This window comes from Convivina intestini, from assembly GCF_003096575.1.
Classification (GTDB): Bacteria; Bacillota; Bacilli; order Lactobacillales; family Lactobacillaceae; genus Convivina; species Convivina intestini.
In genome coordinates this window covers 1-57671 of record NZ_QEKT01000002.1, presented here as the reverse complement: position 1 = coordinate 57671, position 57671 = coordinate 1, and the positions used below count along the sequence as shown (strand labels likewise).

Annotated in this window: 46 protein-coding genes, 1 tRNA gene and 1 other RNA gene (1 of these 48 running past the window's edge); 41 read left to right on the top strand and 7 right to left on the bottom strand. The window is 42.8% G+C overall.

Annotated features, from left to right (window positions below; translation table 11 throughout):
• The 3 genes from C7384_RS02395 to C7384_RS02385 all read left to right on the top strand — a co-directional run.
• Window positions 1–1045, top strand: the 3' portion of a protein-coding gene (locus C7384_RS02395) for an AMP-binding protein (protein WP_089939520.1). Its footprint begins 161 nt before the window's first position; 1045 of the gene's 1206 nt are visible here — the last part of the coding sequence; the start codon falls outside the window, past its left edge; the stop codon is at window positions 1043–1045.
• Window positions 1035–2177: a thiolase family protein gene (locus C7384_RS02390; protein WP_089939517.1), complete on the top strand. Its 1143-nt coding sequence runs from the start codon at window positions 1035–1037 to the stop codon at window positions 2175–2177. The genes C7384_RS02395 and C7384_RS02390 overlap by 11 nt, the downstream gene beginning before the upstream one ends.
• A 101-nt stretch (window positions 2178–2278) precedes the next feature.
• On the top strand, window positions 2279–2905 hold the full coding sequence (locus C7384_RS02385; RefSeq protein ID WP_165806766.1) for a helix-turn-helix domain-containing protein: 627 nt from the start codon (window positions 2279–2281) through the stop codon (window positions 2903–2905).
• Between the two features lie 31 nt (window positions 2906–2936).
• On the opposite strand, the gene ilvA is transcribed toward C7384_RS02385, so the two are convergent.
• The 4 genes from ilvA to ilvB form a co-directional block, all read right to left on the bottom strand.
• Entirely contained in the window at window positions 2937–4211 is a 1275-nt protein-coding gene (gene ilvA / locus C7384_RS02380; RefSeq protein WP_420838707.1) for a threonine ammonia-lyase IlvA, read from the bottom strand.
• A 179-nt stretch (window positions 4212–4390) separates the two neighbouring features.
• Entirely contained in the window at window positions 4391–5173 is a 783-nt protein-coding gene (locus tag C7384_RS02375) for an ABC transporter ATP-binding protein (protein ID WP_089939510.1), read from the bottom strand.
• 107 nt (window positions 5174–5280) lie between these two features.
• The gene (ilvC, locus tag C7384_RS02370) at window positions 5281–6303 is read right to left on the bottom strand and encodes a ketol-acid reductoisomerase (protein ID WP_089939507.1); all 1023 of its coding nucleotides are present in this window, start codon (window positions 6301–6303) and stop codon (window positions 5281–5283) included.
• 129 nt (window positions 6304–6432) lie between these two features.
• Entirely contained in the window at window positions 6433–8160 is a 1728-nt protein-coding gene (gene ilvB, locus C7384_RS02365) for a biosynthetic-type acetolactate synthase large subunit (RefSeq protein WP_089939503.1), read from the bottom strand.
• A 623-nt stretch (window positions 8161–8783) separates the two neighbouring features.
• Between ilvB and ilvD the strand changes: the two genes are divergently transcribed.
• The 9 genes from ilvD (at window position 8784) to C7384_RS02320 (ending at window position 18089) form a co-directional block, all read left to right on the top strand.
• A complete protein-coding gene (gene ilvD, locus C7384_RS02360) occupies window positions 8784–10529 on the top strand; it encodes a dihydroxy-acid dehydratase (RefSeq protein WP_089939500.1) in 1746 nt (581 codons plus the stop codon).
• Window positions 10530–10531: 2 nt separating this feature from the next.
• The gene (locus C7384_RS02355) at window positions 10532–10843 is read left to right on the top strand and encodes a metal-sulfur cluster assembly factor (protein WP_089939496.1); all 312 of its coding nucleotides are present in this window, start codon (window positions 10532–10534) and stop codon (window positions 10841–10843) included.
• A gap of 23 nt (window positions 10844–10866) precedes the next feature.
• On the top strand, window positions 10867–11829 hold the full coding sequence (locus C7384_RS02350; RefSeq protein ID WP_089939493.1) for a bile acid:sodium symporter family protein: 963 nt from the start codon (window positions 10867–10869) through the stop codon (window positions 11827–11829).
• Window positions 11830–12037: 208 nt separating this feature from the next.
• Entirely contained in the window at window positions 12038–12649 is a 612-nt protein-coding gene (gene recU / locus C7384_RS02345) for a Holliday junction resolvase RecU (protein WP_089939490.1), read from the top strand.
• Window positions 12650–12667: 18 nt separating this feature from the next.
• A complete protein-coding gene (locus C7384_RS02340) occupies window positions 12668–14986 on the top strand; it encodes a transglycosylase domain-containing protein (RefSeq protein ID WP_089939488.1) in 2319 nt (772 codons plus the stop codon).
• Window positions 14987–15045: 59 nt separating this feature from the next.
• Complete coding sequence (locus C7384_RS02335; protein ID WP_089939485.1) at window positions 15046–15606, top strand: SLOG family protein; 561 nt, start codon at window positions 15046–15048, stop codon at window positions 15604–15606.
• Window positions 15607–15665: 59 nt separating this feature from the next.
• Window positions 15666–16106 carry a DivIVA domain-containing protein gene (locus C7384_RS02330; RefSeq protein ID WP_089939482.1) on the top strand — a complete coding sequence of 147 codons (441 nt, stop codon included), beginning with the start codon at window positions 15666–15668 and terminating at the stop codon, window positions 16104–16106.
• A gap of 15 nt (window positions 16107–16121) precedes the next feature.
• An RNA gene (gene rnpB / locus C7384_RS02325) (RNase P RNA component class B) lies at window positions 16122–16494 on the top strand.
• A 128-nt stretch (window positions 16495–16622) separates the two neighbouring features.
• Window positions 16623–18089, top strand: coding sequence for an ABC transporter substrate-binding protein/permease (locus C7384_RS02320; protein WP_089939479.1), 1467 nt, complete (start codon window positions 16623–16625; stop codon window positions 18087–18089).
• A gap of 41 nt (window positions 18090–18130) precedes the next feature.
• Here the strand turns inward: C7384_RS02320 and C7384_RS02315 are convergent, their stop codons facing one another.
• Window positions 18131–19162, bottom strand: a complete 1032-nt coding sequence (locus tag C7384_RS02315) for a lactonase family protein (RefSeq protein WP_089939477.1) — start codon at window positions 19160–19162, stop codon at window positions 18131–18133.
• A gap of 177 nt (window positions 19163–19339) precedes the next feature.
• On the opposite strand from C7384_RS02315, the gene C7384_RS02310 reads away from it, so the two are divergent.
• From C7384_RS02310 to C7384_RS02300, 3 genes are all read left to right on the top strand, one after another.
• Window positions 19340–19849: a tRNA (cytidine(34)-2'-O)-methyltransferase gene (locus C7384_RS02310; protein ID WP_089939475.1), complete on the top strand. Its 510-nt coding sequence runs from the start codon at window positions 19340–19342 to the stop codon at window positions 19847–19849.
• A gap of 72 nt (window positions 19850–19921) precedes the next feature.
• Window positions 19922–19993 (top strand) — tRNA-Glu (locus C7384_RS02305).
• Between the two features lie 99 nt (window positions 19994–20092).
• The gene (locus tag C7384_RS02300; RefSeq protein WP_089939473.1) at window positions 20093–22432 is read left to right on the top strand and encodes a DNA translocase FtsK; all 2340 of its coding nucleotides are present in this window, start codon (window positions 20093–20095) and stop codon (window positions 22430–22432) included.
• Between the two features lie 69 nt (window positions 22433–22501).
• Here the strand turns inward: C7384_RS02300 and C7384_RS02295 are convergent, their stop codons facing one another.
• Both C7384_RS02295 and ade read right to left on the bottom strand, forming a co-directional pair.
• On the bottom strand, window positions 22502–22993 hold the full coding sequence (locus C7384_RS02295) for a hypothetical protein (RefSeq protein WP_089939471.1): 492 nt from the start codon (window positions 22991–22993) through the stop codon (window positions 22502–22504).
• A 2-nt stretch (window positions 22994–22995) separates the two neighbouring features.
• Complete coding sequence (gene ade, locus C7384_RS02290) at window positions 22996–24654, bottom strand: adenine deaminase (protein ID WP_089939470.1); 1659 nt, start codon at window positions 24652–24654, stop codon at window positions 22996–22998.
• A 181-nt stretch (window positions 24655–24835) separates the two neighbouring features.
• On the opposite strand from ade, the gene glmS reads away from it, so the two are divergent.
• The 26 genes from glmS (at window position 24836) to C7384_RS02160 (ending at window position 57565) form a co-directional block, all read left to right on the top strand.
• Complete coding sequence (gene glmS / locus C7384_RS02285; protein WP_089939468.1) at window positions 24836–26641, top strand: glutamine--fructose-6-phosphate transaminase (isomerizing); 1806 nt, start codon at window positions 24836–24838, stop codon at window positions 26639–26641.
• A gap of 122 nt (window positions 26642–26763) precedes the next feature.
• The gene (locus tag C7384_RS02280; protein WP_089939466.1) at window positions 26764–27531 is read left to right on the top strand and encodes an isoprenyl transferase; all 768 of its coding nucleotides are present in this window, start codon (window positions 26764–26766) and stop codon (window positions 27529–27531) included.
• 11 nt (window positions 27532–27542) lie between these two features.
• Window positions 27543–28340, top strand: a complete 798-nt coding sequence (locus C7384_RS02275; RefSeq protein ID WP_089939464.1) for a phosphatidate cytidylyltransferase — start codon at window positions 27543–27545, stop codon at window positions 28338–28340.
• Between the two features lie 37 nt (window positions 28341–28377).
• Entirely contained in the window at window positions 28378–29631 is a 1254-nt protein-coding gene (rseP, locus tag C7384_RS02270; RefSeq protein ID WP_089939462.1) for an RIP metalloprotease RseP, read from the top strand.
• Between the two features lie 44 nt (window positions 29632–29675).
• Window positions 29676–31397 (top strand): proline--tRNA ligase, encoded by a 1722-nt coding sequence (locus tag C7384_RS02265; RefSeq protein ID WP_089939459.1) that lies wholly within the window; start codon window positions 29676–29678, stop codon window positions 31395–31397.
• A gap of 55 nt (window positions 31398–31452) precedes the next feature.
• On the top strand, window positions 31453–35769 hold the full coding sequence (locus tag C7384_RS02260) for a PolC-type DNA polymerase III (RefSeq protein WP_089939457.1): 4317 nt from the start codon (window positions 31453–31455) through the stop codon (window positions 35767–35769).
• A gap of 47 nt (window positions 35770–35816) precedes the next feature.
• Window positions 35817–36038 carry a cold-shock protein gene (locus tag C7384_RS02255; RefSeq protein WP_089939455.1) on the top strand — a complete coding sequence of 74 codons (222 nt, stop codon included), beginning with the start codon at window positions 35817–35819 and terminating at the stop codon, window positions 36036–36038.
• Complete coding sequence (locus C7384_RS02250; RefSeq protein WP_089939453.1) at window positions 36028–36582, top strand: NUDIX hydrolase; 555 nt, start codon at window positions 36028–36030, stop codon at window positions 36580–36582. The genes C7384_RS02255 and C7384_RS02250 overlap by 11 nt, the downstream gene beginning before the upstream one ends.
• 12 nt (window positions 36583–36594) lie before the next feature.
• On the top strand, window positions 36595–36882 hold the full coding sequence (locus tag C7384_RS02245; protein WP_089939452.1) for a hypothetical protein: 288 nt from the start codon (window positions 36595–36597) through the stop codon (window positions 36880–36882).
• A 15-nt stretch (window positions 36883–36897) separates the two neighbouring features.
• Entirely contained in the window at window positions 36898–37572 is a 675-nt protein-coding gene (locus tag C7384_RS02240) for a 5'-methylthioadenosine/adenosylhomocysteine nucleosidase (protein ID WP_089939450.1), read from the top strand.
• A gap of 99 nt (window positions 37573–37671) precedes the next feature.
• Complete coding sequence (gene ytpR / locus C7384_RS02235) at window positions 37672–38328, top strand: YtpR family tRNA-binding protein (protein ID WP_089939448.1); 657 nt, start codon at window positions 37672–37674, stop codon at window positions 38326–38328.
• Between the two features lie 30 nt (window positions 38329–38358).
• Complete coding sequence (murC, locus tag C7384_RS02230) at window positions 38359–39693, top strand: UDP-N-acetylmuramate--L-alanine ligase (protein ID WP_089939445.1); 1335 nt, start codon at window positions 38359–38361, stop codon at window positions 39691–39693.
• A gap of 72 nt (window positions 39694–39765) precedes the next feature.
• On the top strand, window positions 39766–40482 hold the full coding sequence (locus C7384_RS02225) for a Bax inhibitor-1/YccA family protein (RefSeq protein ID WP_089939443.1): 717 nt from the start codon (window positions 39766–39768) through the stop codon (window positions 40480–40482).
• A gap of 80 nt (window positions 40483–40562) precedes the next feature.
• The gene (gene polA / locus C7384_RS02220; RefSeq protein WP_089939441.1) at window positions 40563–43244 is read left to right on the top strand and encodes a DNA polymerase I; all 2682 of its coding nucleotides are present in this window, start codon (window positions 40563–40565) and stop codon (window positions 43242–43244) included.
• 83 nt (window positions 43245–43327) lie between these two features.
• On the top strand, window positions 43328–43666 hold the full coding sequence (locus tag C7384_RS02215; RefSeq protein WP_089939440.1) for a MerR family transcriptional regulator: 339 nt from the start codon (window positions 43328–43330) through the stop codon (window positions 43664–43666).
• 29 nt (window positions 43667–43695) lie between these two features.
• Window positions 43696–45042 carry a type I glutamate--ammonia ligase gene (gene glnA / locus C7384_RS02210; protein ID WP_089939438.1) on the top strand — a complete coding sequence of 449 codons (1347 nt, stop codon included), beginning with the start codon at window positions 43696–43698 and terminating at the stop codon, window positions 45040–45042.
• Between the two features lie 118 nt (window positions 45043–45160).
• Window positions 45161–46183: a lipoate--protein ligase gene (locus C7384_RS02205; RefSeq protein WP_089939436.1), complete on the top strand. Its 1023-nt coding sequence runs from the start codon at window positions 45161–45163 to the stop codon at window positions 46181–46183.
• Window positions 46184–46304: 121 nt separating this feature from the next.
• Window positions 46305–47312 carry a lipoate--protein ligase gene (locus tag C7384_RS02200; RefSeq protein WP_089939435.1) on the top strand — a complete coding sequence of 336 codons (1008 nt, stop codon included), beginning with the start codon at window positions 46305–46307 and terminating at the stop codon, window positions 47310–47312.
• Window positions 47313–47322: 10 nt separating this feature from the next.
• Window positions 47323–48456, top strand: a complete 1134-nt coding sequence (locus C7384_RS02195; protein ID WP_089939433.1) for a thiamine pyrophosphate-dependent dehydrogenase E1 component subunit alpha — start codon at window positions 47323–47325, stop codon at window positions 48454–48456.
• Between the two features lie 2 nt (window positions 48457–48458).
• Window positions 48459–49439, top strand: coding sequence for an alpha-ketoacid dehydrogenase subunit beta (locus C7384_RS02190; RefSeq protein ID WP_089939431.1), 981 nt, complete (start codon window positions 48459–48461; stop codon window positions 49437–49439).
• Window positions 49432–50754, top strand: coding sequence for a dihydrolipoamide acetyltransferase family protein (locus tag C7384_RS02185; RefSeq protein WP_089939429.1), 1323 nt, complete (start codon window positions 49432–49434; stop codon window positions 50752–50754). Before C7384_RS02190 ends, C7384_RS02185 begins: the two co-directional genes overlap by 8 nt.
• Window position 50755: 1 nt before the next feature.
• On the top strand, window positions 50756–52165 hold the full coding sequence (gene lpdA, locus C7384_RS02180) for a dihydrolipoyl dehydrogenase (RefSeq protein WP_089939427.1): 1410 nt from the start codon (window positions 50756–50758) through the stop codon (window positions 52163–52165).
• A 9-nt stretch (window positions 52166–52174) separates the two neighbouring features.
• On the top strand, window positions 52175–52966 hold the full coding sequence (locus C7384_RS02175; protein WP_089939425.1) for an alpha/beta fold hydrolase: 792 nt from the start codon (window positions 52175–52177) through the stop codon (window positions 52964–52966).
• 109 nt (window positions 52967–53075) lie between these two features.
• The gene (locus C7384_RS02170; protein ID WP_089939423.1) at window positions 53076–54248 is read left to right on the top strand and encodes a DNA repair exonuclease; all 1173 of its coding nucleotides are present in this window, start codon (window positions 53076–53078) and stop codon (window positions 54246–54248) included.
• Entirely contained in the window at window positions 54238–56598 is a 2361-nt protein-coding gene (locus C7384_RS02165) for an ATP-binding protein (RefSeq protein ID WP_089939421.1), read from the top strand. The genes C7384_RS02170 and C7384_RS02165 overlap by 11 nt, the downstream gene beginning before the upstream one ends.
• 16 nt (window positions 56599–56614) lie before the next feature.
• Entirely contained in the window at window positions 56615–57565 is a 951-nt protein-coding gene (locus tag C7384_RS02160) for a 3'-5' exoribonuclease YhaM family protein (RefSeq protein WP_089939418.1), read from the top strand.
• The last annotated feature ends 106 nt before the right edge of the window (window positions 57566–57671 follow it).

The following is a 57671-nucleotide window of genomic DNA, read 5'->3' as shown; positions in this document are numbered from 1 at the left end:
ACCTGAAGCCTTTATTTTACATTTTCTAGCGGTAATTTCTTCCGGCAACTATCCGGTCGTTGCTGAGGTTTTACCGCTGAAAATGCCTACTGACCAGCCTTTTTTTATCGGCCAAACTTCAGGTTCAACAGGGAAACCAAAATTTTATGTACGAGATTGGCCCTCTTGGCGCCAGGGGTTTCAGGTTGCTAATCAGTTATTTGATTTCCAGGCTGATTCAGTGATTGCCACTGCCAGTCCGCTAACGACTTCCTTGGGACTGCACACCTTGATGTTGGCTCTTTATCTGGGGAAAACTTTTCAGTTTATCAACACGCAAGCAGAATTAAAACAATTAACCGCCAATACCGTATTATTTAGTGTACCGACCTTTGTACTACAAGCTGGAGGTGGGAGCGCCTACCTTAAAAAAATTATCTTAGGTGGTGGTCAATTATCACAAAAAGGACTAAGTCAACTACAAAATAAATTTCCTAAAAGCCAGCTAATTGAATTTTATGGTAGTTCCGAAGCTAGTTTTATTAGTTGGCAGGACCTAAACAAGGGAAAAGTAGCCAGTTGCGTTGGTCAACTTTTTCCAGATGTTAACTTGCAAATAACGCCGCAACAAGCCATTGTTGTCACTAGTCCCTATCTGTTTGCCGGTTATTTAGGACAGATGGTTCGACCACAGCACTGGCAGGTCGATGATTTAGGCTATTTGGATCACCAACACTTATTTTTATTAGGTCGTCAGGCCGATTTGATTGACCATGGTGGCAATAAAGTCTTACCCAGTGAGATTGAAGCGGCTGTTCAAGATTTAGCGACCGACTGTGTGGCCTTTGGGGTTCCTGATGATATTTATGGTCAAAAGATTGCCCTACTACTAATCAATCCAGTCGATAAAATTTATTTACTAGCAACTCTTAAGAAGCGCTTACCAGCCTTTAAACGGCCGCAATATTATTTAACTAGCGATAAGATACCTTGTACTCGGAACCAGAAAATTTCACGGATTTATCTAACTGCACTCTACTTAAAAGGAGCTTTTTGTGAACTTTAATCAACCTGTAAAAATCGTTACGGCCAAGCGGTTACCGATTGGTAAAATCCACGGTAGTTTGAGCCAATATCAGCCTGATTATCTATATATGAAGCTCATTGACCAACAATTTGCCCAACAGTCAGTTTTGTCCTTAAAGCAAATTGATCAGATAATCTTAGGCAATGTAACTAATCTTGGTGGTAATTTGGCCCGGCGCTGTGCCTTAAAGGCTGGTTTTTCAATTAAGGTACCGGCCCAAACCATAGATTGTCAGTGCGGTTCCGGGTTAGCTGCCATTATTAATGGGGCCAATAGCATTCGCGTTGGGGATGCTAAGTTTGTGGCTACCGGTGGTGTTGAGAGTACTTCTCAGGCCAGGCCGATTATTGACCCAATTACCAAGGCGTCACGGCAACGTTTTCCCATGACGCCTAGTGACATGGAAGATTTAGATATGGGGTTGGTGGCTGAGATAACTAGTCAAAAGTATCAAATTAGTCGGCAGGAACAAGATCAGTACGCTTGGCATAGTCATCATAAGGCGGCTCAAGCCCAAGAGAAGGGACAATTAATCCAAGAAATGATACCAATTGAGGGAATTGAGCTTGATCAAACGGTGCGGCCAGATTGCTCTTTGGAAACATTAGGGCAGTTAAAATCAGCCTTTGTTACGGACGGTAGAGTAACGGCAGGAAATAGTTGCCCAATTAACGATGGCGCTTCTTCGGTAATTTTAGCGAATTCGGATAGTGAAATTGCCGGAGAGGGTTATTACTTAGGACAGGTGAGTTTGGGTGTGGCACCGCAGGAATTTTTAATCGGTCCGATTAAATCGACCCAAGCTTTGCTAGCCAAATATGATTTAACTATGGATGACATTCAAGCGGTTGAATTAAACGAAGCCTTTGCGGTTCAGGCGCTTCTTTTTCAAAGGTGTTTTGCTTTATCGGATGAAAAACTCAATGGTTGGGGTGGCGCCTTGGCCTTTGGTCATCCCTACGGGGCGACTGGCGGTATTTTAGTAGCCCGATTATTAAATCGTTTAAATCAAATTGACCGACCCGCCTTAGGAATTGCCACTATGTGTGTGGCTGGTGGGATGGGGATTAGTCTTTTGATTGCTAATCGTGCTTGGTCGGCCAAGCTATAATTTTCATCATCAAACCCACTTAAATCAAGGCTGCAAGGAATCATTGCTAACTTTTTTGATCATAATTAGCTAAGATGGGATCATATCAAGGAGGAAAAGCGATGCGGTTTGGTGATCGATTGAAAGTAACTAGAACAAACAAAGGGTTAACCCAAGATGGAGTGGCCCAGCACTTCCATGTTTCCCGACAGACAATTTCTATTTGGGAGAATGAAAAAACTTATCCAGATGTGGCCAGTCTGGTTGAGCTTAGTGACTATTATCAGATTTCTTTGGACACGCTACTAAAGGAAGATACGGGGATGCGGGAAGCCTTACAGCGAAAAGAAGTGGTTAAGAATTTAAAACCGATTCGCTTTTCGCTGATGGGGATGGATTTCATTATATTAATTTGGTTGATATTTTCCATGGTAAATGGTTCCAGACCATCCTCAATCGCTGGGCTCTTTATGTGGCCGATGTTTATTTTGTTGTTGATTGCCATATATCAGCTGAATAAATTTGATGAAAGTTACCACTTAGGCCTTAAATGGCGTTGGCAGGAGTATACGAGTGGGCAACATGGCTTAAAGTATGCCCTAATTGTCCCTGTTATTTTCATTGTAGGCGGTCTATTGATAATTATGTTTTGGCATAATTCATCAATCAGAATGGGTGTTGGTTTTGGTATGATTAGTGCTGCGTTAGGGCTGGCTGCCTTCTTGTACTTTAAAAATACTAAGAAATAAAATTAGCCTTCCATACTGGAAGGCTAATTTTTTAAACTAACATGCGATACAAGGTCTGATCTTCTTGCAAGTTAAGATAATTCGGGTCAAATTCAGCTAAACGTTCTAATAACCCTGATAAATTTTCGACCTGGCCGAGGCGGACGCCAATCGGCACCGGCCCCTTGTCACTATGCACTTTTTTAGTGTATTCAAATTTGGTAATATCATCATCTGAATTAAGGACTTCATTGACAAACTGTCGTAAGGCTCCGGCTCGCTGAGCAAAGTGGGCAATAAAATAGTGTTGATAACCAGCATAAATTAAGGCTTTTTCTTCAATTTCGGGTAGACGGTTGAAATCGTTATTACCACCAGAAATGACACAAAGAACCGTTTTACCGTGAATTTGGTCTTGGTATTGTTCTAAAGCAGCAACTGACAAGGCGCCAGCTGGCTCGGCCACTAAGGCCATTTTGCTATATAAGTCTAAAATAGTTTGACAAACTTGGCCTTCTGGCACCTGCATGAGACGGTCAACATTAGCTTGGCAGGTTGCGTAGGTTAAAGCGCCAACTTTTTTAACAGCTGCCCCGTCTACAAATTTATCTAATTGAGTTAGATTGGTTGGCTGTCCTTTGGCAAAGGCGGCTGCCATAGAAGCTGCTCCGGCTGGTTCGACGCCGACAATCTTAGTTTGGGGAGAGGATTTTTTAAAATGAGTACTAATCCCACTCAATAGACCGCCGCCACCAACTGCGGCAAAAAGATAGTCCAAGTGCAATTCCTTTTGAACAGCATCGTTGATGACTTCAACTGCCAAGCTTCCTTGACCAGCCATGGTATCTAAATTATCAAAAGGGGCAATGAAGGTCATGGAATGGCTCTGGCAGTAATCATTGGCTGCTGCTTGGGCATCGTCAAAACTATCACCAACCAATTTAATGGTTACGTTTGATCCACCAAAAAATTTAACTTGATCGACTTTTTGCTTGGGTGTAATCGTGGGCATAAAGATAACAGCGGGGATGTTTAATTTGGCACTGGTCCAAGCTACTCCCTGGGCATGATTACCGGCACTAGCGCAAACTACTCCTTGAGCACGCTGACTGGCCGGTACTTTGGAAATGGCATAATAGGCCCCTCTAATTTTAAAGGACCGGACCGGTTGGAGGTCCTCTCGCTTTAGATAAACCTGACAGTCATAGCGTTGAGATAGGTAGGCGCTATATTGGAGAGGGGTGTGATCGACCACGTCTTTTAAGACGTTATAAGCGGTGAGTACCGCTTGGTCAGTTAGTTGGGGTGTTTTCTTGGTTATATAAATTCCTTTGCTTTTGCATAAAAAAGTCCCCAGTTTCAATCAACTAGGGACAAAGAATGGTTATTGGGTAAAATTCGTCTTGAAAAAAACCAATATGTCAGCTAGCTGAAAGTATTCGTGGATAAAAAATAATCATAATTCGAATATTCAAAGTTGACATAGTAGTTCCTTTCAAGAAAATATCAATTAGGATATACGGCCATCCGACCTGATTCAAGAACTTCGATACCAATTTTTTGTTGGTAAAAAGCGGTCAGTACGGCTCGATTTAATAAGTCAATGCGTTCACCTTTTTGGAAAATTCGTCCTTGCTTGAGTAGTAATACCCGGTTAAAAATTGGCATAATTTCTTCAATATGATGAGACACCATCAGTAGGGCGGGACGATCTGGCCGTTGGGCTAATTGTTGGATTTGATTGAGCAGCTTTTCCCGGGCAAAAAGGTCGAGACCATTACAAGGCTCGTCAAGAATTAATAATTCAGGTTTAGCCATTAAAGCGCGCGCAATTAGAATTAATTGTTTTTCACCTTGAGATAAGATGCTATAAGATTTGCCGATCAGTTTAGCACCTCCAAGATTACGAAGGGTTTGCCGCGCTGCTTCTAAATCAGTTTCATCATATTTTTCATACAAACCGATACTAGAAAATTTGCCCGAAAGAATAATTTTATCGACATTATCATTGACGTGAAGTTGTTCTTGTAGGGCCGTGCTAACCCAACCGATTCGTCTTTGCAAGGCTGGAATATTGGTCTGGCCAAATTTATTACCCAGAACTTCAATTTGACCATCAGTTGGCCAGAGATCACCGTGAATCATTTTTAGTAGGGTAGTTTTACCCGCGCCATTTAATCCTAAAATCGCCCAATTTTGCTGAGGTTGAATGGTCCAATTAATATCGGTTAAGATTTGACGGTTACCACGTGCAACCGAAACATTTGTAAATTTTAAGATGGCTGTCATGCTTGATTGCTCCTGTAAGAAAAAAGACTGAGAACAGCTGTTCCAAGTCTTTTTGAGTGATTAACTATGTAAGCCAGTAAGTTTCTGAGTTACAAGCTAAGCGATTTTTAATCGTTGGTAGGCGTGCTATATTTATCATCGGCAGCAACGAATGGCATCCGTTCCCGTAGTTCGGCACCAACCTTGGAAAGTTGTGAATTAGCTGAACGTTCACGCATTTTGTATAGCTCAGGGAAGCCAGCGCGGTAGTCGTCCATGAAGTCCTTGGCAAACTTACCAGTTTGGATATCCTTCAAAGCTTCTTGCATGGCCTTCTTTGACTCAGCGTTGATAACCTTAGGACCAACAACGTATGATCCATATTCAGATGTGTTGGAACAATCTTGATACATCTTGTTGAATCCACCTTCATAAATCAAGTCACAGATTAACTTCATTTCGTGTTGAACTTCAAAGTAGGCCAATTCAGGTGAGTAACCAGCTTCAGTCAAAACTTCAAAACCAGTTTCAATCAAGGCGGTTACGCCACCCATCAAAACGTTTTGTTCACCGAACAAATCTTCATCAGTTTCTTCCTTAAAGGTTGTTTTTAGCAAACCGGCACGAGCGCCTCCGTTACCCTTGGCAAATTCTTTAGCAAGATCTTCGGCATGACCAGAATAATCTTGGAAGTAACCGTAAAGAGCAGGAACCCCAAAGCCTTCTTTATAGGTACGACGGCAAAGATTTCCAGGACCCTTAGGGGCCATCATTACGACATCCACATCTGCTGGTGGCACAATTTCCTTGTAATAAACATTGAAACCATGCGAGAAACCAAGGACGTTGCCAGCTTCTAGATAAGGCGCAACTTCTTCCTTATAGATGTCTGACATAACTTCATCGGGTGTAAGCATTTGAATCCAGTCAGCTTGCTTGGCAGCATCGGCAACGGAATAAACATCAAAACCATCAGTTTTGGCGTTATCAAAACTTTCCCCTGGGCGGACACCAATAATGACCTTATAGCCGGAATCACGCAGGTTATTAGCCTGGGCATGCCCTTGGGCGCCATAACCAATAAAGGCGATTGTCTTACCTTCTAAGTAGTTGGTGGTTACATCCTTTTCATACAACATGTCTACACTCATGATACTTCCTCCGTATTTCTTTGCTTTTCTCTGTACAATTACAGGGTCAATTGACAATCAATCGACCTTATTAGTTCCTAACCATTTGGTTAAAAACTAATAAGGACGCCTGATTTAGGCGGTTAAAATTCACATCGGGTTTAGTCCCAACATCTCGTTATTACCCTTACCAGGTAGAATCATGGGGGAGACCGCTTCATCACTTGGAATTGGAATTTCAATGATGATTGGGCCAGTTTGATTAAATACTGCACTTAATTCTTCCATGACCTGGCTACGTTCATTTAAATTGGCATAGTTTATATCATATGCTTGGGCTAATTGGCCAAAATCCGGTTGGTGATCAAAGACAGTTTCAGCTCGTCTTTGTTCAAAAAGTTGGTCTTGCCATTGCCGTACCATGCCCAAGCGCTGATTATTAAAGAGCACAATTTTAATATCCAATTGTCGCTCCCCGATAACTTCTAGTTCTTCACTGGTCATTTGGAAACCACCATCTCCAACAAACAGTACGACGGGATGGTTAGCATCAGCCAACCGAGCGCCAATTGCGGCTGGAATCCCAAAGCCCATCGTGCCTAAGCCGCCAGATGTGATTAATTGGTTGGAGCGATTAAAGGGATAAAATTGAGCAGCCCACATTTGATGTTGACCAACATCTGTTACCACATAGGCTTGACCCTTAGTTAATTGGCCAATTTTTTTAACGACAGTTTGCGGTTTAATATCAGTGTCGCTGGGCTGATAGGGATAGGATTGTTGGCTTTGCCGTTCAGCCAAGGTTTGTAACCAAGTTTGATGTTTGGTAGGCTGAGTATCAATTTTTAGTAGGGCGGTTAAGGCGGTTTTAGCGTCAGCAATCAATGGATAATCAACTGGAATAATTTTGCCGATTTCATTTGCATCGATATCAATATGGGCAATCTTTGCTTGTGGCGCAAACTTATCCGGTGAAAGAGCTACTCGATCGTCAAAGCGGGAACCAATATTTAATAGAAAGTCACATTCATGTAAAGCCATATTAGCAGCATAGGCGCCATGCATCCCCACCATTCCGATGTATAGGGGGTCGTCCTTTTGAAAAGTGCCTAATCCCATTAAGGTACTCACTGCTGGTAAAAAATATTGATGGGCAAATTCTTGGGCTAAATGACTGGCATGGGCTGCCATCACCCCGCCGCCAACCAAAAGCAAGGGCTTCTTTGCTTGCTGCAAAGCCGTTGCGATAGCAGTTAGTTGGGTGAGTTGATTAACGGTTAAGGTGGAACTTTCTTCTTTATTAGAAGAAAAAGTGGTTTTAGCTTCATTTTGATTACTTAAACCCGGTGCCATGACATCTTTTGGCAGGTCAACAACCACCGGACCTTTCCGGCCAGTTTGGGCCAAAGCAAAGGCTTTTTTAAGTACCGGTTCCAAATCAGATAAATGGTCTACTTGAAATGTTCCTTTAGTAATTGACTTGGTCATACTCAGCGTATCTAATTCTTGAAAGGCATTGGTGCCGATTAAATCGGTTCCTACCTGACCACTTAAGACAACTAGGGGAACTGAATCTAGCATGGCGTCTGCTAAACCAGTAACAGTATTAGCAATGCCCGGACCACTAGTGACACAGACAACCCCGGTTTTTCCGCTGGCCTTAGCATAACCTTCAGCAGCATGAATGCCACCTTGTTCATGGCGGGGTAGAATATTTTGAATGCCAGCTGTGTAGAAAGCATCAAAGATAGATAGCACAGAGCCACCCGGATAGCCAAAAACAAAATCAACTTTTTCATCTTGAAGAGTTTGAACTAATATTTCTGGACCACTTTGGTGGACTGACTTTGATATATTTTTCTCTTGTTTATCCTTCATAGGCAAATACCTTTCAAAAGTAAAATAAAATTAGAACTAAATGAGAATGTTTCTAATTTCGAATTAACATGCCTCTAAGCTTAACAAGCTATTTTGATTTGTCAACACTTATTTTTAAAATAAATCACTAAATTTTATGAGTTTTTGCTCTTTTAAGAACAATATTAGTCTTTTTATCTTTTAAAAAAGGTACCTTATCACCATCGATATAGATAAGGAAAAAATTAGGCCGCAATAAAAATGGTGAAAAGATTAAAATTAAAATATTAAAATTAGAAAATAAATATATTTTGTTGACATTTTGCTCATAATTGAGTAAATTAGTGTCATTGGCAATCGCCGATATGTGAAGAATGTATAAATTTAGGAGGAAATAACTATGCAAGTGCTCATTGTCTTGATTATCGTCATTCTAGTCGTTATTTTGCAGCGATTCTGTGTGGATAATTAGGACATACTTGTGTGTTTATTTCTGAAATCCCCACAGTTTTGTTGAACTGTTGGGGATTTTTTGTTGTAAGAAATGCGTGGGAGGGCGTAGGGAAACTAAATCAATTAACGGAACCGATACCATTGGGATTCGAAAAGAGAGGAGCGGTGTAATCCCATACACCAAGAAAACTATGGCAGATAATTTTTCGTTTAATATCACTAGTGAGGATTTAAAATCACGTTCAGATCGAATTAAGTTGGGGGCTCATCAGGCCCCAGCGCGATCTTTGTTGTATGCAACGGGACAAATTAAAAATCCAGAGGACATGAACAAACCCTTTATTGCGGTTTGTAATTCCTATGTTGAAATCGTACCGGGGCATGTTCATCTACGGGCTTTGGCCGATGTGGCCAAAGAGGCAATTCGAGCCGCCGGTGGGATTCCCTTTGAATTTAATACGATTGGGGTTGATGATGGGATTGCCATGGGGCATGATGGCATGCGCTATTCCTTGCCATCCCGGGAATTGATTGCTGATTCAGCTGAAACAGTGATTAATGCTCATTGTTTTGACGGTGTGTTTTTCATGCCTAACTGTGACAAAATCACACCGGGAATGATTATGGCGTCACTGCGTTGTAATATTCCTTCTGTTTTTGTTTCTGGTGGACCGATGAAAGCCGGGCTGGATGCAAATGGTAAGGCGGCTACCTTATCAACTATGTTTGAAGCAGTTGGTACTTTTGAATCTGGTTTGATGAACAAAGAGGAATTTTTAAAGCTAGAACAAAGTGTTTGCCCTACTTGTGGTTCTTGTGCTGGGATGTTTACCGCCAATTCGATGAATACTTTGATGGAAATGATGGGTTTGGCTTTGCCATTTAATGGCACTGCTCTGGCTATTTCTGAAGAACGCAAAGATTTGGTCCGGGAAGGGGCTAAACAATTGATGCGGATGGTTAAGGAAAATGTTCGTCCTTTGGATATCGTTACTAAAGATGCCTTAGACGATGCCATGGCCTTAGATATGGCTATGGGTGGCTCAACCAATACAGTTCTACATACTTTGGCCATTGCCCATGAGGCTGGGATTGAATTTGATCAGGCTGACATTAATAACATAGCCAAAAAAGTTCCTTACCTGTCGAAAATTGCGCCATCTTCTAGTTGGACTATGGAAGATGTCCACCAGGCTGGTGGGGTACCAGCGATTATGAATGAATTGATTCGGATGGGAGGCGTCTTACACCCTGATCGAATGACCGTAACTGGGAAAACGATTCGAGAAAATGTTGCCGGTCATGCAATTTTGAATGATGAAATTATTCGGCGATATGATGTGAATCCATATTCTAAGCAGGGTGGACTATCGATCCTATATGGTAATTTAGCACCGAATGGGGCGGTGATTAAGTCTGGTGGGGTTGATTCATCCATTAAGACCTTTACCGGGAGTGCCGTAGTTTATAATTCTGAACAAGAAGCCGTGCATGGCATTGATAATGGCCAAATTAAAGCCGGAGACGTTGTCATTATCCGATACGAAGGACCTAAAGGAGGCCCTGGAATGCCGGAGATGTTAGGACCAACTTCTTCTATTATGGGCATGGGCCTTGGAAAAGATGTGGCCTTAATTACGGATGGTCGTTTTTCAGGGGCCTCGCGTGGTATATCGGTGGGCCACGTTAGTCCTGAAGCGGCAGCCGGTGGCCCAATCGGGTTAATTCAAAATGGGGATAAAATTACAATTGATTTGACTGAAAGAACGATTGAACTACACGTCGGGGATGAAGAATTGAATCGGCGTAAAGAACACATTAAACCCTTTAAACCTAAAATCACTAGTGGCTGGTTACTGAGATATCAAGCCTTAGTCAAGTCAGCCAACACTGGTGCGGTTATGAAGAATGTGGATGAATTATTTGAGGAGTACTAAAAATGAGTGATAGTGGTGACCTACAAGACCGGATGTTGGCCTGTTTAGAAAAGGTGATTGATCCGGAATTACGCTGTGACATTGTTAATTTAGGGCTGGTTTATGGTTTGAACTTTGAAAATGGCATAGTGACGGTCACCATGACTTTGACGACGATGGGCTGTCCCATCATGGAAGTCCTCGAACAAATGGTTCAAAAAAGTTTGCGAGAATTACCAGAAGTTAAAGACGTTAAGGTCGAATTGGTTTGGGAACCAGCATGGACGATTGATCGCATGAGTCGCTATGCCAAAATGGCCTTAGGAATACATTAAAAAGAAGAATCAGGGAGAGAAGTATGAAAATATTAACCCAGTTGTCGAACTGGATAACGAAGTATTTTGTGGTAATTATCCTGGCAGTTTGTGCTTTTGCCTACTTTGTCCCCAAGCCCGGTGTGACCTTGGCAACGACAAAAATTGGCCATCTATCAGCCGTATCAATTTTATTGATGATTATCCTGTTTGGCATGGGGGTAACGCTGTCAGTGGATAATTTCAAAGAAGTGGCTAAAAATCCAAAGATGGTAATCCTAGGAACAGTTGCCCATTATGTTATTATGCCGCTGGTGGCCTTTGGCTTGGTGCATTTGTTTGGTTTGACCGGAGCGGCAGCCGTGGGGGTCATCTTAGTTGGTTCGGCCCCATCGGGGACTTCTTCCAATGTGATGTCCTTTCTATCAGGTGGGGATGTCGCTTTAGATGTATCAATTGGTTTGCTATCAACCTTGTTGGCACCAATTATGATGCCATCTCTATTAAAATTGTTGGCTGGTAAATGGGTTGCAGTACCATTTCAAGAAATGTTCTTTTCAGCCTTAGAAATTGTGGTCGTACCGATTGTTTTGGGCTTGATTGTGCATACCCTATTAAAAAAGCATGTTGAAAAGATTGTTCAAGTAATGCCCTTGATTTCACAATTTGCTATTTTAGTTATTATTACCGCGGTTTTTTCAGCCAATGCCCATAATATTTTTTCGGCCACAGCCTTACTACTAGTGCCCGTTGTTATGTTACATAATTTATCTGGTTACGCCCTTGGTTATGGTTTTTCACGTTTGTTATCAATGAAAGAACCACAACAAAAGGCCATTACTTTTGAAGTCGGGATGCAAGATTCAGCCTTGGCCTCTACTTTAGCAATTTCTTATTTTTCACCAGCTTCAGCGCTACCAGCCGTTATTTTCTCGGTTTGGCATAATATCTCTGGTTCAACTTTAGCAGCCTGGTGGAAGAATCATGATCGTAAAATCAGTAACTAACGATTAAAATTAGTAAACGAATGTAAAAAGGACTAAGTTGCGAAGGTAACTTAGTCTTTTTTTATGGTAAGAAATGATTTACATATCATAGGAAGAAAAAGTTAATAATTGTGTCTAAATTAGTGCTTGCTTTTGTAAACAAGAGCTAAGTTCAAAATTATGGTAAAATACTAGTAATCACATTTTGAGTACAAAATTTGGAGTATGAATGATTAACTATCCGAAGGGAACTCATCGGCAGGAAAAGGTAAGCAATGCGCTTACTCGTAGCAAAAAGACGCAACGTGTTTCGCTCTATAGCCGGCGGGGAATGGGACTTGAAGATGAGATTAACCAAGCCAATGACTACTATTTAGAGAATCATTTGGCCGTTATTCACAAAAAGCCGACCCCAGTCACAATTGTTGGGGTCGACTATCCCATGCGTTCTGCTGCTAAAATAACCGAAGCCTACTTCCAAAAACCGTCCACAACAGATTATAATGGTGTCTATCAAGGTCGCTATATTGATTTTGATGCCAAAGAGACCAGTAATAAAACTTCATTTCCGCTTAAAAATTTGCACGAACATCAGATTCGACATTTAGCAAATGTTTTATCGCAAGGCGGGATTGGTTTTATCATTATTAAGTTTACCAAGTTCAATGAAAGCTACATCTATCCGGCTAGTCGGCTGATTGCTCAATGGCAGGATCGATCACAGGCACGCTCGATTACCTATGCGGCAATTGTTGAACATAGCTATCAAATACCTACTAGTTTGAATCCTAGTCTTGATTATTTACGGGCTTTGGATTCAATGTTGTCAGACTTGACCTAGTTACTAGGAGTTTTTTTTATGTCAAAGGATAATCAAGCTCAACCATCAACCCCTGAACCGAGTTCTCAGTCAGAAAGTTCAGCGTCGCAAAAGCGGACTAAACCTAGAGGACCAGTGATGCGGTTCTTCCGATGGTTAGGACTAATCATGTTGGCCTTAATCTTATGTGCCACTGCTTTGTTTAGCTACTATCTTATTACTGCACCTAAGATTACCGAATCAAGTTTATCAGCTGAAAATGCGACCCGGATTTATGACAAAGACGATAATATTGTCTGGTCTACTGCCACTGAAAACCGGGAGTATGCCACCCAAGACGATATTCCGGATGGTCTTAAACAAGCCATTGTTTCGATTGAAGATCGTCGTTTTTATAAGCATCATGGTGTTGATCCAATTCGTGTTGGTGGGGCCTTGGCTAGTAACTTGGCCGGCTCTTCATTAGGAATGCAGGGTGGTTCAACTTTGACCCAGCAACTGGTTAAGTTATCGGTCTTTAGTACTTCTAGTGCGGACCAAACGCTTAAGCGTAAGACCCAAGAGATTTATTTGGCCACTCAGGTTGAAAAGAATTATACTAAGGACCAGATTTTAGATTTCTATATTAACAAAGTCTACATGGGTCATGGCATCTACGGCATGAAGACCGCCGCTGATTACTACTACGGTAAGTCACTCAAAGAGCTATCAACAGCCCAATTGGCACTTTTGGCCGGTATTCCACAATCACCAACTAACTACGATCCCTATGCTAGTGATACGGATATCACCACCAAACGTCGAAATTTGGTACTACAGGCAATGGTTAAGTACGGGGCTCTTAGTCAAGACGATGCTAATCAGGCAATCGCTGTGCCCGTTAATGATGGTTTGCAAGATATCAGTCAAAAGGCTCAAGATACTGATGATAAACGTAAGCTGGTTGATGGTTATGTCAGCTCCACTATTTCTGAAGCAAAAGAAATGGGCTATGACACTACCCAGGGTGGTCTAAAAATCCATACTGACATGGATTATAAGTTGCAAAAAAAGCTCTATGAACAGGCCAATGATGCTTCTGCCCTTGATTACGGTAGTAAAGATTTGCAACTGGGTGCAACCATGACCAATCCGGATAACGGTCGCGTAATTGCCCAAATCGGTGGTCGTAACCTCAAGACCACCTTTGGTATTAATCGTGCTACCCAAACGATGCGTTCGGGTGGTTCATCGGTTAAGCCTTTGGTTGATTATGGTCCAGCGGTTGAATATTTAAACTGGCCGACTTACCGGACGGTTGAAGATAAGAAGTATAAGTACCCTGGAACCGATATTTCAGTCAATGACTGGGATAATAATTTCATGGGGAACATGACGATGCGTTCGGCCTTAGCCCTGTCTCGTAATATTCCAGCCATCAAAACCTTGGATGAGGTGGGAGCTAAGCGCTCATCTAAGTTCTTAACTGGCTTAGGCATCACTACAGCCAATTTGCCAGAAGGTTCGGCAGCCTTGGGAATTCCGATTTCTTCAGAACAAGAGGCTGGTGCCTTTGGCGCCATTGCCAATGGTGGCACCTACTATAAGCCTAGTTACATCAAAGATGTAATCACTAGCGATGGGACTACCCATAAAAATAAGGTCAACGGTAAGCAGGCCATGAAGGAAAGTACGGCCTTTATGCTAACTGACATGATGAAGGGTGTTATTAGTTATGTTGGAACTGCTTCAGAAGCTATGATTCCTGGCCTTCATCAGGCTGGTAAATCTGGTTTGGTCGCCTATGATGAACGGGCGGGCATGCCTGATCAAGCAATTTCAGATGCTTGGTTTACTGGTTATACTCGTTCCTATGTTTTGTCAGTTTGGATGGGCTATGATCAACCTAACCAAACGGGTCACTACATTCCTTGGGATAAGCAGGACCTACCATCAAAGTACTACAAGGAAATCATGTCCTATGCCATGCGTTATCGTAGTAATACGGATTGGCATGCCCCAAGTACGGTGACTAAGACAGTTCGTAACAATATTGCCGAGTACGAAGTAAAAGGTGCTAACTGGAGTAATGGTGGTTTGCCAAGTGTGGCTTCCATGAATGGTACCGGCAGCTTTGACAGTGATGATAGTTCCGATAGCTCATCATATAGTACTGGTTCAAGCTATAGCACTTCTAGTTATAGTACCAGTAGCTATGCCTCTTCTCAGTACCAGCGGCGAGAGACTGAAGAAGATCAACCAGCAACGACTAACAATGGTGGGGATGCGGCTAGCTCTTCCTCATCAGCTAGTTCGGCGCCAGCATCTTCAAGTAGCAGTCAAGTGTCATCATCTTCAAGTGAATCCAAAAAAACTTAAATTAAAAGCCCTGTCTTGAACGGGGCTTTTAATTTCGAGTAGTTGGGAGGATAAAGGCAATGAGAATGTGGGTTAGTGGTTACCGTAGCTATGAACTAGGTGTGTTTAAAGATAATGATCCTAAAATTCAAGTAATCCAGTATGCCTTGCGAACCTTTTTTGTTGAACAAATTGATTTAGGGCTGGAGTGGATTATTACTGGCGGGCAATTGGGAATTGAACAGTGGGCCATCCAAGTGGCCCAAGAATTAAAAGCCGACTACCCAGACCTTAAAATTGCCATGATTTTACCCTTTGCGGATTTTGGGGGTAATTGGCAACCGGCTAAGCAAGCGGTACTAGCTCAGTTAAAAACTCAAGTTGATTTTTTTGGTACGGTTTCAAATCAAAAATATCAAAACCCGAGTCAACTTCAGCAATATCAAGATTTTTTACTAGGTCATACCGATCAAGCGGCCTTAGTATACGATGCCGAATTTGAAGGTAAAGCCCAGTACGATTATCAAAAAATTTTAGCCTACCAGGCCAAACACCCGTATCCCTTGCAGTTACTGGATATGGATAATTTGCAAGAGGCAGCTTTAGATTTACAAGAACAACGAGAAAATAATCTGGATTAATTGCGATTCAGTTGGCTTCCTGTTAAGATGGTAGTAGTGAACTATAAGGAGTAATATCTGTGGCTCAAGTTAAATATACCCAAAAAGATATTTATGAACGTGTCTTTAAGCAACGACGGATGGGGGTTGGTTACGATCCCCAAGACGTTGATGACTTCTTGGATGGCGTTATTAGCGATTATGGTGTTTTTAATGACCAAATCGAACAACTTCAAGGTGAAGTCGCTAAGTTGCAAGATGCCTTACGGGCCGCTCAAAAGCAACTAGTAACTTACCAGAACTCTGGTCATATTTCGGCCGTAACTGCACCACAGGAATCTGAAGTAGAACGTCCTCGTAGCGTAGTTGCTGAAGAAAGTACGACCCAAGCTCAACCACAAGCCGCTGTGGTTAATTCAGTTGATACTGAATTGCTAAAGCGCGTGGCTAACTTAGAATTAGCGGTCTTTGGTCGGGAACGCTCTGATAAGAATCAAAGCGGTACTAATCGTAACCGCTAATACTCAACAATTGCAGATGCTGAGTAATTGCGCATAATATTTCTTATGTGAGGAAGGTCCATGCTCGCACATTCTGAGACGGATGTAGTGTTTGTGCTGGGATAAGAAATAAACCCAGGGGTGGTGGTAACACCATTACGGCAACTGAAAGTGCTAAGGCTTTGCTATGCATGAATAGGTTTGAAAGTGCTATAGAAACGGATATGCTAATGAAAGTTAGTATTTGAGACGAGGTAAACCCCACAAGCGGGCAACCCAAACTTTGGTAGGGGCGGCTGACCTAGTGAAATGAAACGATGGTCGGTATGGTTCGTTAGCGAACTTAGATAGATGATTACTGAAGGTATAAGCTCCTGACTTATACTGGAACAAAACATGGCCTATAGGCATCTGCAACAGGAATCCGCGTAAGCGGATTTTTTTATTATAAAGACGTCGACATTCTTTACTGACATAGTTTGATATTCTGGCTATAATGATGAGGTAGTTATTTAATAGAGCCTTGCAGGAGTGAACATGAAAAGAATATTTAAAGGGTTGACTTGGTCCCTTTTGGGATTGTTAATCATACCATTTTTTTTGAGCGCTGGAACTTCGGTTGCGGCCGATGAAACTGATCCAACTTTAGCTAGAATTCAAAAAAAGGGTAAGTTAACGGTTGGATTATCAGCCGATTATGCTCCTTATGAATTTCATACTAAGATTAATGGTAAGGATGAAATTGTCGGTTTTGATGTTTCTTTGGCTCAGGCCATTGCTGACAAATTAGGCGTTAAGCTAGAAGTTGAAGATATGGGCTTTGATGCCCTCTTGGGGGCCTTAAAAACCGGCAAAATTGACATGATTGCTTCAGGAATGTCAGCTACACCGGAACGTGAAGAACAGGTTGATTTTTCCGATGTCTACCTACGTTCACCACAGGCCATGTTGATTTTGAAAAAAAATCAGAATAAATACACCACTGATTTATCAACCTTTGCCGGTACTAAGATTGGCGCTCAAACGCAAACAACCCAAGAAGAGATTGCTAAGAGTATCAATGGGGCCAGCGTGGTTAGCTTACAAAAGTATCCTAACTTGATTTCTCAATTGAGTCAGGGTGTCATCAGTGGAATCGTTGCTGAAAAAACGATTGCTCAAGCCTATGAGCAACAAAATAAGAGTTTCAAGGTAATTTATCCAACTTATTCTGCGGATGGCAGTACGCAAAGTGCCGTAGCCTTACCTAAGGATTCTCCAGCCTTTAAAGCCAAGGTAAACGAAGTGATCCATAAGGTGACTACCGATGGTCAGTTTACTAAGTGGCAAAAGAAGGCCAATCAGCAAATGTTTGCAGATCAAAATGACAGCTACTGGCAAAAGTACGGCCACTACTTTGTGACTGGAACTGGCATTACCCTGGCCTTAGCAGTTGTTGGAGTAGCTTTGGGGGTAACCCTGGGTATTCTCTTTGCCCTGATGAAGCTGTCTTCAGTCTTTATCTTTAAAGCCATCGGTAATATCTATGTGGAGTATGTCCGGGGAACGCCATTACTAGTTCAGGCCTTTATGGTTTTCTTCGGTTCTCAAGCACTGGGTTTGAATTTATCAGCCTTTGCCGCTGGAGCCTTAGCGATGGGCTTAAATTCGGCCGCCTATGTCGCTGAAATTATTCGTTCGGGAATTACTTCAGTCGATGGTGGTCAAATGGAGGCGGCTCGTTCGCTTGGTTTGACGCATTCTAAGGCCATGTGCTTGGTAATTTTGCCACAGGCCGTCCGTAACATCTTACCGGCCCTAGGTAACGAGTTCGTCTCAGTTATCAAGGAAGGTTCCGTGGTTTCGGTCATTGGTGTGGGCGAGTTGATGTATGAAACAGGTGTGGTGCAAGGGGCTTCATTTGAACCCTTTATTCCGCTGGTTATTGCCTCATTAATTTACTTTACTTTGACCTTTACTATCAGTCGTTGCCTAGGCTTTGTAGAAAGTCGAATGCATCGTTAAAAAGGAGCCCTGCTAATCAGCAGGGCTCCTTTTAAGTGCTATTAATTTTCAAAAGTTACTCGGACACCTTCGGGTAGGGTAAAGCCTTTTTGCAAAAGGCTTAGTTCACCAGTTTGTTCATCACGAGCATATAGGGAAAGGTTATCGGTTTCTTGATTCGCGACGACTAGGTAGTTTTCGCTAGGGTCAAGCGCCATATCCCGGGGGAAGCTTCCCTCAGTGCTGATTAATTGGATTAATTCAATCTCAGCACCTAGATTGGTACATTCGAAGACACTTACGGAATCATGACCACGATTAGAGGTGTAAATAAAACGACCATCGGCTGAGACCCGAATCGCAGCGGCCCCGTTATGTTCAGTCCAATCATCAGGAATGGTAGAAGTGGTCATCAGGTGTTCAAAAGAACCGTCTTCTTGATTGTACTTTAATACACTGAGGAGGCTGGAAAGCTCACCTAATAGGTAGGCATACTGTCCATCGGGAGAAAAGCGAATATGACGAGGACCAAAACCGGCATCCGTTTGATAGCGGTTCAGTTCGGTTAACTGACCATCATCACTAACGTCAAAAGTAATAACTTGATCAGCACCTAAATCAACTGCGACTAAGCGATTGTCGGGTGTTAAATTACAAAAATGAATGTGGGCAGCGCTTTGTTCTGGACGGGGGCCTGAACCTTCGTTTTGAAAGCTATCGGCTAGTTGTAAACGACCATCGGCTTGAATTTTGTAGACTTCAACCAGACCCCGGTGGTAATAGCCGGCAAAGACCAACTGACGAGCTTCATCCACGCCGATGTAGGCTGGGGCGGATCCGTCACTTAACTGGGCATCCAATTCAACCATGGGCCGTTGGGTGTTGTCTAAGGTTACGACACCACCTTGACCATCGCGGTTTTCAACGGCATAGACCTTATTAGCCTTAGAAAGCGCTAGATAAGTTGGATTAGTTAGTTCAAAGACCAAAGTAGCATTTTGCAGCTGCTGGCTTTGGGTATCCAATTCAACCTCATAAACACCCTTTGAGGTGCGCTTGGTGTAGGTTCCAAGTAACAATTTATGAATCGACATAATTAAATAATGACTCCTTTTAATAGTTATCAAATACACTAACATTATAACATAGCCTTTTTACTCGCACTTAGGCGGCAATGTGGTAGAATAGCGTTTGTTATTGTCCTAAAGGCTGAGTAGCTTTTAAGTTAGAAAAAACATAAAAACCTGTTAAAGAATAATACGGAGTAGCCCATGACTAATCACATTGTTTTATTTGAACCCTTGATGCCGGCGAACACTGGCAATATTGCCCGCACCACGGCAGGAACTGATGCCGTTTTGCATTTAATTGAACCACTTGGTTTTGAATTAGATGATAAGCACGTTAAACGGGCCGGATTAGACTATTGGGAGCATGTTCAGTTGGTTCGCCATGCTAATTTACCAGAATTTTTGGCAACTTTAAAAGCCGACGATCAGTTATTTTTAGTATCAAAATTTGCTAATCGGGATTATAGTCAGGCCGATTATCAACAGGGCGGGGATTGCTATTTCTTGTTTGGTAAGGAGACGACTGGTTTGCCAGAAGTCTTTATGCGCCAAAACCCCGATAAAGCGATTCGTATTCCTCAAGATGATCAACATGTTCGTTCGTTGAACTTGTCTAATACCGTGGCGATTGTACTTTATGAAGCCTTACGGCAGCAAGGCTTTCCGGGATTGGAAAGTAGTCATCATTATGACCAAGATAAATTAAAATAATGGCTTGACGGCTAGCTGACTATTTGATATTATTATCTATGTTGTTTCGGACAAGAAATAACAACTGACCATGGCTCGTTGGTCAAGTGGCTAAGACGCTGCCCTTTCACGGCGGAATCGAGAGTTCGATTCTCTCACGAGCTATAAAAAAGTTGCAACGTTAAGTTGCAACTTTTTTATTTTCTCAATTTAATAGCTTATAATACAAATGATTTGGCAAGCTTGAAGAGGGGGAGGCTTATTGTGCCCAGTAAAAAACGAAGTCCACGTCCTAAAAAAAGAGTGAGTAAAAAGGCCGTAAAAAAGGATCAATCGACTAATATTACCTTATTAGTTTTTATTATTATCAGCATTTTTGCACTTTTTAAAATTGGTTTGTTTGGTATCTATGCGGCCAACTGTTTACGATTCTTTGTTGGTGATTTATATCAAGTAGTCCTCGGTGTAGCTCTTCTGCAATCCTTGTACTATTTAATCATGCAAAAGCCTTACTGGCCCAGTGGCCGGATTTGGCTGGGCGGTAGTCTGCTTACTTTTTCAGCTTTTCTAGGTTCTTCCATGCTCTTTTTTAGCCAAGGGAACTTTCCAGAACCGGGGTATGCTAACCAGGTGCTACGAATTATTGGACAAGATTTTACTAACCAATCTGCTGGAACGCCCGTGGGAGCGGGTTTAATTGGTGCTTGGTTGTACCAATTAAGCTTTCAACTGCTATCCAATATTGGCGTTATTATCTTAATTGTTTTGAGTTTGCTGGCAGGGGCAATAGTTTTATTTAAAATTCCAGCCCGAGATATTGCCCAAAAAGGGGTTGTACAAGCTCAGACTCAGGTTCAAGAGTTACAAAAAAAGCGTGGCCAACGTCGGGATCGTACGCCTTTATTAGCCAAAAAAGAGGGGCACGACATTGTTGATTATGGTGATGATCCCTTGGGCTTGCATAAGAGTCAGTCGGCAGGGGTACCACAGTCAGAGTCAGTCACTGACCAAATGCCAGTTATGCCAGTTTCAGAACCAGTTGAGCCAGAAATTAAATGGAATCAACCAACCAGTGATACGATTGGAACTGAAGCGGAGGCTAGTACTAGTCAAACTAGTAGCGCAGTACCTGATTTTACCAATAATACCATCGATGAAAATTATCAATTACCCTCAACTGATTTATTAACCAAAACCAAACCAACGGACCAAACTAAGGAGTACCAAAGCTTAACCGAAAAATCACGCTTAGTGCATGATACTTTGCAAAGCTTTGGCGTTGAGGCCGAAGTGACTAGCGTGGCTCTGGGACCTAGTGTGACTCAGTATGAATTAAAGCCTGGCCAAGGAGTTAAGGTAAACCGAATTGCCAATTTAGCCGATGATTTGGCCTTAGCCTTAGCGGCTAAATCAATTCGAATTGAAGCGCCAATTCCAGGTAAACCCTTTGTCGGCATCGAAGTCCCCAATGCAACTCAGTCAGTAGTTGGCTTTCGCGATATGATGGAACAAGTCCCCAATGACCATGATCATCTTTTGACCGTACCACTTGGGCGGGATGTCACGGGGAACATTGTTTTTGCTGATTTAGCCAGTATGCCCCACCTGTTAATCGCTGGATCAACTGGATCAGGAAAATCAGTCGGGTTAAACGGGATTATTGTTTCTTTGTTGCTAAAGGCTAAACCCAGCGAAGTGAAATTAATGATGGTTGATCCCAAAGTAGTCGAATTATCAATTTATAATGGGATTCCGCATTTACTAACGCCTGTGGTTTCTGATCCACGCAAGGCGGCCAAGTCCTTACAAAAATTAGTTGATGAAATGGAAAATCGTTACCAGTTATTGGCGGAATTTGGTAAACGGAACGTTAATGAGTATAATGCTGCCGTTGATGCCCATAATCTTGCAGCTAAGGATAATGGGCAAGCAGTCATGCATCGTTTACCTTACATTGTGGCGATTGTGGATGAGTTTGCTGATTTGATGAGCACAGTCGGGAGTGAAATTGAAGTTTCGATTGCTCGATTAGGAGCCAAAGCCCGGGCAGCCGGGATTCATATGATTCTGGCTACCCAGCGACCTGATGTCAAAGTCATTAATGGGACGATTAAAAGTAATATTCCTGGACGAATTGCCTTTAGAACTGCCTCTGGAGTGGATTCTCGAACTATTTTAGATAGTAATGGAGCTGAGAAGTTACTGGGTCGAGGAGACATGATCTTTGCGCCGCCTGGCAAACCGATGCAGCGCGTGCAGGGGGCCTTTATCAGTAACCAAGATGTGACCAATGTGGTTGAATTTGTAAAAAGCCAACAAGATGTCGAATACTCCGATAGTATGACCGTCACTGATGAAGAAATTGCCCAAGATGCTACTGGTAGTAATCAAGGCCAGAGTGAGGATGAACTCTTTCAAGAAGCACTCGAGTTTGTCATTGGGGAGCAAAAAGCTTCAACGTCGCTCTTACAACGACGGTTCCGAATTGGCTATAATCGTGCTGCCCGTTTAATCGATGATTTAGAAGCTGCCGGTTATATCGGCCCAGCTGACGGCGCTCGTCCTCGTCAAGTTAATATTAGCCGTAGTAATAATGCTGAATAAAAAAGAAGCCAGCATCCAATTAGGACTGACTTCTGATAAAAAAGGATAACTTTAAATGGTTATCCTTTTTTATTTGGTGAAAATCGGTTTAATTTGAGCGGCAAATTGACCATCGGGATCATTGACAAAGGGGATGTAGTCCTGCCAGTACCGATCAGATAGGAGCACTGGTCGGGCAATTTCGTCTGGAATATATTGGCGAGGAACGCCCTGTTGATCATCACGGGGACCATCATAATCTTTTAGAAAGTCCTGTAATTTCTTTTCAATTACTAAGGCTTGAGGGCCAAACCAGTTATAAGGTTCGCGATGAATCTGAGCATCATCAACGTTGAAAATGCCGGTTTGATCAGCAACGGCAAAGGGGTGAACCAGACTAACTAAAGTGACTTGACCAGCAGTCAGGGCCACAATCGCACCGGCCATTTCGGAGGGGAGTTGCGGACTGTTATTTTTCTGGGCAGCTAGTAAATATAAGCCATCGGCCAGTTGATTGAGCTGGACCTCTTTTCCCAGAAAAATAGTTAGGAGTTGCGCGGGACTAACGGTAATCGCTTGCATGTTTAAACCTCTTGAATCTTAATAAATTTGAACTGTTCAAAATCAAAGAGTCCTTGATCGGTAATTTTTAGACTCGGAATAACCGGCAAAGCCATAAAGGAAAGAGTTAAGAAGGGATCAAACGCCAGGTCACTCAAGGTTGAAAAAGCAGTTAATAGCTCCTGGTGTTGTTTAATAACCGTTTCAAATGGTTGGTCAGACATTAAGCCACCAATTGTCAGTGGTAGCGTGGTTATTTGTCCCTGATGAACCACAACTTGCCCACCGCCGATGTCTTTTAAGGTTTGAATCGCTAAGAAAATATCGGCATCGTTGTCACCGGCAGCGATGATATTATGCGAATCATGGGCAATGCTGGAGGCAATCGCCCCTTGATGGATTGCTAGACCTTGGATAATTCCCAGGCCGTAACCTAAATTATGGTAGCGTTCAACCACGACAACCTTAGTGAAATTCTGATTTGGTACAAAATAGCCATCCTCAACTGGTACGGGCACGCGTAAATGCTTGGTGGTGATGTGATGGGGCATAATTTTGATTACGTTGGCTGATTTTTGCGCCTGTAAGGGCAATGCCAAATCAGCTAAAGCCAAAGTAAAGTTAAAGCGGCGATCAACTAAACTTAAAATTGGTTGGGCCTGATTTTCAAACCACTGGCCAGCGACCATGACATCCTTGATTGTAACTTCTTGGCCGGGCTCAATAATCAATAAATCTGCTACATAGCCGGGTGCTATGGCCCCAACCTGGTCAATGTGTTGAGCTTGGGCGGCGTTATAAGAAGCCATTTTATAGACTAGGGCTGGATCTAAACCAGCCTGAAGGGCTAATTTAACATTGTAGTTAATCGAACCTTCGTGGTAAATATCACCAGCTGTTTTATCGTCAGTAGCAAATGAGAATCGATCTTCATTTTTTTCGGTAATAGCTGGGAGTAGGGCGAGTTCATCACGCTCTACGGTGCCTTCTCGGACAAAGACGTTAAAACCGGCCCGAACCCGATCGAGTGCTGCTTGGGCAGTACTGGCCTCATGGTCGGTGTCAATGCCATACTTCCGGTAGACAGCCAGTTGAGCTGGCGTAAGACCAGCCCCATGTCCATCGGCATGTTTACCGGCTGCCTGGGCATCTTTAATTTTGGTCAACATGTCATCATCTTGGTTAGCAACAGCTGGATAATCCATTACTTCAGCAAGACCATTTACCTGCGGATTGTCATAAAAAGGCTTTAAATCAGCAGCTTTTAAAGTTGCGCCAGCATGTTCAAAGGGGGCTGCGGGCACACTGGAAGGTAACATATAGTGAATATGTAGTGGCGTATCTTGGCTGGCTGCTAGCATGTAATCAATCCCTTTTTTACCGGCTACACTAGCAATTTCATGGGGATCGGCAAAGATGCGAGTGACCCCATTTTGTAGACTCAGCCGACCAAACTCGCTTGGTGTTAGTAGGGAGCTCTCAATATGAACGTGTCCGTCGATAAAACCAGGCACAATATATGCTCCGTTGGCATCATAGGTCTGTTGGGCTTGCCAATCATCTCGCTTACCACAATAAACGATTGTTTCTCCGTCAATCCAAAGATCGGTTTTGATAAATTCTTGATTAAAAACATCTAAAATCTGGCCGTTAATAATCTTCCAGCTGATTGTTGTACCCATGACTATCTTCCTCCTTATAATTGGCTTTTAGTTTATCATAGTTTTAGCTTAAAAGTTTGGGTTGTATTGTCTATACCAATTATTAAAAACAAGTTGACCAACGTCCTTATATCCTATAAAATAGGCTTTGTTAAATTATTAAAAAGTTAAACCAATCTGTGTGAAAGTGAGAACGAATATTATGTGTGGAATTGTTGGTGTTACTGGTGTAGAGAATGCCTTGCCTTATTTGCTACGGGGACTGGAAAAGTTGGAATACCGTGGCTATGATTCAGCTGGGGTCTATTTGGCTAATCCTGATGGAACCGACTTTTTAGTTAAAGAAAAGGGACGCGTTAGTGCTTTAGTTGCTGAGGCGCAGGCTCAAGGTGTCTACGGGACGGCTGGTATTGCGCACACGCGTTGGGCTACCCACGGTAATGTGTCCGTTGAAAATGCCCATCCGCAGGCTTCTAGTGACCATCGCTTCCATTTGGTGCACAATGGCGTCATTGAAAACTACCAAGAATTACAAGAACAATATTTGGCCGGTGTTACTTTTGCCTCACAAACTGATACCGAAGTTGCCGTTCAATTAGTGGATAAGTTTGCCAAAGAAGAAGAACTTTCCACGCGAGATGCCTTTGCTAAGATGATTAGTCTCTTGGATGGTAACTCGGCTTATGGTTTCTTACTAATGGATAGCCAAGAGCCTGATACTTTGTATGTAGCCAAGAAAAAGAGTCCTTTATTAATTGGCGTTTCTGATCATGGCAATGCGGTAACCTCTGATGCAGCCGCTATGTTGGATATGACTGCTAATTTTATTGAATTGATGGATGGCGATATTGCCCTAGTTAAGCCTAATTCAGTTGAAATTTTTGGCGCTGATGGCCAGGCTGTTGTGCGCGAACCTTTCCACTTGGATATTGACCCAGCTCAAACTGATAAGGGTGCTTATCCTTACTATATGCTGAAAGAAATTGACGAGCAAGCCGTTGTGGCTCGGACTTTAGCCGGTCATTATTTTAATGACGAAGGTGAAATTGTTGGGATTGGTTGTGCTATCGGCGACACCATTAAGCAAGCTGACCGGCTATACATCATTGCGGCCGGAACCTCTTATCATGCCGGTTTGGTAGGAAAGCGTTACTTTGAAAACTGGGCTAATATCCCAACTGAAGTGCATATCGCTTCTGAATTTGCTTATGATCAACCGCTCCTTAGTGAGCATCCCTTCTTTATTTTCTTGAGTCAATCTGGTGAAACCGCTGATTCACGTGAGGTTTTGGATAACATTAAGCGCCAAGGTTTCCCAACTTTAACCATTGCTAATGTCATGAACTCAACGCTAACTCGGGAAGCGGACTTTGCCTTACCTGTTTTGGCAGGACCAGAAATTGCGGTAGCTTCAACTAAGGCCTATACCGCTCAGATTATTGTGCAAGCCATTTTGGCTTACTCATTGGGTGAGGTTGAATTGGATTTGAAACAAGAATTAGCGAAGGTAGCGGTCGAAATTCAGGCCATCACTGATGAAAAAGCGACTTTCCAAGCAATTGCTGAAAGTGCTTTGAAGGATCAACATTCTGCCTTTTATATCGGTCGTGGTTTGGATGCGGCGGTGGCCTTGGAAGCAGCCTTGAAGTTAAAGGAAATTTCTTATATTCAAACTGAAGGATTTGCTGCTGGTGAATTAAAGCATGGGACCATTTCTTTGATTGAAGAGGGAACTCCCGTCTTTGCCTTGTTAACACAGGCTAAAACTGCCGGTTTGCTCCGTGGAGAAGTTGCCCAAGTGGCTGCCCGTGGCGCTAACACAATTACGATTTCATCTAAGAGCTTGGCTCGTCCTGATGATGCCTATGTTTTGCCTGAAGTTGACGAACTGCTGATGCCCTTGTTAGCTGTCATTCCAGCGCAATTGATTGCCTATTATGCTACTTTGGCCCGTGGCTTGGATGTTGATCGGCCCCGTAACTTGGCTAAGAGCGTGACCGTTCAATAAATTCCTATATAAACTACAATTTGGCAGTCGGACAAATTCCGGCTGTTTTTTGTGCCAAATTGTTGCTTCTGGTAAAATAAAACGGAAAGTATCTTCTTAAAAATAGATAGGAGGAAAGCGTTTTGGCGCTTTTTACTAAAAAGATTGACGATACAGATCAAACATCTGATTTGAAAATTCCGCACCATCTAGCCATTATTATGGATGGCAACGGCCGCTGGGCTAAAAAGCGGCTACTCAATCGAGTTGCTGGCCATAAGGTTGGGGTTGATGCGGTCAAGAAAATCACAATTGCGGCCCAAGCAATGGGGGTAGAAGTCTTAAGTCTCTATGCTTTTTCGACTGAAAATTGGTCCCGGCCACAAGATGAAGTTTCTTTTTTAATGAAATTACCAATTTCTTTTTTTGAACGATTTGTGCCGGATTTAATTGCCAATAATGTGCGCATGCAGGTGATGGGCGATTTAACCGCCTTGCCAGTTGCCACCCAAAAAGCAGTGGCTGATGCGGTAGAGGCTACGCAGGCAAATACCGGGATGATTTTAAATTTTGCCCTTAATTATGGCGGTCAAGCGGATATTATTCAAGCTACTAAAAGTCTGGCTGAGCAAGTACAGACTGGGCAATTAGATGCCACTCAAATTGACCAAAAACACTTTGAAGCGACCTTACAAACGGCTTTTCTAGGTGATTTAGCTAATCCTGATTTAGTCATTCGGACCTCTGGAGAACAACGGTTAAGTAATTTTTTAACCTATCAATCTGCTTATAGTGAGCTTTATTTTACTGATACCCTTTGGCCGGATTTTGATCAACAAGATCTTCAAAAAGCCATTGAATCATATACCAAGCGTGATCGACGTTTTGGTGGTTTAAACGTTAGAAAGTGAGTTATTGCTTCATGAAAACACGAGTTATTACGGCCATTGTGGCCCTTGCCGTTTTTATTCCGATTTTAATTGTTGGCCAAATGCCGCTTTTGATTTTGTCACTTGGTTTAGGTATTGTCGCGATGAGTGAAATTTTACGGATGACCCATAGTTATCTGATTTCCTTTGAAGCAATCATTGCCTACATTGGTGTTATGGCGGTTATTATTCCTAACTATCTATGGCATTCAGCTGATTTACCACTAACTATGTCAGCCCAAACTGTTATGTATACGATTGGTTTCTTGCTTCTAGTTCGGACAGTTTTTAGCCGTAATCATTTTAATTATGATGATGCCGGTGTTTTATTCCTATCGATGATTTATATTGGGACTGGTTTTCACTACTTCTTCCAGGCCGATAGTAAGAGTTTAGCAACCGTATTGTTTGGGATGTTGATTGTTTGGATTACTGATTCGGGGGCCTATATGGTTGGTCGTCAAATTGGTAAGCATAAATTGGCGCCTCAAATTAGCCCTAACAAAACTTGGGAAGGTTCAATTGGGGGATCATTATTAGCAGCACTTATTGTGCCAGCTATTTATGCTGCAATGCATTTAATTAGCTACAACTACATTGAAATGCTTGGCTTAGCGATTGTTTTGTCAATCGGTGGCCAAATTGGAGATTTGATTGAATCGGCTTTGAAGCGCTACTTTAAGGTCAAGGATTCGGGAAATATTTTGCCGGGTCATGGCGGTATTTTAGATCGTTTTGATTCGATGTTAGTGGTGATGCCCCTGATGTCAATTTTGGGTATGCTTCGTTAAGATTAACGTGTAAACGTAATCTGAAAGGGTTATTGCGATGTCATTTACAACCATCATTGCCTTTATTTTTGTTTTTGGAATTTTAGTCACAGTGCATGAATTTGGCCATTTTATTGTCGCTAAACGAGCTGGTGTTTTAGTTCGTGAATTTGCGATTGGCATGGGACCTAAATTATTGAGTTGGCAACGCAACGGGACTGCTTATGTGATTCGTTTGTTACCAGTCGGTGGTTATGTTCGAATGGCTGGTACCGACGAAGAAGCTGACTTAGAGCCCGGCCAACAGCTACGGTTAACTTTTAATGATCAACAAGAAATCATTACAATGGACACCCGGGTTGATCAAGAACAGGGCGGACTGGTTTTTCGGGTTGATAGCTTTGATTTAACCGATCACTTAACCCTAAGTGGTTACGGCTTAGATTCTGAAGAACTGGTGACCTATGCTGTTAATCATGATGCCCATATCATCCAAAAAAACGGCCTAGCCCTTCAAATTGCGCCTCGGGATACTTGGGTTCAAAGTGCTAAAATTTCTAAACGGTTAGCAATTAATTTTGCTGGTCCTTTAATGAATTTTATCCTGGCGCTCGTATTATCAATTGTCTACGGATTAATGCAGCCAGGCATTAGTCTGAATGAACCGATTATTGGCGGTGTCATTAATGGACAGCCAGCCCAGCAGGCAGGTATTAAGGCTGGGGATCAGGTAGTTAAAATTAATAATACTAAGGTCGCCAACTGGAAGGATATTGCCAGTCAGATTAGCCAAAGTCAAGATCAAGTGCTTCAGGTAACCGTTAAAAGAGCTCAAGGTCAAAAAACAATTACGGTTAATCCGGTGGTCACCAAGGGTGATCCAACCAAACAGGTTCACATCGGGATTACGCCCAAGGTGTATACAGACTTGTGGTCGCGCTTACAATTTGGTATAAGTAATACAGTTAATACAGCTATGCAGGTTTTGAATGCCTTGAAATATATGATTACTGGTCATTTTAGTTTGAACCAGTTAGGCGGACCTGTCATGATGGCGCGGGTCACTTCACAAGCCAGCCAAACCGGTATCGTGACGGTGATTGGTTTGATGGCCGCCCTATCTGTTAACTTGGGAATTATGAATTTGCTACCCATTCCACCGTTAGATGGTGGTAAATTATTAATTGACGGCATTGAAGGGGTTTGGGGGCGTCCTTTACCACCAATCGTTCAAAATGCAATCGGCCTAACGGGCGCAGGTTTGTTGATGCTCTTAATGATTGCCGTTACAATTAATGATATTTTGCGTTAAAAATGGCGATTGCCATTGTACATAATTAGAATGAAGGGGATTTTATGAAACAGTCACTACTATTTATGCCAACCTTGCGGGAAATACCTGCTGATGCCGAGGTAAAAAGTCATCAATTGTTATTAAAAGCTGGTTATATTCGACCAGTTGCAGCGGGGATGTTTTCTTACTTACCATTGGCCCAACGTGTTTTAAATAAGATTGAAGCCATTATTCGAGAAGAAATGGCAGCGGTTAATGCTAATGAAATGTCAGTACCAGAAGTCTTGCCAGCTGAGCTGTGGGAACGTTCTGGTCGTTATGCTACCTATGGACCAGATTTGTATAAGTTCCAAAATCGGCAAAACCGTAACTTTATCTTAGGACCTACTCACGAGGAAACCTTTACCGAATTAATGGGTAGTGAAATTAAGTCCTACAAGAAATTGCCACTTTTGGTTTACCAAATTCAAACTAAGTTCCGTGATGAAAATCGGCCTCGTTTTGGTCTTTTACGCACGCGTGAATTCATCATGAAGGATGCGTATTCTTTTAGTGCTGACCAAGAAGGATTAGATAAGGCCTTCCGCAGTATGGAAGAAGCCTATGTAAAAATTTTTGATCGCGTTGGTTTAGATTATCGAATTATCGTCGGTGATGCCGGTGCCATGGGTGGCTCGGATTCTAAGGAATTTTCCGCGCCAGCTGCTGCCGGTGAAGACACGATTGTTTATTCGGATGCGACCGATTATGCCGCTAATTTGGAAATGGCCAAAGATTTCTACGAACGCCAACCAGATGACAGTCCGGCCCAAGAATTGACTTTAATTGATACGCCAACAGTTAAAACCATTACGGAGTTGTCTGAACTATTGGACCGACCAGCTGACCAACTGGTCAAAACAATTATGTTAAAAACCGATGATGATCGGCTAGTAGCGGTTGTAACTACTGGTGACTTTGAAGTTAATGAAGTTAAAGTTCAAAACTTCTTGGGCGCTAATGCTGTTGAATTAGCTGACGAAGCCTTAGTCGAAGAAAAAATCGGCGCTGGTTTTGGTTCATTAGGACCAGTTGGTTTGCCTGAAGATGTCACTTTATTGGTTGATGAGCGGGCCGCTGATTTGGCTAATTTTTCGGCTGGTGCTAACCAAAATGGCAAGCATTACACCAATGTGAATTGGCAACGTGATGTGGCACTAGCTGACGAAGCTATTGGCGATTTCCGTTTGGCTCGTGAGGGTGATTTAGCCGTTGAAGGTAAGGGTAAGTTACACTTTACTAAGGGAATTGAAATTGCCCATATCTTTAAGTTGGGTACTCGTTACTCTGCCAAATTAGGCGCTCAAGTCCTGGATCAAAATGGTCGCAATGTTGACATGATCATGGGATCATATGGAATCGGAGTGTCCCGTTTGTTAAGTGCCATTGTTGAACAACGTGGCGATGAAGAAGGTTTGGATTGGCCAGCCAGCGTAGCGCCATTTGATGTTCATATCGTCCCGGTTAACCTTAAGGATGAAGACCAAGCTAAGTTAACTGCGACTTTGGAAGAGAATCTAAAGGCTCAGGGGCTTGATGTTTTGGTTGATGATCGTAAAGAACGAGCTGGGGTTAAGTTTGCGGATGCGGATTTGATTGGTATTCCAGTTCGAATCACCGTTGGTAAAAAAGCAGTCGAGGACATTGTCGAAGTCAAGGTTCGGGCCAGCCATACTAACTTTGAAATGCGGGTTAGCGAAATTGAAGACTCCATCCAAGTTTTGTTAAATGGACAAGAAGATTAAAAGTAGTCACAAAAAAGCCGATTTTATCGGCTTTTTTACAATTAGGAGGAAGAACATGTCCTTAGATCAAAGTCAGCAATTAATTAAATTGTTAGATCATGTCCAAATAGCAGATGACATGCGAGCAGCCTTTCAAGCTGGTGCTATCCAAGAAGTTTTAGTTAATCCAGCCGAAGGCAGTTGGCACTTTGTGATTACGTTGCCACAGGTTTTGCCCTTCGACCTTTACGTTCATTTTCAAAAGAGCTTACAAAAGTCCTTTGCCAATATTGCCCAGGTAACTTTATCAATCAAAGGTGCTGCAACAGCTGTTGACGAGCAACTGTTAAATCAATACTGGCCGTTAGTGTTACATCAAACTGAGCTCAATCATGCGGCCATTGAACAATTGACCCAAAGTTCATCACTGGCGTTGAGTGAGCAGGGAACAGTGGTTAAGATTAAAACCGCAGCGCCGGTTTTGTTTGATCAGTTAAATGCGGATATTGTCGCGCAAATTGGGGCTAGCTATCAGGATTTTGGTTTTCCAAAATTAAGCTTTGAACCACTGTTAGATCAAGCTTTAGCCCAGCAAATTCAAGATAACGTAGCTCGTCATCATGAACAATTACAAGAAAGTCTGCAAAAGGCGATTGTTGCGGCTGAGAGTCAGGCTGGCAGTGCAAGTAGTGGACATGGGCCACTTCGTTTAGGACGTAAAATTGCTAAAAATGCTGAAATTACTCGTTTAAATACGATTGATAACGAAGAAAATCGGATTGTCATCGAGGGGTATATTTTTAATCAGGAAATTCGGGAGTTACGCTCAGGACGTAAACTATTGACCGTGAAATTAACTGATTATTCTAGTTCAATTTCAGCTAAAAAATTCTCCAACAACGAAAATGATGAAGCAGTTTTTGATGAAATTAAAACTGGGATGTGGGTCAAAATGAGTGGGAATGTGCAAGAGGATCAATATGCCCACGAGTTGGTGATGAATATCTATGATTTGGAAGTTATTGATCACGAGGATCGCAGTGAACCCTACGAAGGCGACGAACAGCGAATTGAATTACAGGCCCACACCAATATGTCCGCCATGGATGCAGTGACTAATTTTGATCAGGTCGGGGCGCTGGCGAAAAAATGGGGACAAACGGCCTTAGCCGTGGTCGATAACGGGAACGTCCAGGGCTTTCCGGTGGCAATTGCGGCTGGAGCAAAATACGGTCTGAAAATTCTTTACGGGATGGAAGCGAATTTGGTCGAAGACGGCCAACCGATTGCCTTTAATTTAGCCGATATTAATTTATTGGATTCAAAGTTAACCTATGTCGCCTTTGACTTGGAAACAACTGGTTTATCAGCGGTCAGTGACCGTATTATTGAACTATCAGCAGTTAAAATGGAACTGGGGAACGTCGTTGATAAGTTTTCAGAATATATTAACCCTGGTTTTCCTCTATCTGAATTTACGACCAATTTAACTTCAATTACTGATGCCATGGTTGCCAATGCTAAACCAGAAAAAGAAGTCATTGATGCCTTTCGGGAATGGTCAGCCGGTACAGTGATGGTTGGGCACAATGTTACCTTTGATGTTGATTTCTTAAATGCTACTTACGCCCGGTATCAAGAAGCGCCAATTACCAATCCAATCATTGATACCTTACCCTTTACCCGTTGGTTATATCCTGACTATAAATCTTATCGTTTAGGTACGATTGCCAAGCGCTTTAACATTAATTTGGAACAAGCCCACCGGGCGATTTATGATGCAGAAACCACCGGACATATTGGTTGGCGATTGATTAAAGAGGCCTATGAAAGGCATCAATTAGATAATCATCAGCAGTTAAACGACCATATGACCGATGAAGCGGCTTGGCGTCATGGTCGGCCCAGTCATATGACCCTCTTGGTTAAAAATCAGGTCGGCTTAAAAAATCTCTATAAATTAGTTTCGACGTCTAATATTGATTTTTTTGCCAAGGTACCACGTTTACCACGCTCAGTTATGGATCACTATCGGGAAGGTTTACTTTTAGGTAGTGGTGATACCAGTGGGGAAGTTATTATTACCTTGATTGAAAAAGGATATGAAGCGGCTCGTAAAAAGGCCCAGTACTACGATTATCTGGAGATTCAGCCACTGGAAAACTATGCTCCAATGTTAGCTACGCAATTGATTGAAAGTCAGGAACAGCTAAAGCAACTTTTGACGGAAATGGTCAAGTTGGGACAGGAATTAAATAAGTTGGTCGTGGTTACCGGTGATGTGAAATATACTAATCCGGAAGATAAAATTTATCGTGACATTTTAATTGGTTCTCAACCCGGGAATCCTTTGAATCGTACGGTTTTACCTGAAGTTTACTTTAAAACCACGCAAGCCCTCTTGGATGAATTTGCTTTCTTAGGCGAAGCAACCGCCAAAGAAGTGGTCATTACCAACACCCACAAGATTGCGGATTTACTGGAAGATTTAGAACCCTTAAAAAGTGGTTCCTATCCACCTAAAATTCCAGGGGCCGGTGACGAATTGCGCGACAAAACGATTGCCGCCGCTAAAAAGGCCTATGGCACACCATTGCCAGTTGAAATTCAAGAACGAATTGATAAAGAATTAAAGGCCATTGTGGGAAATGGTTTTGCGCCCCACTACATGATTTCACAAAAGTTAGTTGCCAAATCAAATAAAGATGGCTATCTGGTTGGTTCGCGAGGATCAGTTGGTTCCTCCTTTGTGGCCACCATGTCAGGAATTACCGAGGTAAATCCGTTACCACCACACTACCGCTCCGCCCATGGCGATTATTTTGAGTTAGTTGATTCTAAAAAATACGGCTCCGGCTATGACCTACCGGATAAAGAAGATCCTAATCATCCGGGAGAGTTTTTGATTGGGGATGGACAAAATATTCCCTTTGAAACGTTCATGGGTTATACCGGAAACAAGGTGCCCGATATTGATTTGAATTTCTCAGGCGATTATCAGCCAATCGCCCATAACTATATGAAAGTTATGTTTGGTGAAAATAACGTGTACAAGGCCGGTACCATCGCTACTGTGGCTGAAAAAACGGCCTTTGGTTATGTTAAAGCTTATGAACGTGACCATGATGAACGTTTTCGTGGTGCTGAAGTTGAGCGTTTAGCCCAGGGCGTGACTGGGGTTAAGCGAACAACTGGACAACATCCGGGTGGAATTTTGATTGTTCCTCGTGAATATGAAGTTTATGACTTTACACCAGTTCAATATCCGGCTGATGATCAACATTCCTTGTGGAAAACAACCCACATGGATTATCATTCAATTCACGATAATTTGTTAAAAATGGATATATTAGGGCATGATGATCCGACGATGGTTCGAACCCTGAAAGATTTATCTGGGATTGATCCGCAATCAATTCCAGCCAACGATCCGGGGGTTTTGAGCCTCTTTACTTCCACCGATGCCCTGGGGGTTACACCGGAACAAATTTTCTCTAAAACTGGTACCCTGGGTTTGCCTGAATTTGGGACCAACTTTGTGCGGGGAATGCTAGAAGATACTCAGCCTAAGACTTACTCTGAATTGCTTCAGATTTCAGGTCTATCTCACGGAACTGATGTGTGGTTGGGCAATGCCCACGACCTAGTTGAAGCCGGGACGGCCACAATCGGCACCGTGATTGGAACCCGTGATAAGATTATGACCGATTTAATCAACTGGGGACTGCCCGCCGCCGATTCCTTTAATATCATGGAAAAGGTGCGTAAGGGTAAGGGCATTACTGATGAATATCAGCAGTTGATGCGCGAACACCAAGTGCCCGAGTGGTATATTGAATCCTGTTTGAAAATTAAATACATGTTCCCCCGAGCCCACGCTGCAGCCTATGTTTTGATGGCTTTGCGGATTGCCTACTTTAAGGTTTACTTCCCAACGATTTATTACGCAACTTATTTCTCAGTGCGTGCTGATAACTTTGATATTGTGGTGATGAGTCGTGGTAAACAAGCTACCAAAGACGCCTTGGCCAAATTGCGAGCTTTGGGCAATGATGCTACAGTGGGGGATCGTAACTTACAGACTGTTCTAGAAATGGCCAATGAGGCTTTGGAGCGAGGGATTGATTTTAAGATGGTTGATTTAGCTGAGTCCCAAGCCACTGACTGGGTGATTGATGGCAATACCTTGATTCCACCCTTTGTCACCATTCCTGGTTTAGGGGAAAACGTTGCCAAACAAATTGTGGCTGCCCGGACTGAAAAAGATTTCATCAGTAAGGAAGATTTGAAAAAACGGGGCAAAGTTTCCCAGAGTATCATTGAGTTTATGAGTCAAAATTCAGTCCTTGACGGACTACCGGAGGAAAATCAGTTAAGCCTATTTGAATTCTAATCAAGAAATTGCTTAGCAAGGACGGCTTCTCTGTTATACTAGGAAACATGAAAACAGGTATAGTAAAAATTTGGCAAAAAGATCGGGGTTATGGATACATAACCCCTGATGATGGTAGTGCGGACGTCTTTGTTCACTTTAATGGGATTGAAGGGGACGGCTTTCGTGCTCTGACAGTCGGTCAGCATGTAGGTTATGTCTTGGTCGCTGGTTATCAAGACTGGCAAGCCGCCCGAGTGCATCCAATCGAAGCTTCAGATGGCCGATAAAGAAAATTATTTAAATGGTCAAGTCGTTTATCAGGGACCAATTTTTTCTGTAGAAAAACAACAGGTAGCTCTGGCTGACGGGACTCAAGCCCAGCGGGATGTTATCTTTCACCAGCCATCGGTAGCGATTTTAGCCTTCATTGATGATGATCATATCTTAATCGAGCGTCAATGGCGGGCTACGATTCAAGCCTTTACTTGGGAAATTCCGGCCGGTAAGCTTGACCAACGTGATCAAGGTAATTTGCAGCGAGCAGCGATTCGAGAATTGAATGAAGAGCTACGATTAGCGGCTCAAGAACTGCTGCCAGTCTTAACCTTTTATCAAGCAGTCGGTTTTTCTGATGCCCAGATGACGCTATTTGCAGCAAATCAGCTCAGTCCAGTCGACCAAGAGGCTGTTTTACCTCGTGATCAGGGGGAAAGTTTAGATATCTTGACGATTTCTTTTGAAGAGTTGTCACAGTGGTTTGTCCAAGGTAAAATTAACGATCAAAAAACCTTATTAGCCTATCTCTACTGGGCTAATTTAAGAAAGGGATAGATTTAAAGCCCGATGTTTGAAAATTTAAAAGAAAAACGCCGCCAGCGCCAACGAATCCGTGAACGTGAGCGGGTTGAAAAAGAATACGCCAAAACTCATCCGGCTCGCATCGAAGTAGTCCAGCCCGAAACCCGATCTGAAATGCGGTTAACTCACAAGGGTAAATTTGAAATGGGCTCGGACGGTGAGCTGACTATCAAAGGTCGAACTGATCGCTTATCGTATCGTTATAATACAGCAATTTGGGTGTTAGTCTTATTAATTATTGCTGTTTACTTATTTTTCTTTTTTGTCAATTAGATTGAGGAACTTTACATGAAAATTGGGATTATTACCCCCATGCCCGAAGAAAAGGGCAGCCTGGTAGCTGCCCTAGATAATAAGCAAACTGTTTTGATCGCTGATATGGAAATTATTGTAGGTGACTATGGCCATCATCAAGTGATTTTGATGGAATCTGGTATCGGTAAGGTGGCAGCAGCAACGGCGACAACGGTTTTAATTCAGCAGTATCAGCCTGATGCCATTATTAATACGGGTTCGGCCGGTGCGTTAGATCCACAATTACAAATCGGCGACACCGTGATTGGCCGTCAATTAGCTTATAGTGATGTTGATGTAACGGTTTTTGGTTATGACTATGGCCAATTACCTGGTCAACCAACTTACTTTGAGGCCGATTCAACACTAGTTGAAACTTTTAGTAAATTAACGACGGGCCTGACGGGCTTGATTGTTTCCGGCGATCAGTTTGTACAACAGGAACAAAAAACTGAAATCAAAAAGCACTTCCCCCAGGCCCTAGTAGCTGAAATGGAAGGAGCTGCCGTGGCCCAAGTGGCCCAGCGTTTTAATATTCCTTTTATCATTTTACGGGGGGTATCGGATTTAGCTAACGGCGATTCTGGGATTGATTTTGATGAATACGTCGTTGAAGCTGGCCGTGCTTCAGCGCAACTTTTATTAACATTTTTAGACCAACAAAAATAAGGGAACGAGGATAAACTCGTTCCTTTTTGTACCTTTATCACATGTGTTTTTTATTGTATGATATTAACCAGCGATAGATTTAAAATAAAGGATTAAATAATGATAACAACCTATAACCCCCAAGTAACTGGGGATGTTTTGATGATTACTTTAGGTCCCAGTACAGGCGTTGAACAAGTCAACCAGCAGGACCAGGTAGTGCAGATTACGGATGCCAATACCGATGAGGTAGTGGCCTTTAACATCTTTGACCATGGCCAAGAATTAGGACTTGGTGGTCAAAGTGGACAAATCTTTTTAGACCAACAACAAGTTGATCGGGTGAATGCAATTTTGGCTGAGGCTGGCTTTACCGTTCAATTGGCTCCGAATCCATCGAAGTTGACGATTGGCTATGTTGAATCAGTTGCTCCTCATCCAGACTCTGATCACTTACAAATTACGCAAACTGCTGTCGGACAAGGTCAAAACCTTCAAATTGTTTCCGGTTCACCAAATATGAAGGCCGGTATTAAAGTTGTAGTAGCGCAGCCAGGCAGCATGATGCCTTCGGGTAGTGTTATCTGGGCCGGTGAATTACGGGGAATCCCTTCGGCCGGAATGATTGTTTCAGGTCGGGAATTACAGTTGCCAGGGGCTCCTAATCGACCGGGCGCTTTAGTTTTACCGGATGATTTTGGTGAAGTCGGTGAAGTATTTGATTTTAACACCGGTCGTCAACTGTATCAAGACGGTAAAATTGACACAAATTATTAAACATGAAACTTTCAAAGGGGAAGGTATCGCATGAGTGAGAAGTATTATTTCATTGGAATTAAAGGAACCGGTATGGGTGCCTTGGCCCAAATCTTACATGATCAAGGGCATCAGGTGGTTGGCTCCGATATTGACAGTTTTACCTATACTCAAGCGCCGTTAGAGGCAGCTAATATTCCAATTTTACCCTTTGAGGCTAAAAATGTTGACCAGTACCGCGACTATACCTTTGTGCGGGGCAATGCCTTTGAAGATGATCAGGTTGAAGTTGCGCGAGCCTTAAAATTAGGCGTAACAATGGTGACTTACCCGGCCCTAGTGGAAGAACAAATTCAAGCCCATACTTCCATTGCGGTTGCCGGCGCCCATGGAAAAACTTCAACTACGGGGCTCTTGGCCCATGTATTATCTAGCACGGCGCCGACTTCTTATTTAATTGGGGATGGTAGTGGCCATGGTGTGCCAGATTCACGTTTCTTTGTCGTTGAAGCGGATGAATATCGGCGCCATTTTGCGGATTATACGCCTGATTATGCTATTTTAACGAATATTGATTTTGATCATCCCGATTACTTTGAAGATATTGACGATGTTACCTCGGCCTTTGCTGATTTTGCCCAACATGTTAAAAAAGCCATTTTTGCCTGGGGGGACGATGTTCATCTTCGTAAATTAACAGCTAGTGCTGATATTTATTACTATGGTCTCAATGCGGACCGAGACGATTTTGTGGCCCAAGCCATTCGTAAATCAACGGCTGGCTCGCATTTTGAAGTGGTCTTCCACGGGCAATCTTTGGGTGAGTTCTCCATTCCACTATATGGTCAACACAATATTTTAAATGCTTTAGCAGTTATTGCCGTGGCTTACACGGAAGGTGTTGATTTAGCTTCAGTTCGGCAGCACTTGTTGACCTATCAAGGGGTTAAACGGCGTTTTAGTCAAAAGCAACTGGCCGATATTACCATCATTGATGATTATGCTCACCATCCGACTGAAATTACAGCAACAATCGATGCTGCTCGGCAAAAATATCCAGACAAGGAAATCGTAGCCATTTTCCAGCCCCATACTTTCTCACGGGTGATTGCTTATAAGGATGACTTTGCTAAAAGCTTATCAGCTGCTGATCAGGTTTATCTAGCTAACATTTTTGGTTCAGCGCGGGAACAAAAAGGGGCCGTTAGTTCCCAAGATCTAGGCGCTGCGATTGATAACTTCCGAGGGATTGTGACCGAGGATGATGTCTCAGCCTTACTGGCTTATGAAAACGCGGTAATGGTTTTCATGGGTGCCGGAGATATTCAAAAGTATGAATTTGCCTATGAAAAGCTATTAGGGCAGGTTCGGCCTGACTTAGTTTAATCTTGGCTTAAGCTAAATTAGCTATAATGGCATTTAATTAATAGAGATTTTATATAAATCGGGAGGATTTTCATGAATAATTTTAATAGTAACACCCGTCGCGACGTAACTGGTCGTGATGCGGGGATGCAAGCCTTCTTCCAGAAGATGTATTCTTACATGTCGATTGCCCTTTTGGTTACTGGGCTAACCGGATATATTGTCCAAAATTTCTTTTTGCAACAGGTTGTCCATCTTTTGGCTGGTAGTGCTTTTGGCTTTATTCTTATTATGGCCTTGGAATTTATTATCGTCTTCATGATGCGTTCGGCCAGTGCTCAAAATCCAGCCCGGGCCTTTGGGTTATTGATGGCCTTTTCGGTCATTCAAGGATTGACCTTGGGACTTTTGCTAGCCGTCTATACGACCGCTTCAGTAATTATTGCCTTTGTTTCAACTGCAGCGGTTTTTGCTAGCATGGCGGCTTATGGTTATCTAACTAAGCGTTCCCTCAATAGCCTAGGTTCAATTTTGTTTGGGGCTTTGATTGGTTTGATTATCGCTTCATTAGCCAATATCTTCTTTGTCAGTAACACCCTATCATTGATTATCTCAGCCGTTTCAGTAATCGTTTTTGCCATCTATACGGCTTACGATAATAATCGTTTGAAGGACTTGTATGTTCAAATGGCTGGCGAAGGTCAAACTGATATGACTGGTTTGGCAGTTAATGGGGCTTTGATGCTTTACTTAGATTTCATTAACATGTTCTACGCCTTGATTCGTTTGACTGGGGACAGTCGTCAGTAAAATATTTTGATTTTGAAGCTCGCTAAGGCGGGCTTTTTTTATGTTAAACTGAACTTAGTTTTCCAAGATAGGATGGATATATGAGTAAAAAATTACTATTAATTGATGGTAACTCCTTGGCCTTTCGCGCCTTTTATGCCATGTACAATCAATTAGAACGGATGATCACTCACGACGGGTTACATACGAATGCCTTGGTGGCTTTCAACAATTTTTTAGATTGGTTGACTGAAGATTGTCAGCCTGATTTAGCCTTGGTGGCCTGGGATGCCACTTCTGGTAAAGAAACCTTTCGAGGGGATTTATACGACCAATATAAAGCCGGTCGTAAGAAAACACCGAGTGAGTTTAAGGAACAGTTTCCCTATTTACGTAAGCTGGTTGCTAACCATGGTCTGCATAATTACGAGCACGAAGGACTAGAAGCCGACGACATTATTGGTACCTTATCTAAGCTTGGTACGGCAGCTGGTTATGAAGTAACGGTGGTAACCGGGGACCAAGATTTAATTCAATTGGCCAGTGACCAGGTGACCGTTAAGGTTACCAAAAAGGGCGTCACTGAGATTGACGCCTATACGCCGGCCTTTATTCGTGAAAAATATAATTTAACACCGGACCAAATTATTGAAAAAAAAGCCCTCACGGGTGATACTTCTGATAACTACCCCGGGGTCACCAAAGTCGGGGAAAAGACCGCCTTAAAACTGCTGGCTCAGTACCATGATTTAGATAACCTTTATGCCCATGTTGATGAGATGAAGCAATCTAAATTAAAAGAAAATTTGATTAATGATCGACAGCAGGCCTTCCGAGCCCGGAAACTAGCAACCATTATCACTGATGCGGACCTGTCGATTGATTTATCTGATTTGACTTATACTGGTTTGAACGTACCCGAATTAACTGAATTTTATGAAAAATTAGACTTTAAGCAGGCTTTGGCCAAATTACACGCCCTACAAGCCTCAGGACAAATTGAAGGGGTAGAACAACCCGCTCAAAAGCAATTAACGGTTCAGGAATTGACGGTTGATAATTTAGATTTATTGGCCAATGTAAAGGATGAAGTTGCCTTTCATTTAGATTTCACTGGCGAAAATTACCATACGGCTGACAGTGTTGGTTTTGTTATCGGTAATCCAGAAATTGGTTATTTTGGTAGTCGGCAGGTTGAGCTCTTGCAAGAACCAATCTTAAAGAACCTGCTAGAAAATGACCAAATCGACAAAGATCTTTTCCATGTCAAGGCTCAATGGGTCTTGTTAAAGCGGCTAGGAATTGACCTAAAAGGGGTTAAGTTTGACTTTTTGTTAGTTGCTTATCTTCTGGATACGGTTGGTAATGATAACGTTTTGTCAACTTTAGCCCAGCGTTTTCAGATTTATTTAACTGCCGATGAAGATTTTTATGGCAAAGGGAGTCACTATCAAATTCCCGCTGATACCCAGGCTGTATTAGACCATATCGGCGCTCAGACTGATGCGATTTGGCACCTAAAGGAACCAACTTTTAAGGAGCTCAAGGAACACCAGCAAGACCATTTGTACTTTGATATCGAGTTACCATTGGCCTTTGTCTTGGCCCAAATGGAATATCAAGGTTTTAAGGTTAAACCAGAGCGGTTAGAAGAAATGGGCGCCGACTTAGATAAACGGATTAACGATTTGATTAGTGAGATTTATCGCCTGGCTGGCGAAGAATTCAATTTAAACTCGCCTAAACAACTCGGTGTGCTCCTCTTTGAAAAGATGGGCCTACCGGTAATTAAGAAAACAAAAACCGGCTATTCCACGGCAGTTGATGTTTTAGAACAATTAGCGCCGCAAGCACCGATTGTGGATTTTATTTTGCAATATCGTCAGTTAAATAAGATTAAATCAACCTATGTCGATGGTTTATTAGCCGTGATTAATCCGGCTGATAGTAAAATTCATACCCGTTTTTTGCAAACCTTAACCCAAACTGGTCGCCTGTCATCGGTTGATCCTAACTTACAAAATATTCCCATGCGCACGGAAGAGGGACGGAAAATTCGGCATGCCTTTGTCGCTAGCCAAGCCGATTGGGTTATTTTTGGGGCCGATTATTCACAAATCGAACTGCGGGTATTGGCCGATGTGACTGGCGATGAGAACCTACAGAAGGCCTTTTTGGCCGGCGAAGATATTCACGCCGAAACGGCCCGGGCAGTCTATGGCCTAGCCGATGATGCGCCGGTTGATCCCTTGATGCGTCGGACAGCGAAGGCGGTTAATTTTGGAATTGTCTATGGGATTTCAGACTATGGCCTATCTAATAATTTGGGCATTAGTCGTAGCGAAGCGAAAAGCTTTATTGATACTTACTTTAAGGAATTCCCGCAGGTACATGAATGGATGGATCAAATTAAAAAGCAGGCCCATGAGCAGGGCTATGTGGAAACGATTGCCCATCGGCGGCGCTACCTACCTGATATCCATGCCAAAAACTTCCATTTGCGTAGTTTTGCCGAACGAACAGCCATGAATTCGCCTATTCAAGGTTCAGCTGCCGATATTATTAAGGTGGCTATGATTAAGGTCAATCAAATGCTACAAGAAAAGCATTTGCAAAGTCGGATGCTCTTACAGGTGCACGATGAACTTATTTTTGAAGTACCGGCTAATGAATTAGATCAAATTCAAGAATTGGTGCCTAAGGTCATGGATTCTGCCATTAAATTGAAAATTCCGCTGAAAGTTGATAGCCATTTCGGGTCAACTTGGTATGAAGCTAAGTAATATGTCAGGTAAACTAACCAACATTAACGAGTGAGTATTTTTTTCATTACAATATTAGATAAGTTTAAAGGGAGGTGGTCTGGATGTCTGGTCGTGAGTTAAGGCGGAATTTGGCCATTTTACCGATTGGGACCGTTCGGGAGTTAACGCTGTTAACTGATCGACAAATTCGATACTATGAGCAGCACGGTTTGATTAGTCCCAAACGTGGAGATGGTGGACAGCGCCGCTTTTCTTTAAATGATGTCGATCAATTGTTGAATATCAAAGATCACTTAGATGCCGGTGATTCAACCAAAGACATCAAAGAGATTTTTGAAAAACAGGCCCGCAAGGCTCGACAAAGTAAAAATACGGATCAGGCCTTGCGCCGGTCCTTGCAAGATGAGTTTGCTAAGATTGGTCGCTTTGATGTCCGATAACAGGGTGCAATGAAAAGGAGTGGAAAACAATGGTACGAAAGGCTTACAGTAAAGAGGAAATTAAGACAATTGTTGCTCAGGAGAACGTTGAGTTCATTCGGGTAACTTTCACCGACGTCTTGGGGGCAATTAAGAATGTGGAAGTGCCGATTTCCCAGTTGGATAAGGTATTAGATAATAATTTGATGTTTGACGGCTCTTCAATTGAGGGATTCGTTCGTATCAATGAATCAGACATGTATCTCTATCCTGACCTTTCAACCTTTATGATTTTCCCTTGGGCAACTGATTCCCATGGTGGAAAAGTGTCCCGCTTGATTGCTGATGTTTATACGGCTGATCGTGAACCTTTTGCGGGTGATCCTCGGCATGCTCTACGTTCAGCCTTGGCCAAGGCCAAAGAAGAAGGCTTTACCGCCTTTAACGTTGGTACAGAACCAGAATTCTTCCTCTTCAAGTTGGATGAAAATGGTAAACCAACCATGGAATTGAACGATAAGGGTGGTTACTTTGATTTGGCACCTTTGGACATGGGTGAAAATGTTCGACGAGAAATTGTCCTAACTTTGGAAAAGATGAACTTTGAAGTTGAAGCGGCCCATCACGAAGTTGCGGAAGGACAACATGAAGTTGATTTCAAGTATACCAATGCTTTGGAAGCAGCTGATAAGATTCAGACCTTTAAGTTGGTGGTTAAAACCATTGCTCGTAAGAATGGTTATTACGCAACCTTCATGCCTAAACCGGTTGCTGGGATTAATGGTTCGGGGATGCACACTAACATGTCACTTTTCACTGAAAAGGGCAACGCCTTTGAAGATAAAAGTGATGAGATGGGTCTATCGCAAACCGCTTATCATTTCTTAGGAGGATTGTTAGCCCATGCCACTGCTATTACCGCTTTGGCTAACCCAACCGTTAACTCTTATAAGCGTTTGACACCGGGATTTGAAGCACCAGTCTATGTTGCTTGGTCAGCTTCTAACCGGTCACCAATGATTCGAATTCCCGCTTCACGTGGTCAGTCTACTCGTTTGGAATTGCGAACTGTTGATCCAACCGCTAACCCTTATACTACTTTGGCAGCCATTTTGATGGCTGGTTTGGATGGGGTTGATCGTCAACTTGAGCCAACAGCTTCCGTTGATAAAAACATCTATTTGATGGATGAAAATGAACGTAAGCGGGCTGGTATTACTAACCTACCTGATACTTTGTTGGCAGCTGTTTCCGATTTGGCTGAAGATCCAATCGTTATTAATGCCATTGGTAATCACATTGCCGATAAGTTTATTGAAGCTAAAAAGATTGAATACACTTCATACCGTCAATTTGTATCCAAATGGGAAATTGACAACTATCTTGAAAATTATTAATTTAATGAAAGCTAAGCCTTGGGTGCTTAGCTTTTTTATTGAATTTTTAGAAAAAATCCGGTTAAAATCCTTTTTAAGGTTATAATCAGGACAGAAAGAATTATTAAAGGAGGTTTATGTGCAGTACATTAATTATTTTGGCACTGATGCTTACACCAATATTGCTATGGATACTTGGCTCTTAGATAATTTGCATCCCACGGAACCGGTTTTTGCCCTGTGGCAAAATAAGCGGGCGGTGATTGTCGGCCAGTATCAAAATACTTTTGCCGAAGTTAATCAACCCTACATTGACGCCCATGATGTCCAAGTGGTTCGTCGCATGACCGGTGGTGGGGCTGTTTATGATGATTTGGGTAATATTTGTTTTACCTTTTTTGTGCCGGTAAAGTCCAGTGCTGAAGTTGATTTTCAAAAATTTGTCCGGCCGATGTATGATGCCTTGCAGTCGATTGGTATTGAAACCGAAATTTCCGGTCGTAATGATTTAACCATTGATGGTAAAAAAATTTCTGGTAATGCCCAACGCTACAGTAAGGGATATTTGTTGCATCATGGAACCTTATTGTGGAATACGGATGTGGACGCCATGGTGCAGGCCCTAAATGTGGCTGATGAAAAATTTATTTCCAAAGCGGCTAAATCGGTGCGGGCTCGAGTTGGTAATATCAAAGATTATGCGCCAGCTGATTTAACCAGTGACAAATTCATTGAATTACTTCGTTACCATCTGACTGATCAGGGAAAAGATGGCGAGTATCAGTTAACTGACAATCAAAAAGCGGATATTATGGCCCTGCGTAACCAAAAATTTGCTACCTGGGATTGGAATTACGGGCATAGTCCTGAATTTACCTACCATAACCACGCTAAATTTACCGGCGGTAGTATTGATGTCTATCTAAATGTCGAAGCCGGTAAAATTAGTGATATTGAATTTCGCGGTGATTTCTTAGGCGTTCGGGATTGGCGTGATATCAAGTCTGAATTTATCGGTCAAGAGTACCGTCCGGCTGTCCTGGAGCAATTATTACAAGCCCACCATGATGGTCAATATTTCGGTTCAATTAGCGACGGCGAGTTATTGTCCGTTATTTTTAACCAAGCTCAAAATGCCATTATTAATCAAGAACATTCCTAAATTAATGGGGATGTTTTTTGTTATTTTTTGGACAATCTGATTAATTTTTTGGTTGAAAAGGGCTATTTGGCGTTATAATTAAGTCAGAGATGAGAACGCTTACATGCGAAGGAGGATTAGCGTGCAGTACATTAATTATTTTGGAACAGATGCCTATACCAACATTGCTATGGACACCTGGTTATTAGAAAATTTGGATTTATCGGAGCCGGTTTTTTCGCTCTGGCGTAATAAACGGGCAGTGATTGTTGGCCGTAACCAAAATACTTTTGCCGAGATTAATCAAAAGTACATTGATGAGCATGATGTGCAGGTTGTCCGCCGTGTTTCTGGTGGTGGTGCCGTTTATCATGATTTGGGTAATATCTGTTTTACCTTCTTTGTACCGGTTAAATCGAGTGCCGAAGTTGATTTTAAGAAGTTTGTGCAACCAATGTGTGATGCCCTTCGGTCGATTGGTATTGAGACCGAAATTTCCGGTCGAAATGACTTGACCATTGACGATAAGAAGGTTTCGGGCAATGCCCAGCGTTATGTTAAGGGATACTTGATGCATCACGGCACATTACTGTGGGATACCGATGTGGATGCCATGGTGCGCGCCTTGAATGTTGCGGATGAAAAATTTATTTCTAAGGCGGCTAAGTCGGTTCGATCACGAGTCGGTAATATTCGAAATTACGCCCCAGAAAATATGAGCATTGAAAAGTTCATGGATTTGCTGCGCTACTATTTGACCGATGAAGGCAAAGATGGCGAGTATAAGCTAACTGATGAACAAAAGCAATCGATTCTGGATTTGCGTGATCAAAAGTTTGCCACTTGGGAGTGGAACTATGGCCACAGCCCTGAATTTACCTACCACAACCACGAAAAGTTTGATGGTGGTAGCGTTGATGTCTACATTGATGTTCACCAGGGTAAGATTGATGACATTGAGTTCCGGGGCGATTTCTTAGGGGTCCGGGATTGGCGTGATATCAAAGATGCCTTTATCGGCCAAGCCTATACCCCAGCGACCTTAAAGCAGATATTAGCGGAAAATCGGGATGGCCAGTACTTTGGTTCAGTGACCGATGACCAATTGTTGTCAGTGATTTTTGACCACAAGGGAAAAGTGAAAGGATAGGAAAAACGTTATGACAACGACAGAAACAAACAAGAAAATTTTAGATTTTGACTATCAATTACAGCAACAAGATGAAAGTTTTCCAACCTTGTCCGTTTTAAATAACGAGGGTGAAATTGTCGATGAAGAAGCCTTAAAGCGGGCTAATTTGACCAATGACGACTTGGTAGAAATTATGAAGCGCATGGTGATGAGCCGTCAGCTAGACATTCGTTCGACCAAGTTGGCTAAGCAGGGTCGTTTTGGTTTCTTTGCCCCAACTGCTGGACAGGAAGCTTCACAAATGGCTTCATCTTATGCCTTTAACGACGACGATTGGTTGATGCCTGGTTACCGTGATATCCCTGAAATCGTGGTTAAGGGTTGGCCAATTTGGAAAGCAATTCTTTGGTCACGAGGCCATGAACTAGGAAACGTCTTTGAGACCGAAGATGGTAAGCCGGTTAACTCTTGGATGCCACAAATTATTATTGGGGCTCAGTACGTCGAAGCCGCTGGGATTGCTTTGGGTTTGAAGAAGCGTAAGAAGGATGCCGTCGTTTATGCCTATACTGGTGATGGTGGAACTTCGCAGGGTGATTTCTATGAAGGAATGGATTTTGCTGGAGCCTATCATGCTAACGCGGTCTTCTTCTCACAAAACAATGGCTTTGCCATCTCAACGCCCCGTAAGTTACAAACCGCAGCCCCTCATTTGGCTGCTAAGGGTTGGTCAGCTGGTTTGCCAAGCGTCGTGGTTGATGGAAATGATGCCATTGCCGTTTATTTGGCCGCTAAGGAAGCCCGGGCTTGGTCAGTAGCTGGTAATGGTCCGGTCTTCATCGAGACTTTGACTAACCGCTTGGAACCTCACTCAACGGCCGGGGATGATCCTTTGCGTTACCGGACTCAAGCTGATATTGATGAACACTGGAAGTTTGAACCTTTGCTACGGATGCGGACTTACATGGAAAAGTTGGGCATTTGGAGTGAAGAGATTGAACAAGCCTATGTTGAACAAGTCAACCAAGAAATTGATGAGAATATTGCCAAGGCTGATAATGTTGAAAAGCAAAAGATTAGTGATTTCTTGAAGCATACTTTGGAAGTACCTAGTTTCGCAATGACGGAGCAGATTAAAAAGTTTGAAGAGGAGGGTAAGTAATTATGGCTGTTAAAAGTTATATTGATGCCATTCGTGAGGGCTTGGATTTAGCTTTGGAAAAAGATCCAGATACCTTAATTTTTGGTGAAGATGTTGGTCAAAACGGTGGTGTTTTCCGTGCTACTGATGGGTTACAGGCTAAATATGGGGAAGACCGAGTTTTCAACACGCCTTTGGCCGAATCTGGAATTGGTGGTTTAGCGATTGGTCTAACGACTCAAAACTACCGACCAATTATGGAAATTCAGTTCTTTGGTTTCATCTTTGAAGTAATGGATTCAATTGCTGGTCAAATGTCACGTAATCGTTTCCGTTTCAACAATACGCGCCACATGCCAATTGTTGTTCGTTCGCCATATGGTGGTGGAACTAAGACACCGGAAATGCACGCTGATAACTTGGAAGGAATCGTTGCCCAGGTACCTGGGATTCGCGTAGTCATGCCAGCTAATCCAGCCGATGCCAAGGGCTTGTTGTTAAGTTCCATTGAATCTAATGATCCCGTTATCTTCTTGGAAAACTTGCACTTGTATCGTTCTTTGAAGGGGGAAGTGCCCGAAGGTTATTACACAACGCCTTTGGATACCGCCGCAGTTGCTCGTGAAGGTAAGGATGTCTCAATTATTGCCTATGGTGGGACCGTACCTTTGGCCTTAAAGGCTGCTGATACTTTGGCTGAACAAGGCATTGATGCTGAAGTCTTGGATTTGCGGACTGTTTCTCCTTTGGATATTGAGGCCATTGGCAAAACGGTACAAAAGACCGGCCACGTGGTTGTTGCCCAAGAAGCGCAACGCTTAGCTGGTGTGGGTAGCAAGGTAATGGCTGAAATTTCAGAGCGCTTTATCTTGAGTTTGGCAGCCCCAATTGGTTTTGTCGCCGCACCTGATTCAATTTATCCTTTCCCTCAAGCAGAAGGTGACTGGATGGTCAAGGCCGATGACATCGTGGCTAAGGCTGTGGAGGTAGTGAATTATGACTGAGATTTTTAAAATGCCCGATATCGGTGAAGGTATGGCCGAGGGTGAGATTTCGCATTGGCTCGTAAAAGTCGGTGATACGATTAAGGCCGATGATGAAGTCGCTGAAGTGCAAAATGATAAGATGGTGCAAGATATTTTGTCACCTTATTCTGGTACCATTACTAAGCTCTATGTGCCCGATGGTACGACAGTAGCAGTTGGTGATCCTTTGATTGAATTTGATGGCGATGGTTCTGGTAGTGCTGATAGTCAAAGTGCTGCCCCAGTAGCTAGTCCCGCTCCGGCTGCTCCAGTTCAACCAGCGGCCACAGCTACGCCAGCCCAGCCAAGTGCGCCAGCAGCTGCTGTTACAAATACCGGTGCTGGTGTTGCCAGCAATGGTAATATTTTGGCCATGCCAATGGTCCGTGAATTTGCGAAATCAAATCAGATTGATTTGACTCAGGTTCCTGCCACCGGTCGTCATGGACACATTACTTTGCAAGATGTCCGTAACTTTACGGCTAATGGCCCTGTGGACGCCTCAGCTACGCCAGCGGCTGCCACACCAGTTGCCCCAGTCGCACCGGCTGCGCCAAGCATGCCAGCGCCACAAGCAATTGCGCCTAGTGAAGGTGATCGAACTGAACCAATGTCTGGTATCCGGAAGGCGATTGCCAAGGCCATGACGAACCAGAACTTGACGATTCCATCGGTTACTAACTTTGATCAAGTGGAAGTTTCTGATTTGGTTGCGCATCGTCAACACTTCAAGGAAGTTGCTAAGAAACAAGACATTCACTTGACTTACTTGGCTTACGCTGTTAAAGCTTTGGCTGCCATGGCTAAGAAATTCCCTGAATTTAACGCTAGCCTGGATATGCAAAAAGAGACAGTTGTGTATCATCAGGCCGTTAATGTGGGGGTAGCTGTCAATGCACCGAGTGGTTTGTTTGTGCCAGTCATTCATGATGCTGACCGCAAGTCAATTTTGACGATTGCCCAAGAAATTGAAGATTTGGCCCAAGCGGTTCGGGAAGGCACGATTAAGCCTAACCAAATGCACGGTGCTACCATTACGATTTCTAACCTTGGTTCGGCCCGTGGTTCATGGTTTACCCCAATCATTAATGCTAATGAAGTTGCGATTTTGGGATTGGGTACGATTAGTACTGAACCAGTTGTTAATGCAGCTGGCGCCGTGGTCGCCGGCCAAAACATGAAGTTGTCTTTGACCTATGATCACCGTTTGATTGACGGTATGTTGGGTCAAGGTGGTATGAATTACCTAAAGCAGTTGCTTGGTGATCCTGAATACATGTTGATGGAGGTATAAGATGGTTGTTGGTGCACAAGCAACAGAGGTTGATACAGTTGTGATTGGTTCGGGCCCTGGCGGCTATGTGGCAGCTATCCGTGCTGCTGAGTTGGGTCAAAAAGTAACCTTGATTGAACGCGATAAAATCGGTGGTGTTTGCTTAAACATCGGTTGTATTCCCTCCAAGGCCTTGATTAATGTTGGTCATCATGTTCGTGAAAGTCGAGCTAGCAATCCCTTTGGTTTGACCATGGGGGAGAGTAGCCTTGACTGGCAAAAGACGCAAGATTGGAAACAAAACGGCGTTGTTAATCATTTGACCGGTGGGGTGGCCAGCCTTTTGAAAAAGCATAAGGTTGATGTCATTAAGGGCGATGCTAGTTTTGTTGATAATGAAACGGTTAATGTGGTTCAAGAAGACGGTCATCAGCTTTTACAGTTCAACAACGTGATTATTGCCACTGGTTCACATCCCTTTGTGATTCCGACCATGCCACTTTCGAAGCGGATCGTTGATTCTACCGGGGCTTTGTCCTTACCAGAAATTCCTAAGAAATTAGTGATTATTGGTGGTGGGGTTATCGGCTTTGAATTGGGTGGTGCCTATGCCAACATGGGTAGCCAAGTGACTGTCATTGAGGGAACTGATCACATTTTAAATGGTTTTGATAAGGAAATGGTTGCCCCCGTTTTGGCCGATTTTAAGGCCCATGGTGGCGAGGTTATTACCAACGCCTCGGCTAAACAAGCTAGTCAAACCGATGACGATGTGACTTTGGAGTATGAAGTTGACGGCAAGACCCAAACCGTGACCGGTGATTACCTCCTAGTTGCTGTTGGTCGCCGGCCAAATACTGATCAATTAGGTTTGAACAATACCGACATTAAGCTAACTGATCGCGGATTGATTGAAGTTGATGATCAATTGAAGACCAGTGTAGCCCATGTCTATGCCATTGGGGATATTACGCCTGGTCCACAGCTAGCCCACAAGGCTAGTTTCCAGGCTAAGATTGCAGCCGCCGCAATCGCTGGTCAAGCTGATGCCCATGATTTGCACTATGCCTTACCAGCCGTTGCCTATACGCAATATGAGTTGGCGACTGTCGGTGAAACTCCTGATAGTGTGAAAGCAAATAATCTAGATGCTAACATTGTTAAGTTCCCCTGGGCTGCTAACGGCCGAGCCTTATCAATGGATGCTACGACTGGCTTTATCCGCTTGATTCAAGATAAGCAAACCAAGGCTTTAATTGGCGGACAAATTGTTGGAGCCAACGCTTCGGATTTGATTTCAGAATTGTCCTTGGCGATTGAAAACGGCTTAACTACCGAAGATATTGCCTTGACGATTCATCCCCATCCCACTTTGGGTGAAGCGATTATGGATGCTGCTGAATTGGCCGATGGTGTGCCAATTCACGTTTAAGAGGTTGATGTGTCTTACTTTTTAACCAGTGACCAAGTTAAAATTAATTATCAAATTAGTGGCGACTATGCCGGTCAGCCCTTAGTTTTTAGCACCGGTTTTGGGGCTAATCAGGCTAATTGGCAATTACAGGTTGACTATTTTACGGCTGCTGGTTACCGAGTGATTACCTATGATCATCGTAATCAGGGATTGAGTCAGGTTGCTTTGCAAAATTTAACGATTAAACGGCAGGGCCAGGATTTAAAGGAATTAATTGACCACTGTCATTTAATCAAGCCAGTGCTGATTGGCCATTCCCTTGGCGCTAGTACCATCTGGTCCTATTTATCTCAGTTTGGCCAGGAAAATCTAACAGCCGTTGTGACTGAGGATTTACCGCCCAAGTGCTTACGCTCGTCGGATTGGCCAATTGGTCTCTTTGGTGCTAATCAAGGGGATTTGACGGCTGCAATTGAAAAATTACGGCATCAGTCCTTAACTTACCGTCCTTTACCTCATGATTTGCAGGTTTTTCTGGCCCAAAAGGCCAGGCCCTTTAATTGGGGTGCTAACGTACCCTTATTAATGGATAGTTTGCCCCAAGATTGGCGGCCAGTTGCCCAGCAGGAAGAATTACCGCATTTAGTGATTACTGGTCAGTATTCGCCCCTCTGGCCAGCTGATCAAGGCCAGTTAACCCTGGCTTTGTTGGCAAAAGGGGAGTTGGCAGTAATTTCAGAGACTGGCCATGTACCACATCTGGAAAATCCAGTTGACTTTAATACTAGTCTAGTTAACTTTTTACAAAAATATTTATAATAGAAACTACCAAGTCATTTGGTAGTTTTTTTATGCCTAAAAGCTTGCAGGGGTAGTTGAAGTTCGGTATAATTTTTGCGAACATTTGTTCTCTTTGGAAAGGATTCTAATGAAATTTATTCATGCCGGGGATGTCCATTTAGGCAATCCCTTTGTTGGTTTAGATCGTAATATGCCAGCTGATTTTCAACAATTAGTTCGTTCGGCAACCTTAACTGCCTTTCAAAAAATGATTCAAGTTGCACTAACAAAACAGGTAGATTTTGTCTTGTTTCCGGGAGATCTTTATCATGGACAGCGTAACAGCCCCATCGTTCAAGACCAGCTACGGACGGCCTTTTTGCAATTACAAGCCGCCCAAATTCCAGTTTATTTGAGCTTTGGTAATCATGATTTCCAGGCTGATCAGCAACCGCATTTAGCCTGGCCCGATAATGTCCATGTATTCCCGCAAGCTGTTACTACTTATACTTTATTAACCAAAGCGGGTCTTAAAATTGGGCTAACTGGTTTTTCCTATCAAGATCAACGCCAAACCAAGTCAATTATGGCCGACTTTCCCTTAAAAGATAGTAGCTATGACTATCAGATTGGCCTTTACCATGGTAGTTTGGGGAGTGCCGGGAGTAACTATGCGGCCTTTAAATTGAGTGATTTATTAGCTAAAAATTATGACTACTGGGCTTTAGGTCATATTCATGTCCGTGAAGTTTTGCATGAACATCCCTATGTGGCTTATTCCGGTAATATACAAGGCTTAAATGCCAAAGAAACCGGTCCTAAAGGTTTTTATCTAGTAGAAGCCAAGAATAATCAATTAATTCCTGATTTTAAGGCAGTTGCCCCAGTTATTTGGCAAGAATTAGCGGTTAAGCAGTTAACTGAGATTGATGACTTATTGAGCCGATTAAATACGCTACAACCAAATCAACCAACCCTGTTAACAATTCGCCTGCAAGGGCCATTACCAGCGCTAATACAGGAGGCCTTTAATTCTGGTCTGCTACTCGATAAAGCCCGTCAGGTAGTCAGCCCAAGGCTTTGGATTGTTAAAATTACCCTTGATTTATCCAATGTGATGCCGCGGGGGGATGTCAATATTGATGATCGTGTTTGGCAAAAGGCCCTAAACCAAGTCTTACAGCCAGATAATATTAACAACCTACTGGGAGGAGATTTACCAGTGGCCTTGCGAGAATTCTTTTTGAGTCCAGCCGGTCAAGCTACCTTAAAACAAGCCATGCAGGCCCAATTGGTCGAGGAGGATCATCATGAAAATTGAAGCCCTAGCCATTCAAGGTTTTGGAAAATGGTCTCAATTTAGCTTGAATAACTTGAAGGATTGGCAGGTTATTGCTGGTCCCAATGAAGCCGGAAAATCGACTCTGAACGCTTTTATTTTAGGAGTTTTATTTGGTTTTCCCAGTAGGGCCAAGGGGCGTAATCTTTACGAACCAGTCGATGGTAGCCGTTATGGTGGTAGTTTGATCGTTAAGATTGATAAGCAACACTATCAAATTACCCGTTTAGATCGTACCAGTTCCCAATTAACCGTGGAAAATTTGGATAATCATACGCAAATTGAAAATCCAAGTGATTGGTTGGAAAATCAGCTGGGGAAGATGTCCCTATCTGAGTATCAAGCGATTTATAGTTTTGATTTACTGGCTCTAGAAGAAATTAAAAAATTATCTGCTCAGGATTTAGAGCGCTTGCTCTTAAACTTAGGCACTGGCCAGGGAGAGGGGTGGTTTCAATATGCCCAACAATTGAACCGTCAAGCTGATCAAAAATATACGGTCAGTACCACTGGTCGTCGGCCTCTTAATCGGGCTTTAAAAGCTTATCAACAAGATGAACAAGCCCTTCAAAGTTTGGCTGGACAAGTAGCAGATTTCGTAGGACAAGAAAATCAAATTCAACTAAAAAAAGACCAGTTACAGGAACAACGCTTAACCTTACAAAAGCAAGAAGAACGGGTCAACCAACTGAGCCAAGCGCAAAAACAATATGGCCTTTACCAAGAAGCTCAGCAAATTCAAAAAAAGCATTTACAAGACACTGTTAAGGTAATTGACCAGCAGGATTATCAGCAGGCCCAAAAATTATCGCTAGAGATTGAGGCCTTGCAAGCCAGTATTGATCAGTTAAATCAAGAACAAAAGCAGGTTTTGACACCCTTAACCTTGAGTGCAGCTGAGGCTCGGCAAGTTTACCAAATGGCAGATAGCATTCAGCGCATTAACTATCTGAAACTTAGTATGTCAGAAACTAAGGCGGACCTGGCTCAAATCCAAGAAAAATTTCCAGGACGGCTGCCAGCACCACTGCAAGCCCATGAACGCAGTCTTTTAATCGACTACAATAAAATGCTGGCTATCACGCTGGGACTAAATGGGGCGATAATTCTTGGCTTAATTTTACACTTACCCATCTGGTTAATTGTCTTCTTAGCGGTGGGCGCTATCTGGCAAGATTATCGTTGTTTTAACCAATATCAGCAACGACAGCAATTATTAGCTCGATACCAGCCGTTACTACCCGCAGCTATTTTGGCTGAGCAAGATCAACTGCAAAATGCCCAACGACAACAAGCACAAATATTGACTCAAACGAGCGAGTTAGGCCAATTACAAGACGAGTTAAGGCCAACTATTGAAAATCTATTAGCCAAAGTAGGTATCATTAATTATCAGGAGGAATTACCAGTACTCTATCAAAGGCTAAAAGAGCAGGCGCATTTAACGCAGGACAGTCTCCAAGGCCGCTTGACAGATACGGCCAGTCAACAGCTAACCCTGTTAACGAATTACCAAGAACGTTTAGCAGCCTTAAATCAGGCAATAACGGCTATTTTTAGCCGTTATCAAGTTGGAAATATGGCCGATTTAATGCAAGGCTTGGCTCAATATCAAAATTACCAGCGCTATCAACAGCGCTATCAAGATATTCAAGGACAAATTGATCAAAAGCAGTTACAGGTCATTTTGCATAATATTAAGGATGAAAACAGCTTAAATGACCAGTTGCAAAGGGAACAAATCGAGGTTAACAACTTAGCATCAGCAGTTCAACAGGGACAGGAAGAATTAGCTCAATTAGAAGCAAATTATCAAGCTGGCTTGACCAGTGATCAGTACTTGGCTTTGCAACAAAATTTGGCTAGTCAGCAAAGCGAGCTAACCGAGGCCTTAACCGATTATTTAAGTCAAAAACTAAGTAGTCAATGGATTGAACAAGTTCTAACTGAAAATTCAGCCCATCGCTTTCCGCGGATGCAGACCATTGCTCAAGAATATTTTAGCCAAATGACTTTAGAGGCCTACCAACAAATTTCCTTTACTAATGGTGAACTATTGGTGATTAATGCCAATGGTCAGCGCTTACCAATCTACCAATTATCAATGGGCACCAAGGAACAGTTATACTTAGCCTTACGATTAGCCATGGTTAAAGTCCTAGAAGATGTGGTTGATTTACCTATTTTAATTGACGATGCTTTAGTTAACTTTGATCCACAACGACGACAACAGATGTTATCATTGTTACAAAAGTTGGCCCAAACGCATCAAATCATTTATTGGACGAGTCAGTCGGATGGGGAGGTGCTAGATAGCCTAACTTTACGGTAAACAGAGGAGTAATACCATGACAAGCTTATTAACTCAGTATCAGGATAACGATGCCGTTGACAATTTTGCCTTAATTACGAGTGCAGATGTCCGGCTAACTAAAACTGGGAAAAATTATATTAGTTTAACCTTTAGCGACCGATCTGGTGACCTACCAGGAAATTTATGGGATGCTAACCAGGAACAGATTGATCAATTTACTCAGGGAAAAATTGTGAAACTGCAAGGAGTACGGGGGGCCTTTAAAAATCAACCTCAAGTACAAATTACTAGTTTGCGCTTGAGCCAGGATGGTGAACCGAATAATCCAGCCGATTTCATGGCTCATGCTCCCGTTAAAACTGCTGATTTAGATGCTCAGTTAAATGATTATCTGCTAATGATTAGCCAACCGACTTGGAATCGGATGGTCCGGCGATTATTTAAACAATATCATGATCAGTTCTTGCAATTTCCAGCGGCCAAAAAAAACCACCATGCTTTTAATGGTGGTTTGGCCTTTCATTCATTGTCAATTGCCCAGTTAGCTAAAAGTGTTAGTCAGCAATATCCTCAATTGAATGCGGACTTATTACTGGCAGGAGCGCTCTTACATGATTTGGGGAAGGTGATTGAATTAAGTGGGCCGATTGCCACAGAGTACACGCTAGCTGGCGACTTAATCGGTCACATTACCTTAATTGATGAACAAATCGTATTAGCAGCTAATGAATTACATTTTGACTTAAACAGTGAAGAGATGATTTTACTCCGGCATGTTGTCCTAGCTCACCACGGCCTACTAGAATACGGTTCTCCGGTACGACCAATGGTTATGGAAGCTCAGGTTTTGAATCAGTTGGATAATTTAGACGCTAGCATGCAGATGATGACAGGTGCCTTAGAAAAAACAGCTCCCGGTAATTTTTCTACTCGAATTTTTGGATTAGATAATCGTCGCTTTTATAAAAGTGAACCAGAAGCCTAAAAAAACACGTATGAAGTGCGCCCCCTAGATTGGAGAAATCCAAACTAGGGGGCGCCTTTTATCATGGCGAAATATTCACTGGCAACTAAATTAAAAGCAATTGACC

What these genes read in the sequence shown, in the direction of transcription:
- C7384_RS02385 (WP_165806766.1), top strand. Translation starts at nt 2,279, where the DNA reads ATGCGGTTTGGTGATCGATTGAAAGTAACTAGAACAAACAAAGGGTTA.
- C7384_RS02375 (WP_089939510.1), bottom strand. Translation starts at nt 5,173, where the DNA reads ATGACAGCCATCTTAAAATTTACAAATGTTTCGGTTGCACGTGGTAAC.
- ilvC (WP_089939507.1), bottom strand. Translation starts at nt 6,303, where the DNA reads ATGAGTGTAGACATGTTGTATGAAAAGGATGTAACCACCAACTACTTA.
- ilvB (WP_089939503.1), bottom strand. Translation starts at nt 8,160, where the DNA reads ATGAAGGATAAACAAGAGAAAAATATATCAAAGTCAGTCCACCAAAGT.
- ilvD (WP_089939500.1), top strand. Translation starts at nt 8,784, where the DNA reads ATGGCAGATAATTTTTCGTTTAATATCACTAGTGAGGATTTAAAATCA.
- C7384_RS02355 (WP_089939496.1), top strand. Translation starts at nt 10,532, where the DNA reads ATGAGTGATAGTGGTGACCTACAAGACCGGATGTTGGCCTGTTTAGAA.
- C7384_RS02350 (WP_089939493.1), top strand. Translation starts at nt 10,867, where the DNA reads ATGAAAATATTAACCCAGTTGTCGAACTGGATAACGAAGTATTTTGTG.
- recU (WP_089939490.1), top strand. Translation starts at nt 12,038, where the DNA reads ATGATTAACTATCCGAAGGGAACTCATCGGCAGGAAAAGGTAAGCAAT.
- C7384_RS02340 (WP_089939488.1), top strand. Translation starts at nt 12,668, where the DNA reads ATGTCAAAGGATAATCAAGCTCAACCATCAACCCCTGAACCGAGTTCT.
- C7384_RS02335 (WP_089939485.1), top strand. Translation starts at nt 15,046, where the DNA reads ATGAGAATGTGGGTTAGTGGTTACCGTAGCTATGAACTAGGTGTGTTT.
- C7384_RS02320 (WP_089939479.1), top strand. Translation starts at nt 16,623, where the DNA reads ATGAAAAGAATATTTAAAGGGTTGACTTGGTCCCTTTTGGGATTGTTA.
- C7384_RS02315 (WP_089939477.1), bottom strand. Translation starts at nt 19,162, where the DNA reads ATGTCGATTCATAAATTGTTACTTGGAACCTACACCAAGCGCACCTCA.
- C7384_RS02310 (WP_089939475.1), top strand. Translation starts at nt 19,340, where the DNA reads ATGACTAATCACATTGTTTTATTTGAACCCTTGATGCCGGCGAACACT.
- C7384_RS02295 (WP_089939471.1), bottom strand. Translation starts at nt 22,993, where the DNA reads ATGCAAGCGATTACCGTTAGTCCCGCGCAACTCCTAACTATTTTTCTG.
- ade (WP_089939470.1), bottom strand. Translation starts at nt 24,654, where the DNA reads ATGGGTACAACAATCAGCTGGAAGATTATTAACGGCCAGATTTTAGAT.
- glmS (WP_089939468.1), top strand. Translation starts at nt 24,836, where the DNA reads ATGTGTGGAATTGTTGGTGTTACTGGTGTAGAGAATGCCTTGCCTTAT.
- C7384_RS02275 (WP_089939464.1), top strand. Translation starts at nt 27,543, where the DNA reads ATGAAAACACGAGTTATTACGGCCATTGTGGCCCTTGCCGTTTTTATT.
- rseP (WP_089939462.1), top strand. Translation starts at nt 28,378, where the DNA reads ATGTCATTTACAACCATCATTGCCTTTATTTTTGTTTTTGGAATTTTA.
- C7384_RS02265 (WP_089939459.1), top strand. Translation starts at nt 29,676, where the DNA reads ATGAAACAGTCACTACTATTTATGCCAACCTTGCGGGAAATACCTGCT.
- C7384_RS02260 (WP_089939457.1), top strand. Translation starts at nt 31,453, where the DNA reads ATGTCCTTAGATCAAAGTCAGCAATTAATTAAATTGTTAGATCATGTC.
- C7384_RS02255 (WP_089939455.1), top strand. Translation starts at nt 35,817, where the DNA reads ATGAAAACAGGTATAGTAAAAATTTGGCAAAAAGATCGGGGTTATGGA.
- C7384_RS02250 (WP_089939453.1), top strand. Translation starts at nt 36,028, where the DNA reads ATGGCCGATAAAGAAAATTATTTAAATGGTCAAGTCGTTTATCAGGGA.
- C7384_RS02245 (WP_089939452.1), top strand. Translation starts at nt 36,595, where the DNA reads ATGTTTGAAAATTTAAAAGAAAAACGCCGCCAGCGCCAACGAATCCGT.
- C7384_RS02240 (WP_089939450.1), top strand. Translation starts at nt 36,898, where the DNA reads ATGAAAATTGGGATTATTACCCCCATGCCCGAAGAAAAGGGCAGCCTG.
- ytpR (WP_089939448.1), top strand. Translation starts at nt 37,672, where the DNA reads ATGATAACAACCTATAACCCCCAAGTAACTGGGGATGTTTTGATGATT.
- murC (WP_089939445.1), top strand. Translation starts at nt 38,359, where the DNA reads ATGAGTGAGAAGTATTATTTCATTGGAATTAAAGGAACCGGTATGGGT.
- C7384_RS02225 (WP_089939443.1), top strand. Translation starts at nt 39,766, where the DNA reads ATGAATAATTTTAATAGTAACACCCGTCGCGACGTAACTGGTCGTGAT.
- polA (WP_089939441.1), top strand. Translation starts at nt 40,563, where the DNA reads ATGAGTAAAAAATTACTATTAATTGATGGTAACTCCTTGGCCTTTCGC.
- C7384_RS02215 (WP_089939440.1), top strand. Translation starts at nt 43,328, where the DNA reads ATGTCTGGTCGTGAGTTAAGGCGGAATTTGGCCATTTTACCGATTGGG.
- glnA (WP_089939438.1), top strand. Translation starts at nt 43,696, where the DNA reads ATGGTACGAAAGGCTTACAGTAAAGAGGAAATTAAGACAATTGTTGCT.
- C7384_RS02195 (WP_089939433.1), top strand. Translation starts at nt 47,323, where the DNA reads ATGACAACGACAGAAACAAACAAGAAAATTTTAGATTTTGACTATCAA.
- C7384_RS02190 (WP_089939431.1), top strand. Translation starts at nt 48,459, where the DNA reads ATGGCTGTTAAAAGTTATATTGATGCCATTCGTGAGGGCTTGGATTTA.
- C7384_RS02185 (WP_089939429.1), top strand. Translation starts at nt 49,432, where the DNA reads ATGACTGAGATTTTTAAAATGCCCGATATCGGTGAAGGTATGGCCGAG.
- lpdA (WP_089939427.1), top strand. Translation starts at nt 50,756, where the DNA reads ATGGTTGTTGGTGCACAAGCAACAGAGGTTGATACAGTTGTGATTGGT.
- C7384_RS02170 (WP_089939423.1), top strand. Translation starts at nt 53,076, where the DNA reads ATGAAATTTATTCATGCCGGGGATGTCCATTTAGGCAATCCCTTTGTT.
- C7384_RS02165 (WP_089939421.1), top strand. Translation starts at nt 54,238, where the DNA reads ATGAAAATTGAAGCCCTAGCCATTCAAGGTTTTGGAAAATGGTCTCAA.
- C7384_RS02160 (WP_089939418.1), top strand. Translation starts at nt 56,615, where the DNA reads ATGACAAGCTTATTAACTCAGTATCAGGATAACGATGCCGTTGACAAT.